The sequence below is a fragment of the Streptococcus sp. Marseille-Q4154 genome (assembly GCF_916700545.1).
In the GTDB taxonomy this organism is placed as follows: domain Bacteria; phylum Bacillota; class Bacilli; order Lactobacillales; family Streptococcaceae; genus Streptococcus; species Streptococcus infantis_I.
Map to the genome: position 1 here is coordinate 749,729 of NZ_CAKAKN010000001.1, position 57,671 is coordinate 807,399.

At 37.9% G+C, this 57,671-nt stretch carries 53 protein-coding genes and 1 pseudogene (1 of these 54 cut by a window edge); 33 read left to right on the forward strand and 21 right to left on the reverse strand.

The genetic code is table 11. The annotated features are described in order from the left end of the window. Positions 1-461 carry the 5' portion of a phosphopantothenoylcysteine decarboxylase gene (gene coaC / locus LG369_RS03805; RefSeq protein WP_225750295.1) on the reverse strand. Its footprint begins 91 nt before the window's first position, so 461 of the gene's 552 nt are visible here — the first part of the coding sequence; the start codon lies at positions 459-461; its stop codon lies off the left edge, out of view. A 14-nt stretch (positions 462-475) separates the two neighbouring features. Beyond that, entirely contained in the window at positions 476-1,162 is a 687-nt protein-coding gene (gene coaB / locus LG369_RS03810) for a phosphopantothenate--cysteine ligase (RefSeq protein WP_225750296.1), read from the reverse strand. A gap of 232 nt (positions 1,163-1,394) precedes the next feature. Between coaB and LG369_RS03815 the strand changes: the two genes are divergently transcribed. Next, positions 1,395-3,065, forward strand: a complete 1,671-nt coding sequence (locus LG369_RS03815; RefSeq protein ID WP_225750297.1) for a formate--tetrahydrofolate ligase — start codon at positions 1,395-1,397, stop codon at positions 3,063-3,065. Between the two features lie 84 nt (positions 3,066-3,149). Here the strand turns inward: LG369_RS03815 and lysS are convergent, their stop codons facing one another. The 5 genes from lysS to LG369_RS03840 all read right to left on the reverse strand — a co-directional run bounded on the left by lysS (position 3,150) and on the right by LG369_RS03840 (position 7,635). Continuing rightward, positions 3,150-4,640: a lysine--tRNA ligase gene (gene lysS, locus LG369_RS03820; RefSeq protein WP_225750298.1), complete on the reverse strand. Its 1,491-nt coding sequence runs from the start codon at positions 4,638-4,640 to the stop codon at positions 3,150-3,152. Between the two features lie 140 nt (positions 4,641-4,780). Beyond that, positions 4,781-5,404, reverse strand: coding sequence for a histidine phosphatase family protein (locus tag LG369_RS03825; protein ID WP_225750299.1), 624 nt, complete (start codon positions 5,402-5,404; stop codon positions 4,781-4,783). Further along, positions 5,401-5,886, reverse strand: a complete 486-nt coding sequence (locus LG369_RS03830; RefSeq protein ID WP_070677431.1) for an aminoacyl-tRNA deacylase — start codon at positions 5,884-5,886, stop codon at positions 5,401-5,403. Before LG369_RS03830 ends, LG369_RS03825 begins: the two co-directional genes overlap by 4 nt. Beyond that, the gene (locus LG369_RS03835; RefSeq protein ID WP_225750300.1) at positions 5,886-6,728 is read right to left on the reverse strand and encodes a DUF368 domain-containing protein; all 843 of its coding nucleotides are present in this window, start codon (positions 6,726-6,728) and stop codon (positions 5,886-5,888) included. Before LG369_RS03835 ends, LG369_RS03830 begins: the two co-directional genes overlap by 1 nt. A 106-nt stretch (positions 6,729-6,834) precedes the next feature. Beyond that, complete coding sequence (locus tag LG369_RS03840; RefSeq protein WP_225750301.1) at positions 6,835-7,635, reverse strand: glycoside hydrolase family 25 protein; 801 nt, start codon at positions 7,633-7,635, stop codon at positions 6,835-6,837. Between the two features lie 157 nt (positions 7,636-7,792). Between LG369_RS03840 and glmU the strand changes: the two genes are divergently transcribed. From glmU to LG369_RS03870, 6 genes are all read left to right on the forward strand, one after another. Continuing rightward, complete coding sequence (glmU, locus tag LG369_RS03845; protein WP_225750302.1) at positions 7,793-9,172, forward strand: bifunctional UDP-N-acetylglucosamine diphosphorylase/glucosamine-1-phosphate N-acetyltransferase GlmU; 1,380 nt, start codon at positions 7,793-7,795, stop codon at positions 9,170-9,172. A 9-nt stretch (positions 9,173-9,181) separates the two neighbouring features. Beyond that, positions 9,182-9,727: an NUDIX hydrolase gene (locus tag LG369_RS03850; RefSeq protein WP_225750303.1), complete on the forward strand. Its 546-nt coding sequence runs from the start codon at positions 9,182-9,184 to the stop codon at positions 9,725-9,727. A gap of 11 nt (positions 9,728-9,738) precedes the next feature. After that, positions 9,739-10,050, forward strand: coding sequence for a cell wall synthase accessory phosphoprotein MacP (gene macP / locus LG369_RS03855; RefSeq protein WP_225750304.1), 312 nt, complete (start codon positions 9,739-9,741; stop codon positions 10,048-10,050). 10 nt (positions 10,051-10,060) lie between these two features. Next, entirely contained in the window at positions 10,061-10,756 is a 696-nt protein-coding gene (locus LG369_RS03860; protein WP_225750305.1) for a 5'-methylthioadenosine/adenosylhomocysteine nucleosidase, read from the forward strand. 126 nt (positions 10,757-10,882) lie between these two features. Then, positions 10,883-13,174, forward strand: a complete 2,292-nt coding sequence (gene pcrA, locus LG369_RS03865; RefSeq protein ID WP_225750306.1) for a DNA helicase PcrA — start codon at positions 10,883-10,885, stop codon at positions 13,172-13,174. A 169-nt stretch (positions 13,175-13,343) separates the two neighbouring features. Continuing rightward, positions 13,344-13,604: a SemiSWEET family transporter gene (locus LG369_RS03870; protein ID WP_006150712.1), complete on the forward strand. Its 261-nt coding sequence runs from the start codon at positions 13,344-13,346 to the stop codon at positions 13,602-13,604. Between the two features lie 47 nt (positions 13,605-13,651). On the opposite strand, the gene LG369_RS03875 is transcribed toward LG369_RS03870, so the two are convergent. Further along, entirely contained in the window at positions 13,652-14,461 is an 810-nt protein-coding gene (locus LG369_RS03875) for a Cof-type HAD-IIB family hydrolase (RefSeq protein WP_225750307.1), read from the reverse strand. 117 nt (positions 14,462-14,578) lie between these two features. Between LG369_RS03875 and rexB the strand changes: the two genes are divergently transcribed. From rexB to LG369_RS03910, 7 genes are all read left to right on the forward strand, one after another. Next, positions 14,579-17,830: an ATP-dependent nuclease subunit B gene (gene rexB, locus LG369_RS03880; RefSeq protein WP_225750493.1), complete on the forward strand. Its 3,252-nt coding sequence runs from the start codon at positions 14,579-14,581 to the stop codon at positions 17,828-17,830. Beyond that, entirely contained in the window at positions 17,827-21,477 is a 3,651-nt protein-coding gene (gene addA / locus LG369_RS03885) for a helicase-exonuclease AddAB subunit AddA (RefSeq protein ID WP_225750308.1), read from the forward strand. Before rexB ends, addA begins: the two co-directional genes overlap by 4 nt. An 89-nt stretch (positions 21,478-21,566) precedes the next feature. Continuing rightward, positions 21,567-22,064, forward strand: a complete 498-nt coding sequence (locus LG369_RS03890; RefSeq protein WP_070677462.1) for a YkgJ family cysteine cluster protein — start codon at positions 21,567-21,569, stop codon at positions 22,062-22,064. A 209-nt stretch (positions 22,065-22,273) separates the two neighbouring features. Next, positions 22,274-23,317, forward strand: coding sequence for a bifunctional glycosyltransferase family 2/GtrA family protein (locus LG369_RS03895; protein WP_225750309.1), 1,044 nt, complete (start codon positions 22,274-22,276; stop codon positions 23,315-23,317). Continuing rightward, positions 23,314-24,225 carry a phosphodiester glycosidase family protein gene (locus tag LG369_RS03900; protein WP_225750310.1) on the forward strand — a complete coding sequence of 304 codons (912 nt, stop codon included), beginning with the start codon at positions 23,314-23,316 and terminating at the stop codon, positions 24,223-24,225. Before LG369_RS03895 ends, LG369_RS03900 begins: the two co-directional genes overlap by 4 nt. Next, positions 24,200-24,625 carry a hypothetical protein gene (locus LG369_RS03905; protein ID WP_225750311.1) on the forward strand — a complete coding sequence of 142 codons (426 nt, stop codon included), beginning with the start codon at positions 24,200-24,202 and terminating at the stop codon, positions 24,623-24,625. Before LG369_RS03900 ends, LG369_RS03905 begins: the two co-directional genes overlap by 26 nt. A 214-nt stretch (positions 24,626-24,839) precedes the next feature. Beyond that, a complete protein-coding gene (locus LG369_RS03910; RefSeq protein ID WP_225750312.1) occupies positions 24,840-26,747 on the forward strand; it encodes a glucosaminidase domain-containing protein in 1,908 nt (635 codons plus the stop codon). Between the two features lie 163 nt (positions 26,748-26,910). On the opposite strand, the gene LG369_RS03915 is transcribed toward LG369_RS03910, so the two are convergent. Beyond that, positions 26,911-28,764: an LPXTG cell wall anchor domain-containing protein gene (locus tag LG369_RS03915; RefSeq protein WP_225750494.1), complete on the reverse strand. Its 1,854-nt coding sequence runs from the start codon at positions 28,762-28,764 to the stop codon at positions 26,911-26,913. A 520-nt stretch (positions 28,765-29,284) separates the two neighbouring features. Between LG369_RS03915 and LG369_RS03920 the strand changes: the two genes are divergently transcribed. From LG369_RS03920 to LG369_RS03965, 10 genes are all read left to right on the forward strand, one after another. Further along, positions 29,285-29,977 (forward strand): YjjG family noncanonical pyrimidine nucleotidase, encoded by a 693-nt coding sequence (locus LG369_RS03920; protein ID WP_225750313.1) that lies wholly within the window; start codon positions 29,285-29,287, stop codon positions 29,975-29,977. A gap of 61 nt (positions 29,978-30,038) precedes the next feature. Beyond that, positions 30,039-30,692: a uracil-DNA glycosylase gene (locus tag LG369_RS03925; protein ID WP_225750314.1), complete on the forward strand. Its 654-nt coding sequence runs from the start codon at positions 30,039-30,041 to the stop codon at positions 30,690-30,692. Positions 30,693-30,701: 9 nt separating this feature from the next. Continuing rightward, complete coding sequence (locus LG369_RS03930; protein ID WP_225750315.1) at positions 30,702-31,166, forward strand: NUDIX hydrolase; 465 nt, start codon at positions 30,702-30,704, stop codon at positions 31,164-31,166. 12 nt (positions 31,167-31,178) lie between these two features. After that, entirely contained in the window at positions 31,179-32,447 is a 1,269-nt protein-coding gene (locus LG369_RS03935; RefSeq protein ID WP_225750316.1) for a dihydroorotase, read from the forward strand. Between the two features lie 43 nt (positions 32,448-32,490). Continuing rightward, positions 32,491-33,831 carry an MATE family efflux transporter gene (locus LG369_RS03940; RefSeq protein WP_225750317.1) on the forward strand — a complete coding sequence of 447 codons (1,341 nt, stop codon included), beginning with the start codon at positions 32,491-32,493 and terminating at the stop codon, positions 33,829-33,831. A gap of 181 nt (positions 33,832-34,012) precedes the next feature. Next, positions 34,013-34,981 carry a thiamine pyrophosphate-dependent dehydrogenase E1 component subunit alpha gene (locus tag LG369_RS03945; RefSeq protein ID WP_036757432.1) on the forward strand — a complete coding sequence of 323 codons (969 nt, stop codon included), beginning with the start codon at positions 34,013-34,015 and terminating at the stop codon, positions 34,979-34,981. Between the two features lie 16 nt (positions 34,982-34,997). Next, positions 34,998-35,990, forward strand: coding sequence for an alpha-ketoacid dehydrogenase subunit beta (locus tag LG369_RS03950; RefSeq protein WP_049548449.1), 993 nt, complete (start codon positions 34,998-35,000; stop codon positions 35,988-35,990). A 120-nt stretch (positions 35,991-36,110) separates the two neighbouring features. Continuing rightward, a complete protein-coding gene (locus LG369_RS03955) occupies positions 36,111-37,154 on the forward strand; it encodes a dihydrolipoamide acetyltransferase (protein ID WP_225750318.1) in 1,044 nt (347 codons plus the stop codon). 39 nt (positions 37,155-37,193) lie between these two features. After that, complete coding sequence (gene lpdA, locus LG369_RS03960) at positions 37,194-38,897, forward strand: dihydrolipoyl dehydrogenase (protein ID WP_006151487.1); 1,704 nt, start codon at positions 37,194-37,196, stop codon at positions 38,895-38,897. A 58-nt stretch (positions 38,898-38,955) separates the two neighbouring features. Further along, positions 38,956-39,945 carry a lipoate--protein ligase gene (locus tag LG369_RS03965; RefSeq protein ID WP_225750319.1) on the forward strand — a complete coding sequence of 330 codons (990 nt, stop codon included), beginning with the start codon at positions 38,956-38,958 and terminating at the stop codon, positions 39,943-39,945. 72 nt (positions 39,946-40,017) lie between these two features. Here LG369_RS03965 and xerS read toward each other — a convergent pair whose 3' ends face one another. The 9 genes from xerS to LG369_RS04010 all read right to left on the reverse strand — a co-directional run bounded on the left by xerS (position 40,018) and on the right by LG369_RS04010 (position 48,999). Beyond that, positions 40,018-41,088 (reverse strand): tyrosine recombinase XerS, encoded by a 1,071-nt coding sequence (gene xerS, locus LG369_RS03970; protein WP_070465915.1) that lies wholly within the window; start codon positions 41,086-41,088, stop codon positions 40,018-40,020. A 353-nt stretch (positions 41,089-41,441) separates the two neighbouring features. Then, complete coding sequence (locus LG369_RS03975; protein WP_070678929.1) at positions 41,442-42,185, reverse strand: CPBP family intramembrane glutamic endopeptidase; 744 nt, start codon at positions 42,183-42,185, stop codon at positions 41,442-41,444. Between the two features lie 122 nt (positions 42,186-42,307). Next, positions 42,308-43,858 (reverse strand): ClC family H(+)/Cl(-) exchange transporter, encoded by a 1,551-nt coding sequence (locus LG369_RS03980; RefSeq protein ID WP_225750320.1) that lies wholly within the window; start codon positions 43,856-43,858, stop codon positions 42,308-42,310. A 15-nt stretch (positions 43,859-43,873) separates the two neighbouring features. Then, positions 43,874-44,653 carry a ribonuclease HII gene (locus LG369_RS03985; protein ID WP_225750321.1) on the reverse strand — a complete coding sequence of 260 codons (780 nt, stop codon included), beginning with the start codon at positions 44,651-44,653 and terminating at the stop codon, positions 43,874-43,876. Beyond that, a complete protein-coding gene (gene ylqF, locus LG369_RS03990; protein ID WP_225750322.1) occupies positions 44,640-45,491 on the reverse strand; it encodes a ribosome biogenesis GTPase YlqF in 852 nt (283 codons plus the stop codon). Before ylqF ends, LG369_RS03985 begins: the two co-directional genes overlap by 14 nt. Before the next feature lie 148 nt (positions 45,492-45,639). Then, the gene (gene pta, locus LG369_RS03995; RefSeq protein ID WP_049496230.1) at positions 45,640-46,614 is read right to left on the reverse strand and encodes a phosphate acetyltransferase; all 975 of its coding nucleotides are present in this window, start codon (positions 46,612-46,614) and stop codon (positions 45,640-45,642) included. Between the two features lie 15 nt (positions 46,615-46,629). Continuing rightward, on the reverse strand, positions 46,630-47,529 hold the full coding sequence (locus tag LG369_RS04000) for an RluA family pseudouridine synthase (RefSeq protein ID WP_225750323.1): 900 nt from the start codon (positions 47,527-47,529) through the stop codon (positions 46,630-46,632). Then, positions 47,526-48,344, reverse strand: a complete 819-nt coding sequence (locus LG369_RS04005; protein WP_004252947.1) for an NAD kinase — start codon at positions 48,342-48,344, stop codon at positions 47,526-47,528. Before LG369_RS04005 ends, LG369_RS04000 begins: the two co-directional genes overlap by 4 nt. Then, a complete protein-coding gene (locus tag LG369_RS04010; RefSeq protein ID WP_004252944.1) occupies positions 48,328-48,999 on the reverse strand; it encodes a GTP pyrophosphokinase family protein in 672 nt (223 codons plus the stop codon). The genes LG369_RS04005 and LG369_RS04010 overlap by 17 nt, the downstream gene beginning before the upstream one ends. Before the next feature lie 133 nt (positions 49,000-49,132). Between LG369_RS04010 and LG369_RS04015 the strand changes: the two genes are divergently transcribed. The 8 genes from LG369_RS04015 to LG369_RS04050 all read left to right on the forward strand — a co-directional run bounded on the left by LG369_RS04015 (position 49,133) and on the right by LG369_RS04050 (position 54,449). Continuing rightward, positions 49,133-49,702, forward strand: a complete 570-nt coding sequence (locus LG369_RS04015) for a CYTH domain-containing protein (RefSeq protein ID WP_225750324.1) — start codon at positions 49,133-49,135, stop codon at positions 49,700-49,702. Positions 49,703-49,823: 121 nt separating this feature from the next. Beyond that, positions 49,824-50,774 (forward strand): ribose-phosphate diphosphokinase, encoded by a 951-nt coding sequence (locus LG369_RS04020; protein WP_049496220.1) that lies wholly within the window; start codon positions 49,824-49,826, stop codon positions 50,772-50,774. 15 nt (positions 50,775-50,789) lie between these two features. Beyond that, entirely contained in the window at positions 50,790-51,905 is a 1,116-nt protein-coding gene (locus LG369_RS04025) for a cysteine desulfurase family protein (RefSeq protein WP_225750325.1), read from the forward strand. Positions 51,906-51,910: 5 nt separating this feature from the next. Next, a complete protein-coding gene (locus LG369_RS04030) occupies positions 51,911-52,258 on the forward strand; it encodes a DUF1831 domain-containing protein (protein ID WP_004252935.1) in 348 nt (115 codons plus the stop codon). A 9-nt stretch (positions 52,259-52,267) separates the two neighbouring features. Further along, positions 52,268-52,483, forward strand: a complete 216-nt coding sequence (locus tag LG369_RS04035) for a DUF4649 family protein (RefSeq protein ID WP_004252933.1) — start codon at positions 52,268-52,270, stop codon at positions 52,481-52,483. 82 nt (positions 52,484-52,565) lie between these two features. Then, positions 52,566-53,207, forward strand: coding sequence for a redox-sensing transcriptional repressor Rex (locus tag LG369_RS04040; RefSeq protein ID WP_070678918.1), 642 nt, complete (start codon positions 52,566-52,568; stop codon positions 53,205-53,207). A gap of 15 nt (positions 53,208-53,222) precedes the next feature. After that, on the forward strand, positions 53,223-53,912 hold the full coding sequence (locus LG369_RS04045; RefSeq protein ID WP_225750326.1) for a gamma-glutamyl-gamma-aminobutyrate hydrolase family protein: 690 nt from the start codon (positions 53,223-53,225) through the stop codon (positions 53,910-53,912). Positions 53,913-53,936: 24 nt separating this feature from the next. Next, entirely contained in the window at positions 53,937-54,449 is a 513-nt protein-coding gene (locus LG369_RS04050) for a hypothetical protein (protein ID WP_225750327.1), read from the forward strand. Between the two features lie 2 nt (positions 54,450-54,451). Here the strand turns inward: LG369_RS04050 and radC are convergent, their stop codons facing one another. Continuing rightward, a complete protein-coding gene (gene radC, locus LG369_RS04055; RefSeq protein WP_225750328.1) occupies positions 54,452-55,132 on the reverse strand; it encodes a RadC family protein in 681 nt (226 codons plus the stop codon). Positions 55,133-55,195: 63 nt separating this feature from the next. Beyond that, positions 55,196-56,476 (reverse strand): O-acetylhomoserine aminocarboxypropyltransferase/cysteine synthase family protein, encoded by a 1,281-nt coding sequence (locus LG369_RS04060; protein ID WP_225750495.1) that lies wholly within the window; start codon positions 56,474-56,476, stop codon positions 55,196-55,198. Positions 56,477-56,667: 191 nt separating this feature from the next. Here LG369_RS04060 and LG369_RS04065 point away from each other — a divergent pair, with 191 nt between their 5' ends. Beyond that, entirely contained in the window at positions 56,668-57,363 is a 696-nt protein-coding gene (locus LG369_RS04065) for a VIT family protein (RefSeq protein ID WP_225750329.1), read from the forward strand. On the opposite strand, the pseudogene LG369_RS04070 reads toward LG369_RS04065, so the two are convergent. Next, positions 57,337-57,603: pseudogene (locus LG369_RS04070) on the reverse strand (IS5/IS1182 family transposase); the annotation flags it as partial. The gene LG369_RS04065 and the pseudogene LG369_RS04070 overlap by 27 nt on opposite strands. Positions 57,604-57,671 lie beyond the last annotated feature (68 nt).

Sequence of the window (57,671 nt, forward strand, 5' to 3'; positions counted from 1 at the left end):
AGTAGAGAATCTTTGGGAGAAATAATAGTATAACCATAATCTTCTAAAGTTTTAAGATTAGCTTGGGTCGCAGGGTGGTCATACATCTTTGTGTTCATAGCTGGAGCCAATAGTTTGGGTACAAAGTGTGGCAAAGCAAGAGCAGTAGCAGTCACCATATTGTCAGCAAAACCGTGAGCTAATTTAGCGATTGTATTGGCTGTCGCAGGAACTACGATAAATAAATCTGTTTCTTTTCCTATTTGAATGTGATTCACTTGATCTGGAAAAGGTTCGTGCATGACATCGAGATGTACAGTATTTTGAGATAGTACTTGTAAAGTTAATGGCTGAATGAATTCTGTTGCTGACTGAGTCATAAGAACAGTAACAGAATGCCCCTGTTTTTTTAAAGAACTAACTAGGTCAACTGTCTTGTATGCAGCAATAGATCCTGTAATAGCGAGTGTAATACGGGCCATAAAATCCCTTTCTTTTAGTCATAACTTTTGATTTTCTCGAGGAGTAAATCAGCAATTTCATGTTTACTCATAGCAGTTTGGAAAGAATTTTTTTCAACTAAGTAAGCCTTGTGTTGCTCGCTACTAATCTGAGTAAGGTCGTTTGTGACAATTAAATCAGCTTGGTTCTTTTCAAGACTTTCCCGAGCAATTTGAATCAGATATTCCTGGCTGACATCAACCAGTAATTTAAATCCAATCAGGTGAATGTTAGGATTCCATTCTTTAACAAGAGATATGATTTTGGGATTCTTCTTAAGAAATAGAACCTGAACGTCTTCCTTAGATGAGATTTTTGTTTCCTGATTTTTCTTATCTAAAAACTCTGTTAAATCTTGACTAGCTTGAACCTCATCGAATCCAGCCATATAGACAGGAGTGTAATCTGATACAGCCATAGAATGGATTAAGACCTGGTAATCCGTAACCTTATCTTTTATGACTTGTAGCAAATCAGCTGTATTTTTAATTTCGATGATTGTCAAATTTGGATGACTAACTGGCTTAACTGCCTGAAGAGTGGTAATCAAACAAACTTCATGGCCAGCCTTTAGAAGAGTCTCGGTGATAATTTTTCCAAGTTTACCGGAAGAGTGATTGGTAATAGAACGAACTCTATCAATTTTTTCACTTGTACCACCAGAAGTAACTAAAATTTTCATAGAACTATTGTACAAAAAAATGAGCATTAAGTAAAATGAAAGCGATGTAACAAGGGCCGAAAATAGGATGTTAATCCATAGTTAAAATCTATAAAGGCATATAAAAATTTAAATAGAGATAAAGAAAGTCGTTATTTAGCGATATTTACGAACGTTACTAATCATAATGACTGTTAAAAATCTTGTTTTATGATATAATGAATTAACACATTAGAGGCTAGAGGAGTTTTTTATGAAAACAGATATTGAAATTGCACAGAGTATTGAGTTAAAACCGATCGTTGATGTTGTTGAGAAACTTGGTATTTCATACGATGATTTGGAGTTATATGGAAAGTACAAGGCTAAACTAAGCTTTGATAAGATTCGTGAAGTTGAGGCAAACCCAGTTGGTAAGTTGATTCTTGTCACAGCTATCAACCCAACGCCAGCAGGTGAAGGAAAATCAACCATTACCATTGGTCTTGCTGATGCTTTGAACAAGATTGGCAAGAAAACGATGATTGCCATCCGCGAACCTTCACTTGGCCCTGTTATGGGTATTAAAGGTGGAGCTGCTGGGGGTGGTTATGCCCAAGTGTTACCAATGGAAGATATCAACCTTCACTTTACTGGAGATATGCACGCTATTACAACTGCCAACAATGCTCTCTCTGCCTTGATTGACAATCATTTGCACCAAGGAAATGAGCTAGGAATCGATCAACGTCGTATTCTTTGGAAACGTGTTGTTGACTTGAATGACCGTGCTCTTCGCCATGTAACTGTTGGTCTTGGTGGCCCGCTTAATGGTATTCCACGTGAAGATGGATTTGATATTACCGTGGCTTCAGAGATCATGGCTATCCTTTGCTTGGCAACTGATATTGAAGATTTGAAACGTCGTTTGGCTAATATCGTTATTGGCTACCGTTATGACCGCACACCAGTTTCAGTTGGTGATTTACAGGTTGAGGGTGCCTTGGCATTGATTTTGAAAGATGCTATTAAACCCAACTTGGTGCAAACAATCTATGGTACACCAGCATTCGTACACGGTGGTCCTTTTGCAAATATTGCCCACGGTTGTAACTCTGTATTGGCAACGACAACAGCACTTCACTTAGCTGATTACACAGTAACTGAGGCTGGTTTTGGTGCAGACCTTGGTGCAGAGAAGTTCCTGGATATCAAGACTCCAAACTTGCCAACAGCTCCAAGTGCAGTAGTCATTGTAGCGACTCTTCGTGCCCTTAAAATGAATGGTGGAGTTGCTAAAGATGCTCTGACAGAGGAAAATGTAGAAGCAGTACGTGCTGGATTTGCAAACTTGAAACGCCACGTTGAGAATATCCGTAAGTTCGGTATTCCAGCGGTTGTTGCTATCAATGAATTTGTTTCTGATACAGAAGCTGAAATCGCGGCCTTGAAAGAACTATGTGCTTCAATCGATGTACCAGTCGAATTGGCTAGCGTATGGGCTGATGGAGCTGAAGGAGGCGTTGCTTTGGCTGAAACTCTTGTCAAAACAATTGACGAAAATCCAGCCAACTACAAACGTCTCTATGACAACGACCTTTCTGTTCAAGAAAAAATTGAAAAGATTGTTACTGAAATCTACCGTGGTAGCAAAGTAAACTTCGAAAAGAAAGCTCAAACTCAAATTGCACAAATCGTACAAAATGGTTGGGATAAACTGCCAATCTGTATGGCCAAAACTCAATACAGTTTCTCAGATAACCCTAACGCTCTTGGAGCACCTGAAAACTTTGAAATTACTATTCGTGAATTGGTACCAAAACTTGGTGCAGGCTTCATCGTTGCCTTAACTGGTGATGTCATGACTATGCCTGGACTTCCAAAACGTCCTGCCGCTCTCAACATGGATGTTGAAAGCGATGGAACTGTTCTTGGATTATTCTAATTCAAACACAAAAGACAACCTCTTTGATAAGGTTGTCTTTTTAACTACAAAAAAACTCCTAGAAATCATCTAGGAGTTTAGTTTTTATTTCATAGTTGGGAAAAGAAGTACATCACGGATAGTGGTAGTATCTGTGAGTAACATGCAGAGACGGTCGATACCGATTCCCAAACCACCTGTTGGAGGCATACCGTACTCAAGGGCTTCGATGTAGTCGTAGTCAATGCCAGTTGCTTCATCGTCACCAAGTTCTTTGGCTTTGGCTTGGGCTTCAAAACGGCTAAGTTGATCGATTGGATCATTCAACTCAGTAAAGGCATTTCCGTATTCTTTAGTCATGATGAAGAGTTCAAAACGGTCAGTGAAACGTTCATCTTCAGGATTTTTCTTAGCAAGTGGTGATACAGCTACTGGGTGACCATAGACAAATGTTGGTTGAATTAAAGTTTCTTCTACAAACTCTTCAAAGAAAGCATTGATGATATGACCAACTTCTGTGTAGTGTTTTTCAACTGGAACTTTTTTCTCAGCTGCGATAGCTTTGGCTTCTTCGAAAGTCATATCTTTCCAGAAATCAACCCCTGTGATTTCCTTAATGGCATCCACCATGTGTACACGTTTAAATGGTTCGTTAAGTTTTATCTCAGTTCCTTGATAGATAACTGGAGCGTCGCCTTTAACAGCTTTTGCAACGTGTTGAATAATACCTTCAGTCAAGTCCATGATATCTTGGAAGTCTGCATAAGCTTGGTAAACCTCGATAGAAGTGAACTCAGGATTGTGTGTAGCGTCCATTCCTTCGTTACGGAAGATACGACCGATCTCATAAACACGTTCCATACCACCAACGATAAGTCGTTTCAAGTGAAGCTCAGTCGCGATACGAAGTACCATATCAATATTCTGTGCATTGTGGTGAGTGATAAACGGACGAGCAGCAGCACCACCAGCTTCATTGTGAAGAACAGGTGTTTCAACTTCTAGGAAACCTTTTTGATCAAGATAACGACGAATTTCAGAGATGATTTTTGAGCGAGTAACAAAGCGTTCAAAGCTTTCACGGTTTGAAATCAAATCAAGGTAACGTTTACGGTAAATAGTTTCAACGTCTGTTAAACCGTGGAATTTTTCTGGAAGCGGACGAAGGGCTTTAGACAAGTGAGTGATGTGAGTAGCCTTAATAGAGAGTTCTCCCATATCGGTACGCATGACTTCACCTTCGACACCAAGGAAGTCTCCGAGGTCAGCTTTTTTGAAGATTTCGTAGTTTTCTTCACCAACTTCATCTTTACGAACGTAGATTTGGATTTGACCTTCACGGTCTTGAAGGTGAGCAAAACCAACTTTCCCTTTTCCACGTTTAGTCACCAAGCGTCCAGCGATAGTGGCAGTTTCATTTAGTTCGTGTAGTTGTTCTTTATCTAGCTCAGCAAATTTATCTTTTAGTTCTTGAGAGTTGGCAGTACGTTCAAAACGTTTACCGAAAGGATCAATTCCTTGTTCACGGAGCGCAGCCATTTTTTCACGGCGAACGATCTGCTGGTCATTCAATTCTTCCATATGTTCTGTTGACATGGGTTCCTCCTAATTTATAATCAAATTTTGAAATAATAAATCAATTTTTCACGATACTCCCATTTTATCATAAATAATCAAGAAATTCACGGATATTCTATAAAAACTAAAAAGAACTTGACGCAGTAGATCAAGTTCAATTAATTTTTCTGATAGGATGTATCGTTCCAAGTCTTAAGAGTAAATTTTTCGAAGTCGTCGGTCTCTATAATTGTTAAACTTGCATTGGCCAAACCTCCGTCTTTACGAAGCAGAGCTTCCTGATAGCCTATAAGCGTTCGAAGACTAGCAGTAAGGTTCGCTCCATGACCGACTAGTAATAGGTGCTCTGCCTTAGAATTTTTTAAGGATCTGATAAATTGGATGGTGCGATGAGTTGTAGTGTAAAGTGATTCAGCTTCAAACATGCGAGTATCAAACTTAGCTAAGTTAGTTTTAAAGGCTTGAATTTGCTGAGGGTAGATAGCATTTAAAGTCGCAATTTTTAGACCTTCCAGTTTACCGAGGTGCCATTCTCTGAGTTCGGGAACACTTTCTAAGGGACATGGGTTTGTCAGTTGACTTTGGATAATCTCAGCTGATTTTACCGCTCTTGGTAAATCACTCGAATAGATCTTGTCAAAAGGGATATCTTTAAGATACTGGCCCAGGTTTTTTAAAGTTTCAATAGATTCAGGAAGAAGTGGTGAATCTCCGCCAGCACCTTGAAAACGCTCTTCTAGATTCCATACTGTTTGACCGTGGCGGACAAAGTAAAGTTTCATGAGTTACTTTCCTCCAAAATGTCTACAAAGCTGGCTTTTACAAAGTTTGCCAGGTCTTTAGGTGCGATGATGATACTGTGTCCGACCTCGCCAGCAGAGACAATCAATTTTTCCAATTCTAAAGCTGTTTCATCAATAAAAATAGGGTAGTTGTGTTTTTGACGGATACCTACAGGGTTATTAGCTCCATGGATATATCCAGTCGTTTTTTCTAAATCCTTTTGAGGAATCATGGCAATTTTTTTATTACCAGAAATCTTTGCTAATTTCTTTTCAGAAAGGTGTTCGGTGATAGGAACAATTCCTATTACCGGACCAGTCTTATCACCCAATAATGCTAAGGTCTTAAAGATATGATTTCTATCATAACCAGAAGGAAGTTCTCCTTCTAAAGCATTGATTTGAATACCTTGATGGTCAACACCTGCCTTAGTCAAAATTTGCTCTACTAAGGTTTTTTTAACTTTAACTTTCTTAACCATTATTTGTATTTATCCTCCAACTGACTCATCCAGATACCTAACCAAATGCCAAGAGCAAAAAAGAAGGCAACAATCACATAAGACACAAGAGATAAACCACTGTAGTTAATGCTTTCAGCATTACCCGCATTTGGAATCAATATCAAGAGTGTACTTGAAAGAACGATTGCAATGATGAAGTGATAAACACGAGAGTGATACTCTCGAAGAGCGTAGTCCATCAATTTTGAAAAAATAATAAGAGTAGCAGCAGCTCCAATTCCTATTGGAAGGAAGGTGCCAAATAAATCAAAAGTTTTAAATCCAGTTAACATTGGGGTATAGAGACCTAAAATCAAGAGAAGATTTGAGGGGCTCAATCCTGGAACTAAAATACCTAGAGCAAGAAGAGCACCAGCTAGGATAAAACTTGTGAAACTTGCGTTGAGTGAACCAACCACAAAGTTTAAAGCGTAAAGACCAATTCCAGAAACAATAAAGGTCACCCAAAACCAGATAAGATCGACTTTGTCTCTTTCAGAATCTTGAGTAGCCTCTTTTACAAGACTAGGGACTGTACCAATAATAGCACCCGCAAAACTCCATAAAACATAAACTTGATAATGCTCTAGTAAGTACTCAATTGGATAAGAAAATAGCCCAATACCTAGTAACATACCGATAGCAACAGGTAAGAAATAAAGAATATCTTCTTTTAGGTTTTTAAATGGATGGGCAAGAAAACGAATCATTCTCTCATAGATACCCAAAATAGCTGCCAAGACTCCACCAGAAATACCAGGCAAGATAAATCCTAGTGCAATAACAATACCTTTAATTATTTTTGAAATCCAAGATAACATAAACTCTCTCCGTATTTATTCTCTAAAATTCTCTTCTTGTATTATATCACAAAGTAAGAGAAATAAAAAAAGCAAGCAGAAGTAATATCTGGCTTGCTGAATGAAATTAAGGTTTTAAGAATAATTTTCTAAACGTCTCTTGCTTATCTTTTGACAAAGAAATAAGATTTAGGTCTAGATGGTGTTCAAATCCAACCAGTTTACCCTTTGAGGTGTATTGATGAAGATCAAAGTCAAGGTCTGTATTTGGTGAACTTTCAAAGTAGCCTGAGTCAAGTCCGTAGGATGGAATCCAAATAGCAGAAAACTTATCTGTACTGATGCTATGTTCTTTCATGAAGTACACACCAATGTATATACCAATATTTTTAGCACCAAGTGATTCTAACTTAGCACGGAATGCCTCAACTCCTTGGTTCATATCTGACATTGTTTTTTCTTCAACGTCTAACCAATAGTAACTTGGATTGTATGGGGAAGCTGAATTGTAGAATGCTTCAGCAGCCTTTTCCATTTCCTCTACACTTTTTCCAGATACATAGGCATATACAGCAACTGGAACATTTCTCTTTTGAAACTCAGCGATATGACTTTTATAAGCTTTATCTGTTCCATTTGTATAAGATGCATCGTTCTCAGTAGTAATCTGGTTTCCTCCGTGGACTCGAACAATAGCACCAGAGATATTTTTAGATAAAATATCATAGTTAATCTCTGACGGTCTTTGCCAACCAGAGATATCGATGATAGGCTTATCCAAGTTATGTAGAGCTTGTGTTTCTATTTGAACTGGATTTTGTTTGGTTTTTACAGGATGTTCTTCGAATCGTGGACGATTGAGAATCAAGAGTCCTATAAAAGCAGCAAATATAATAACTATAAAAGCTGGACGAATTTTTTTTCTCATACTCCTATAGTTTATCGTAATTTGTGAAAAAAATCAAAAAAAATACTCAAAACGGAGTAGTGACAGTCATTAGCGTTATGTTGAGGTCAACAAATTTGTGTATCGTGAAGTAAATTGTGGTATAATAATAAAGAATTTCTATAGAAAAGAGAAAAATATGGCAAATTATGCAATTATTTTAGCAGCGGGTAAAGGTACCCGTATGAAATCAGATCTACCTAAAGTTATGCACAAGGTTGCGGGAATTTCAATGCTTGAGCATGTTTTTCGTAGCGTGGGCGCAATTAATCCTGAAAAAACAGTTACTGTAATCGGGCATAAGGCTGAACTTGTAGAGCAAGTTTTAGCAGGACAGACTGATTTTGTGAGACAGTCCGAACAATTAGGTACTGGTCATGCGGTTATGATGGCCGAACCAATTCTTGAGGGTCTTTCTGGACAAACATTGGTTATTGCTGGCGACACACCGCTAATCACTGGTGAGAGTTTAAAGAACTTGATTGATTTTCATGTGAATCACAAGAACGTAGCCACTATCCTTACCGCAGAAGCTGAAGATCCATTTGGTTATGGACGTATTGTTCGCAATGATAATGCTGAAGTACTAAGAATTGTTGAACAAAAAGATGCGACTGATTTTGAAAAGCAAATCAAAGAAATCAATACAGGAACTTATGTTTTTGATAATGCTCGTCTCTTTGAAGCTCTTAAAAACATCAATACCAATAACGCTCAAGGCGAATACTATATTACAGACGTGATTGGTATTTTCCGTGAAGCTGGTGAAAAAGTCGGAGCCTACACTCTTAAAGACTTTGATGAAAGTCTCGGAGTCAATGACCGTGTAGCACTTTCTACAGCCGAAGCTGTTATGCGTCGTCGTATTAACCAAGCTCACATGATTAATGGCGTTAGTTTTGTAAATCCAGAAGCGACTTATATTGATATTGATGTTGAAATTGCTCCAGATGTACAAATTGAAGCTAATGTAACCCTCAAAGGTTCTAGTAAGATTGGTGCTGAGACTATTTTGACGAATGGAACTTATATTGTCGATAGTACTATCGGTTCAGGTGCAGTGATTACCAACTCTATGATTGAGGAGAGCACAGTTGCTGATGGTGTTACAGTCGGACCTTACGCTCATATTCGTCCAGATTCTAGCCTGGCAAAAGATGTTCATATTGGAAACTTTGTTGAGGTGAAAGGTTCTAGCATTGGAGAAAATACAAAAGCTGGCCATTTGACATACATTGGTAACTGTGAAGTTGGCAGTGACGTCAACTTTGGTGCTGGTACTATAACAGTGAACTATGATGGGAAAAACAAATTCAAGACAGTCATCGGCAACAATGTATTTGTTGGTTCTAATTCAACCATCATCGCTCCTGTTGAACTAGGAGATAACTCTCTTGTTGGCGCAGGTTCAACCATTACTAAAGACGTGCCTGCTGATGCTATTGCCATCGGTCGTGGCCGCCAAGTTAACAAAGACGAATATGCAACTCATCTCCCTCACCATCCTAAAAACAAATAGGAGCTAACCATGGAATTTGAAGAGAAAACACTCAGCCGTAGAGAAATCTATAAAGGTCCTATTTTCCAATTGGTACAAGATCAGGTTGAACTTCCTAATGGAAAAGGGACAGCTCAACGTGATTTGATTTTCCATAATGGTGCAGTATGTGTTCTTGCAGTTACTCCAGAAAATAAGATTGTTCTCGTCAAGCAATATCGCAAGGCGATTGAAAAAGTTTCTGTTGAGATTCCTGCAGGGAAACTAGAAATTGGAGAAAATGCTGATCCTGAAGCGGCAGCCCTTCGCGAATTGGAAGAAGAAGCTACCTACACTGGAAAACTAACTCTTTTGTATGATTTCTATTCTGCTATTGGTTTCTGTAATGAGCGATTAAAACTTTATTTGGCAAGTGATTTGACAAAGGTTAAAAATCCACGTCCACAGGATGAAGATGAAACTTTAGAATTACTTGAAGTTAGTCTTGAAGAAGCTAAACAACTGATCCAGTCTGGTGATATCTGTGATGCCAAGACTATTATGGCTATCCAGTACTGGGAATTACAAGAAAAATAGGGGAGGAACCTATGGGAAAACCTTTATTAACAGACGAAATAATCGAGCGTGCAAATCGTGGTGAAAATATCTCTGGTCCTACTTTAGTAGACGATCAAGAAACAAAGATATTATCTACTTCATCTCAACCTTATAGAGCTTCACGTTCAAGTGATCATGGTTTTAGTCAAGATACCCTAACGATTGAGGTTGAACCACAAATCCATAAAAGTCGTCGAATTGAAAATACTAAGAGAAATGTTTTTAACTCAAAACTGAATAAGATTCTATTTGCTGTTATTCTTCTCTTGATTTTGCTAGTTTTAGCAATGAGATTTATTTAAGGGGAATGTCATGAAAATTGGAATTATAGCAGCTATGCCAGAAGAGCTAGTTTATCTGATTCAACATTTAGAAAACGCTCAAGAAGAGACGGTATTAGGAAATAAGTATCATACGGGTAAAATTGGTTCAGTCGATCTTGTCTTGGTCGAGAGTGGAATTGGTAAAGTCATGTCTGCTATGAGTGTAGCAATCTTAGCTAACCACTTTAAAGTAGATGCTGTTATCAACACTGGTTCAGCTGGTGCTTTAGCAGAAAGAATCGAAGTTGGAGATGTAGTGATTGCTGATAAGCTAGCTTATCATGATGTTGATGTGACTGCTTTTGGGTATGAATACGGTCAGATGGCCCAACAACCACTCTACTTTGAATCTGACAAGAAGTTTGTCAGTTTAATTCAAGAGAGTTTGTCTAAACTTAACCAAAAATGGCATTTAGGTTTGATTGCGACAGGTGATAGTTTTATTGCGGGTGAAGATAAGATTAAAGCTATAAAAGAACATTTTCCTCAGGTACTTGCTGTGGAGATGGAAGGAGCGGCTATCGCTCAAGCAGCTCACGCGCTTAATCTACCTTTCTTAGTTGTTCGTGCCATGAGTGATAATGCTAACCACGAAGCTTCTATTTCATTTGATGAGTTTATCGTAGAAGCAGGACGCAGATCGGCTCAAGCCTTGTTGACACTTTTACAATCTATTCATGAATAAAATCAAAAGAACACTTGTTAGTGTTCTTTTTTAGGAAAAAAGGAAGCCTGTCTCTGATAGAGTTATTTTCAGTCTTTTTTGATATAATAGAAACATTGATTTGAAGAATAGGAATAGGAAGAGAAAATGAACCCTTTATTAAACGGTATGAATGATCGACAGGCTGAAGCGGTCCAAACAACAGAAGGTCCACTGCTGATCATGGCGGGGGCTGGTTCTGGTAAGACACGAGTTTTGACCCATCGTATTGCCTACTTAATTGATGAAAAGATGGTTAATCCCTGGAATATTTTAGCCATTACCTTTACCAATAAGGCTGCTCGTGAAATGAAAGAACGTGCCTATGGGCTCAATCCAGCTACACAGGACTGTTTGATAGCGACCTTTCACTCTATGTGCGTTCGTATCTTACGGCGTGATGCGGATCATATTGGTTACAATCGTAACTTTACCATTATCGATCCAGGTGAGCAACGAACACTGATGAAACGCATTCTCAAGCAATTAAACTTGGATCCTAAAAAGTGGAATGAACGCTCAATTTTAGGGACCATTTCTAATGCTAAGAATGATCTGATTGACGATGTTGCTTATGCTGCACAAGCAGGAGATTTATATACAAATATTGTCGCTAAGTGTTATGAGGCCTATCAAAAGGAACTTCGTCAAGCTGAGTCAGTTGACTTTGATGATTTGATTATGTTGACCTTGCGTCTCTTTGATCAAAATCCTGATGTCTTAACTTACTATCAGCAAAAATTCCAATATATCCATGTTGATGAGTATCAAGATACCAACCATGCCCAGTACCAACTGGTCAAATTGTTGGCTTCTCGCTTTAAAAATATCTGTGTTGTTGGGGATGCGGACCAGTCTATCTACGGATGGCGTGGTGCTGATATGCAGAATATCTTGGATTTTGAGAAGGATTATCCTCAAGCCAAGGTTGTCTTGTTAGAGGAGAATTACCGATCAACCAAAACCATTCTCCAAGCAGCTAATGACGTTATTAAAAACAATAAAAATCGCCGTCCAAAGAATCTATGGACTCAAAATTCGGATGGGGAACAAATTGTCTATTATCGTGCCAATGACGAACAAGATGAGGCTGTTTTTGTAGCCAAAACCATCGATGAACTTGGTCGAAGTCAAAACTTCCTACATAAAGACTTTGCAGTCCTTTACCGTACCAATGCCCAGTCACGTACTATTGAGGAGGCCCTTCTCAAGTCCAATATTCCTTATACCATGGTTGGTGGTACCAAGTTCTACAGCCGAAAAGAAATCCGTGATATCATTGCTTACCTCAATCTCATTGCCAACCTAAGTGACAATATCAGTTTTGAGCGTATCATCAATGAACCAAAGCGTGGTATTGGACCAGGAACTGTTGAGAAGATTCGCGACTTTGCTAATTTGCAAGAAATGTCCATGCTGGATGCTTCAGCCAATATCATGTTATCAGGTATCAAAGGTAAAGCGGCTCAGTCTATTTGGGACTTTGCAAATATGATTCTTGATTTGAGGGAGAAACTGGACCAATTAACAATTACAGAGTTGGTTGAGACTGTCCTTGAAAAAACAGGTTACGTTGATATTCTAAACGCACAGGCAACATTGGAGAGTAAGGCTCGAGTTGAAAATATCGAGGAATTCTTATCTGTTACCAAAAACTTTGATGACAATCCTGAAAGTCAAGAAGAGGAGACTGGATTGGATAAACTCAGTCGTTTCTTGAATGATCTTGCTTTGATTGCAGATACGGACTCTGGTAGTCAGGAGACGTCAGAAGTAACCTTAATGACCTTACACGCTGCCAAAGGACTCGAGTTTCCAGTTGTTTTTATTATCGGTATGGAGGAGAATGTCTTTCCTCTTAGTCGTGCCTCTGAAGATCCTGATGAATTGGAAGAAGAACGTCGTTTGGCCTATGTAGGTATCACGCGCGCTGAGAAGATTCTCTATCTGACCAACGCAAACTCTCGCTTACTTTTCGGACGTACAAGTTACAATCGTCCGACCCGTTTTATCAACGAGATTAGTTCAGATTTGTTGACGTATCAAGGTCTGGCTCGTCCAGCTAATACAAGTTTTAAAGCATCATACAGTAGTGGTGGAGGAACAGCATTTGGTAAAGGAATGAGTTTGGCTCAGGCGCTTCAAGAACGAAAACGGAATGCTGCTCCTACATCGATCCAATCAAGTGGCTTACCATTTGGACAATTTGCATCTGACACTAAATCAGCTTCTAGTGAGACTAGCTGGTCTGTTGGGGATATTGCCCTTCATAAAAAATGGGGTGAAGGAACTGTGCTGGAAGTTTCAGGCAGTGGATCAACACAGGAATTAAAAATCAATTTTCCAGAGGTTGGTCTCAAAAAACTCTTAGCCAGTGTAGCACCGATTGAGAAAAAGTAAGTTCTCTTAACGAATAAGAATCCCTCTGTAATATTCAGAGGGATTTTTTGATGATTATCTTATCACAAGATTGTGATAATTTACGTTTTCATAACAATGGAAATTTTTTCTTACATGATTTTGAAAAATAGTGTATAATACAGTGGTTCTATGTCGAAAGGAGAAGAAAATGACTGAAAAGCAAATGAAAACGTTGGGTTGGATTGCAACCTTTATGTCTGTAATGATGTATATCTCATATATTCCACAAATTATGAACAACCTTGCAGGTCAAAAGGGGAACTTTATCCAGCCAGCAGTAGCTGCAATTAACTGCAGTCTTTGGGTTTACTACGGACTTTTTAAAAAAGAACGTGATATTCCTTTGGCAGCAGCTAATGCACCAGGTATTGTTTTTGGGATTATCACCGCTTTAACAGCTTTGTTCTAAAAATAAAAAGCAATTAGCAGAATGTTCAGCTAGTTGCTTTTATTTATTTACAAAATATATTTTTCAATAGCGCGTGCAACGCCTTCTTCTTCATTGCTGGTTGTTACGGCATCCGCGAGAGATTTGACGTGGTCGCTGGCATTTCCCATAGCAATCCCAAGACCAGCAAACTCTAACATCTCAATGTCGTTATTAGCATCACCCATAGCCATGATTTCAGAAGGTTGGATATCTAAAATCTCAGCCAAACGAGAAAGAGCAGAAGCCTTGGTTGTGCCAAGTGGCATCGCCTCATAGATAACAGGTTGAGAACGAACACCGCTAAAACGTTGACAAAGTTCTTCAGCAAACCGTTGTTCAAAGTCATCCGTTTGTTCTTTTGTGCCTAAGAACATGCCTTGGAACATACGATATTTCCCGCTAGTAGCTTCTTCCAGTGAGATTTCAGTCAGGTCAGCAAAGACAAGTGTAGCATCATATTGAACAATAGGATTTGGTTTGCCTCCGAGAACGAAGTAGTGTTCCTTGTCAAAGAGAGTCAACTGGACCTCACTCTTTTCAGCAAGTTCATTCAGGTATTCGATGTCAGATTTACTAAGTTCTCGCCAGTCAACAAGGCCCCAGTCACTAGTTTGGTGTGTAGAACAACCATTGTTGACAATAACGTATTCATTCTGCAAATCAAGACCTAGTTTTTTATAGTAGGGAAGAACTCCAAAGAGAGGACGACCAGTACAGAGGACCAGTTTGACACCTTTTTCGATAGCCTTATGAATGGCATCAATATGAGCCTGAGGAATTTCCTTGGCTTCGTTAAGTAGAGTACCGTCCATATCAAGAGCAAGTAGTTTAATCATAGTATTTTCCTTTCTCGTGTTTTGCCTATATTATAGCATATTTTGGGAATCAGAGGCAGAATCTTCTGTTAAATCATGGTATAATATAGAGTAATGACAAAAACAAATGAGGCAGAGATGAAACTACTTTATACCGATATTCGGACTTCTTTGACAGAAATCCTAACTAAGGAGGCTCAGGGACTAGTTGACCAAGGAAAACGAGTCTTTTATATCGCCCCTAACTCTCTTTCTTTTGAAAAGGAACGTGCCGTGCTGGAGTGCTTGAGTCAGCAGGCTTCTTTTGCTATCACAGTCACACGCTTCGCCCAAATGGCTCGTTATCTGGTTTTAAATGATATTCCTGAGAGGTCAAGTCTCGATGATATCGGTCTTGGTATGGCTTTCTATAAATGTCTGTCCGAGATTGATCCGAAGGATTTACGTGTTTACGGAGCTATTAAGCAAGATCCGCAATTCATCCAGCAACTGATTGAGATTTATCATGAAATTTCAACTGCAAAGATGAGTTTTTTGGACTTGGAAAGTTTGACAGATGCTGATAAACGCTCTGATTTAATCTTGATTTTTGAAAAGATAACAGCGTATTTAAATCAAGGTCAAGTTTCACAGGGAAGTCCATTATCCTATCTGATTGATGCTATCGAAAAAAACAAGGTAAGTAGCGATTTTAGCAATATTACCCTAGTCATTGATGGTTTTACCCGTTTTTCTGCAGAAGAGGAACACCTAGTGGATTTGCTTCATCGTAAGGGTGTTGAAATTATCATTGGTGTATATGCGACTAAGAAAGCCTACACTAGCCCCTTTAGTGAAGGGAACCTCTATCAAGCCAGTGTTGAGTTTCTACGTCATTTAGCTTTTAAATATCAGACCAAGGCAGAAGATGCCTGTCAAGAACATGAAAACCTTGATGCTTTTGCCAAAGCGTCAAAACTTCTCGAAAGTGCCTATGATTATTCTGAAATCAGTTTAGAAGTGGATGCTAAGGATAGAGAAGACTTGCAAATCTGGTCTTGTCTGACACAAAAAGAAGAGCTGGAGCTCGTTGCTCGTAGTATTCGCCAGAAATTGCACCAAGAGCCAGAACTGAGCTATAAGAATTTTCGTATCTTACTTGGTGACGTAGAGTCTTATAAACTGTCATTGCAGACAATTTTTAATCAATATCAGATTCCTTTCTATCTGGGTAAAAGTGAGTCTATGGCTCATCATCCTTTGACTCAATTTGTAGAATCTGTGGGACGTCTTAAACGGTACTATTTCCGTCAAGAAGATTTGGTAAACCTCTTACGAACTGGCTTATATACCAACCTTAATCAAGAAGAAATCGATAGCTTTGAACAATATATCCGCTATTTAGGTATTGATGGTCTTTCTAACTTTAAACAAGAATTTACAAAAAATCATCATGGAAAATTTGATTTAGAAAAATTAAATGAGCTGCGTGTCCGTGTCCTAAATCCACTAGAAGCTTTATTATCCAGTCGTAAGCAAAAGACTGAAAATATCCTTACAAAATGGAATAACTTTTTGAAGGATGCATCTGTGACCAAGCAATTACAATCCTTATCTGAAACGATGGAAGCGGCAGAGCAAGAAAGACAAGAAGAGGTCTGGAAAGCATTTTGCCACGTAATGGAGCAATTTGCTACTGTATTTGAAGGTTCTCAGGTTGCTTTAGATGATTTCTTGGCTCTTCTTCATTCAGGAATGTCATTGTCAAATTATCGTACAATCCCAGCAACGGTAGATACGGTTCTGGTGCAAAGTTATGATTTGATATCGCCTTTGACTTCTGATTACATCTATGCACTTGGCTTAACCCAGGATCATCTACCTAAAATCACCCAAAATACTAGTCTTTTGAGTGATGAAGAAAGAGAAGTTTTAAACCAAGGTACTGAAGAGGGCTCTCAATTATTGATTGCTAGCCATGAAAATCTTAAGAAGAATCGCTATACCATGCTTTCTTTGGTAAACTCTGCCAAGAAACAATTGGTCTTATCAGCGCCTAATCTACTCAATGAAAACGAGAGCAAAGAGTCAGTTTATCTGAAAGAATTGCAGGATTTTGGTTTTAGCAAGATTGAAAAGAGAATCGATCGAAAAAACCTATCAAAGGATGATATTGGTTCTTATCATAGTCTTTTGTCTAGTCTTGTTGCTTATCACCAGCAAGGTGATACGGAGACAAGTGAGCAGGACTTGACCTTTATCAAGGTTCTAGCTCGTGTCATGGGGAGAAAATTAGAAGATCAAGGTCTTGATAATCCTGTCCTACTGACAAGTCCAAAAAGTAAGACCTTAGCTACTGAAACTTTGGAAGCCTTGTATCCTCAAGATCAAGATTTTTATCTATCAACTTCAGGATTGACAGAGTTTTATCGAAACGAATACAGTTATTTCCTTCGATATGTCTTAGGCTTGCAGGAAGAATTGGGACTGCGACCTGATGCTCGAAGCCATGGGAATTTCTTGCATCGTATTTTTGAACGTGCTATGAAACTTCCTGCTGATACATCTTTTGATCGTCGTTTAGAACAAGCAATTTCTGAAACCAGTCAAGAGCGAGAATTTCAAGCCATTTATCAAGAAAGTTTGGAAGCCCAATTAACCAAGGAAGTTCTTTTAGACGTTGCGCGTGCAACTGGGCACATTCTTCGTCACAATTCTGAAATTGAAACAATTCAGGAAGAAGCAGTCTTTGGTGGTAAGGAACAAGCTTTTGTTCAGTTAGAAAACGGCAGAAATGTCTATGTCCGTGGTAAAGTTGACCGTTTAGATCGCTTAAAGATAAGTGATGCTATTGGTGTTGTTGATTACAAATCTTCTCTAACTCAGTTTAACTTCCCTCTCTTTTATAACGGCCTTAATTCACAATTACCAACCTATCTAGCTGCTCTTAAGAAAGAAGGAAATACAGACTTCTTTGGTGCTATGTATTTAGAGATGGCTGAGCCAGTTCAGTCCTTACAATCTGTTAAAACTCTTTCAAAAGCTTTGGCAGAAACGACTAAGAGTATGAAATATCAAGGGCTATTTCTTGAAAAAGAAATAAAGAATCTTGGTGAACTATATAATAAAAACAAGACCTATCAGTTGTCTGATGAAGAATTCCAGTTATTGCTGGACTATAACGCCCTTATTTATAAGAAAGCGGCAGAGAAGATTTTATCTGGTAGATTTGCTATCAATCCTTACACAGAAGACGGCAGAAGTATTGCCCCATATGTCCAACAATATCAGTCGATAACTGGTTTTGAAGCTAATTACCATTTAGGTCAGGCTAGATTGTTAGATAAGGTTGCTAAGAGCAATGATAAGGAAACATGGTTTAATAAAATTAGAGAGGAGTTGGAGCGATGAAATTTTTATCCCAAGAAGAGATTGAAAAGTTGCAAATAGAAGAAGCTCAATCTGACAAGAAACCTAAGAAAACTGCCGAGCAAATTCAAGCTATCTACAGTTCTGGTCAAAATATTCTGGTCTCAGCATCAGCTGGCTCAGGAAAAACCTTTGTCATGGCTGAACGAATTCTTGATCAACTAGCGCGTGGTGTAGAAATTCGCCAACTCTTTATCTCAACCTTTACGGTAAAGGCAGCAACCGAGTTAAAAGAACGCTTGGAGAAGAAAATCAGCCAACAAATCCAAGAGACTCAAGATTTAGATCTAAAAAAACATCTTGGAAGACAATTAGCTGATTTACCAAACGCTGCTATCGGAACTATGGACTCTTTTACTCAGAAGTTCCTGGCTAAACATGGTTATCTGATTGACCTCGCCCCAAATTTTCGGATTCTTGAGAATGAAAGTGAGCAACTCCTCTTAAAAAACGAAGTCTTTCGGCAGGTTTTTGAAAAACACTACCAAGCTAAGGAACAAGAACAGTTTAGTCAGTTGGTTAAGAACTTTGCGGGTAAAAGCAAGGATGCACGTGGATTGCGTAAACAGGTCTATATGATTTATGAGTTCTTACAATCCACTAGTGATCCTCAGGCCTGGCTACAGAATTCTTTCTTAAAAGGATTCGAAAAGGCCGATTTTACAAGTTCTAAAGAAAAGCTGGCTCAAGACATTCAGCAAAGACTCTGGGATTTGGAAAGTTTCTTCCGTTACCATTTAGAGAATGATGCCAAGGAATTTGGGAAAGCAGCCTACTTAGAAGCTGTCCAACAAGTTCTTGATGAAATTGGAGCTTTAACCAGAGAATCTATTTTTAATCAATATCAAGAAGTTCTAGAGCGAGTTGTGAGTATTTCTAAAGATAAGGGTGGCCGTGCTCTCACAAATGCTAGTCGCAAGGCTGAACTCCAAGCAATAAAAGAAGTATACAACCAAGAGAGAAAAGACAAGTTTGAAAAGCTGAACGCATTAAATGACCAAATTACTTTACTAAAATTCCAAGAAAAATATCATCAAGAGTCTTGGGACTTGGCAATGACTTTTCAAGTTTTCATGAGTGATTTTGTTGATGCCTATCGAAAGCGTAAACGTGAAGAAAATGCCTTCGAATTTGCGGATATTAGCCACTATACCATTGAGATTTTGGAAAACTTCCCTCAGGTCCGTCAAGAGTATCAGGAACGTTTCCACGAAGTTATGGTCGATGAGTACCAAGATACCAACCATATCCAGGAAAGAATGTTAGAGCTCCTCTCTAACGGACATAACCGTTTTATGGTGGGAGATATCAAGCAGTCTATTTATCGTTTTAGACAGGCAGATCCCCAAATCTTCAATGAAAAATTCCACAGCTTTGCTCAAGATAGCAAAGAAGGTCAATTAATACTGCTTAAGGAAAACTTCCGTAGTAGTTCAGAAGTGCTAAATGCTACCAATGACGTCTTTAAGCATCTCATGGATGAGGAAGTTGGAGAGATTTCTTATGACGGCATGCATCAACTTGTTTTCGGAAATACTGATTTACACCCAGATCTAGAAAACAAGGCAGAAGTCCTCTTGTATGATAAGGATGTTGACGGTGATTATAAGGAAGAGGAAGAGTTTTCGACCAACAAACTAACTGGTGAAATGCGAATGGTCATTAAGGAGATATTGCATCTTCATAATGATAAAGGGGTTCCTTTCAATGACATTGCTCTCTTGACTGCCAGCAGAAGTCGTAATGACCAAGTTTTACTTGCTTTGTCGGAATATGGGATCCCAGCTAAAACGGATGGCGCTCTTAACAATTATTTGCAATCTTTAGAAGTGCAGGTTATGTTGGATACTCTTCGTGTCATCCATAACCCTCTGCAAGACTTTGCTTTAGTAGCTCTTATGAAGTCTCCGATGTTTAGCTTTGATGAAGATGAATTAGCTCGTTTAGCTCTTCAAAATTCTGAGGATAAGGTTCAAGAAAACTTTTATGAAAAACTAGTTAATGCTCAAGCACAAACTAGTATCCAAAATGTTTTAATAAAATCTGAACTCCATAAAAAGCTTAACCTTTTCTTGGAAACTGTTAATTCTTGGCGTTTGTTCTCAAAAACTCATTCACTTTATGACCTTATTTGGAAAATCTATAGCGAACGTTTCTACTATGATTATGTTGGTGCTTTACCAAATGGTCAGGCCAGACAGGCCAACCTCTATGCCCTAGCACTACGAGCTGACCAGTTTGAAAAGAGTAATTTTAAAGGCTTATCTCGTTTCATTGCTATGATTGATCAAGTCTTGGAAGCCAAGCACGACCTTGCAAGTGTCACTGTAGCGCCACCTAAGGATGCTGTAGAGCTTATGAGTATTCATAGAAGTAAGGGGCTTGAGTTCCCTTATGTCTTTATTCTCAATATTGATCAGCAATTTAACAAGAAAGATTCCATGTCTGATGTTATCCTAAGTCGTAAAAACGGTCTTGGCCTTAAGTATGTGGCTAGAGTAGCTATAAATACAAAAGAGGAATATGTTCCATCTACGATTAAGTTATCCATTCCAAGCTTGACTTATAGTCAAAATGAGGAGGAGCTCCAATTAGCAAGCTATTCTGAGTTAATGCGTTTACTGTATGTAGCCATGACTCGTGCTGAGAAAAAACTTTATCTAGTCGGAAAGGGATCGAGAGAAAAGTTGGAGTCTAAAGAATACCCGACAAATGGGCAAGGTCTCCTAACTCGTAAAACCAGGCTAGATGCTCAAAATTTCCAGGACTGGATTTGGGCCATCTATCAAGCTTTTTCTAAAGAGGACTTACACTTTAGTGTTCGTTTCGAGGGTGAAGAACAACTGACAGAAGAAGCTATCGGTAAATTGGAAACTAAAAGCCAGCTTCAAGATCTTTCTCAGGCAAGCAACCGTCAGTCTGATACCATCAGGGAAGCTTTACAAATGCTGAAAGAAGTGGAAGTATATAATGAAATCCACCGTGCAGCGATTAATCTTCCAAGTGTTCAGACCCCTAGTCAGATTAAAAAGTTTTATGAACCAGTCATGGATATGGAAGGTGTAGTAGTAGCTGGTCAATCTAAACCAAAAGAAACTATGATTCAGTTTGAACTTCCAGACTTCTCTAAGACAGAAAAAGTCACTGGAGCTGAGATTGGTAGTGCTACCCATGAACTCATGCAGCGAATCAATCTCGCTAAGAAACCTACTTTGGAAACCTTGACAGAAGCCTTGGAGCAAGTTCAGGCAACTTCAGCTGTTAAAGATAAAGTTAATCTAGAAAAAATCTTGTCCTTCTTTAATACAGATCTTGGTCAAGAGATTCTTGCAAATCAAGATAAACTTTATCGAGAACAACCCTTCTCTATGTTAAAAAGAGATGCTAAGAGTAAGGAAGACTTTGTTGTCCGTGGAATTTTAGATGGTTATCTCCTCTATGAGGATAAAATTGTTCTCTTTGACTACAAGACAGATCATTATGAATATCCAAGTCAACTGATTGAACATTATAGAGGTCAATTATCTCTATATGCAGAAGCCTTGTCTCGTTCTTACCAAATAGATCAAGTTGAAAAATATTTAATCTTACTTGGCAAAGATATGGTTGAGGTGGTCGAAGTCAACTAATCTTGTAAAAACTATTGCCTTAATGGCAGTAGTTTTTATTTATTTTCAGTTATGGTATACTAGTTTCAGAAAAGGATGTTAAAGAATCTATGTCAAAAGAAATCGATATCGAATACTATCACCAATTAGCTTTACAAAAGCAAAAAGAGCATCGTAAATTTCTTGGAAATCTGAAAAAGAAAGCTCCAAAAAACCTAGATAAGATTGCCCTTGAAATTCACCAGGAAGTTTTTGAAGAAATTGATTGTACAGCCTGTGCAAACTGCTGCAAGAGCCTTGGACCAGACTTTAAAGAAGCAGATATCACACGCATTGCCAAGTACTTTAAAATGAAATTACCAGCCTTCGAAGATGAATTTCTACAGGTAGATGAAGACGGTGATAAGGTCTTTAAGTCAATGCCATGTCCATTTCTCGGTGGTGACAATCTCTGTTCCATTTATGATGTCCGTCCCAAGGCTTGTAGAGAATTTCCACATACCGACCGTAAAAAGATTTATCAAATCAATAATCTGACTATCAAAAATACTTTAACTTGTCCCGCAGCCTATCTCTTTGTCGAGAAATTAAGAGATAAAATAGAATAAATAGTTTATTTTATAATAAATTCCATCCTCAAATTCATTTGCTATTTGAGGATTTTTGTATATTTATTAATATTGATTGTTTTTGCTTTCTAAAGAAAATGAGTTCCAGTCTTAAAGTTTCTTTAACTTTTTCTTAAAGAAAACTGATATAAGGTATCTTTAAGCGATGTTCTGTATAGTTATACTATCACTAAGAAAGGAGTGCCGGTATGAACTATATAGTAATCCCAGCTTATCAACCTGATAATAAACTTATCAAACTCATCGAAAAAATCCACGAAAAGAGTGATTTTCGTATTCTAGTTATCGACGACGGTAGTTCATCAAAGTGTCAAGATATCTTTGATAAAGCAGAACAATATGCTACGGTGCTCCGTCACCAAGTGAACCAAGGTAAAGGCCAAGCACTTAAAACGGCCTTTACTTATATCCAACAACAAAATAGCTACGGAACGGTTGTAACGGCAGACGCAGATGGTCAACATAAGATTTGGGATATTTTCCGTACGGCTAACAAAGCTTCTGAAAATCCTAATAAGCTTATCTTGGGTGTGCGGGCCTTCACAGGTAAAGTACCCCTTCGTAGCCGTTTCGGAAATAGCTTGACAAAAGCACTCTTTAAACTTCAAACAGGAGTAGGTGTAACAGATACACAAACTGGACTTCGTGCTTTTACAACAAATCTCATTCCTTTTATGTTGAAAATAGAGGGAAATCGTTACGAATACGAAATGAATATGTTACTTGAGGCTACTAAAGAATATCAAATTTTAGAAGTTCCCATTGAAACTGTCTATATCAATGATAATGAGGATTCACACTTCCGACCAATAAAAGATGGGCTCATGATTTATAAAAATATCTTTAAATTTGCCTTGTCATCTCTCAGTAGTTTTGTTGTAGACTACCTTGTTTACGCTATTGCAATCTTGTTTTTACCAACAGCGCCGACTAATTTCCGTATCTTCCTAGCTAACGGACTAGCTCGTGTGACAAGCTCCATTTTTAACTACTCTACAAATAAAAAACTAGTCTTTAAAAACGACGATAGCCTTGTTAAAACAGGAATGGGATACTTTGGTCTAGCAGTTGGACTCTTTGTTTTAGACACGCTACTGATTCGTGTCTTCTTTACAATCTTTGGTATCAACCTTCTGATTGCCAAAGTTATCGTCGGCATCCTTCTCTTCGCTGTCTCTTGGACAGTGCAAAAGAAATTGATTTTTAAGGAAAGGACATCAACTGTATTATGAAATTTATAAAGAAACCATATGCTTATGCCTCGGTTATCGGTTTACTCTTGACAGGATCCTTTAGTTACTCAATGTTGAAAACTTTTGTACTCGCTGAAACTATTTCGGCAGTAGCAACAACTAATACAAGTTCCAACACAGCTCAAGCTAGCCAAGCAGCTAAGACAGCAACAGTAACTAACTCAAGTTATAAGGACGATAATATCTCTATCAATTTGACTGAAACGACGGTTAATCATACCCAAGTGTATGTTGCAGATGTTACAGTAAGTTCATCAGAATATCTAAAAACAGCATTTGCTCAAAACTCATTTGGAACAAACGTAACAGCTAAAACATCTGTCACTGCTGCAGATAATGATGCAATTTTAGCAGTCAATGGTGACTATTACGGTGCCAATTCTTCAGGTTATGTTATCCGTAATGGCGTTGTCTATCGTGATACTGTCCGTGAAAATTCTAATAATGGTGATTTAGCCATTTATAAAGATGGTTCTTTCAAGATTGTTTACGAGGAACAGATTTCAGCTGACCAACTAGTCAAAGACGGAGTTGTTAATCTCTTAGCTTTTGGTCCTGCCTTAGTTGAAAATGGTGAAATAGTAGTAGGAAAAAACCAAGAAGTCGGACAAGCTATGGCTTCGAATCCACGTACAGCTATTGGTATTATCGACGAAAACCACTACATTATTGTAGTTTCTGACGGACGTACATCTGAAAGTGAAGGTCTCTCTCTTTATCAGCTTGCTGAGGTCATGAAATCATCTGGTGCAAAAACTGCCTACAATCTTGATGGTGGGGGATCCTCTACACTTTACTTCAACGGTCAGGTTATCAATAAACCAACGACTGGAGGAAACAAAATTTCAGAAAGGGCGGTGAGTGATATTGTCTACATCGGTTACTAATCTTGGTAAAAAACGTTTTAAGAAAACAGTCATCTCTTATACACTAATTACGATTTTCTTCTTTGCTTTTTCTAGAATTTATGAAGCATTTAGTTTTGGAGAGACATCAGTTTACATGCATTACTTGTTCACCGTACCTCTGGTCGGTGGGATAATACTAGCAATCTTGCTCAAAGTCCTTCCATATTTTTCCAGAATTAGCCTTAATTTATGGAATTCGGCAGTAGCTATTATTACAACAGGGACACTATTCCGAGGTATTGTCAATCTATCCGGTCGTTCAACGACACTTGATGCTCCTTACTGGTATGTTGGTATCGGATTTGTTATCCTAGCTCTTCTATCGATTGTTATAAACCCGATTCGATTGAAGAAGAATGTCAGAACAGTGGAAGTTTAGATCTATTATAAAAAGTAGTCGTTCAGTTACTGTTCGACTATTTTTTAGGACTTTTGTTTCTAGAATGTTTTAATAATATTACAAATTTCTTTCTTCTTAAAGATGTTAGTTTTATATTTGAAATTATATTGTATAATAAAATGGATAATTACCGTCTTTGAAATGACAAGCAAAAAGTATAAACTATAGGGATATTAAAATTGAAAGGATAAAAATGAAAAAGATATTACTAGCAAGTACAGTTGTTCTTTCCATGGCCGGGATTTCTAAAACAACTGTATTAGCAGAGGAGAACCAAGCTACAAACAAAGTTCAAAGTTCAGAAAAAACTGTAGCAAATGGAACGAGTAAGGAAGCTAAAGAGAAAAAACAGGCTCAAGGTCAAGAGCAGAAGGATAAGCAGAATCAAAACGAAATACAAATCAAGGCAGAAAAGGATTCTTCTCAATCTGAACAGAAACAAGAAACAGCCCTTACCAAGGATAACTCTTCAACAGAAGAAATTACTGAAGAGGTCAACAAAGAAGGTTGGCAAAAAGAGAATGGTCAATGGCGTTATTATGAAAGTAAAAAGGCTGTTACGAATTGGAAAAAAATAGCTGGTCATTGGTATTATTTTAACCAAGATGGTATCATGCTTAGCAATACAGTTTATGATGACTATCTCTTTAATAAAAGCGGTGCTATGGTTGAAACTTCTTGGGTAAAAATAGAAGAGAAGTGGTATTATGCCACAGAATCAGGAAAGATTATCCGCAACAAATGGGAAAAAATTAACGGTTCATGGTATCGTTTTGATGAAACTGGTATCATGTTAAGCAAAACAATTTATAATGACTATCTTCTTCAGACTAGCGGTGCTATGGCTGAAAAGAACTGGGTAAAAATGGATGAAAAGTGGTACTATGCTACTGATTCAGGAAAAGTCGTTCGTAATAAATGGGGAAAGATTAATAGCTCTTGGTACTTATTTGACAATGCCGGGGTCATGTTGAGTAGTCAATGGAAAGATAAATACTACCTAAAAGATAGTGGGGCCATGGCTCAAAGTGAATGGTTCTTTGATAAAAAATATAATAGTTGGTTCTACTTAAAATCTGATGGTGCTTATGCTGAAAACCAATGGCAAGGCTCTTACTATCTCAAATCTTATGGATATATGGCCAAGAATGAGTGGATTTTTGATAAAAGTTATAACGCCTGGTATTATCTCAAAGAAGATGGGGCATATGTAACTGGTAATTTCACCATTAACAGAAAAGACTATTCTTTCCAAAGCAATGGAAAATGGATTTCCGATACAGCAGCATACTATAAAGTAAAACCAATTACAGCAAATGTATATAGTGCTTCTGGTGAGAAACTCAGCTATATTTCGCAAGGAAGTATTGTATCGATTGATGGAGATGAAGCCAAAGACGGTCGAATTCCAGTCAAAATCTCTGGACTTTCAGGCTATATGAATAAGAGTGATTTAGTAGCTGTCAGCTCAGATAGTGACTTCATTCCTCACTATTCATCTGATGGAAATTATCTTTATCATGAGTTATCACCATACACAAGTATCCGTGTAGCCCCTCATAGTTCATCAATGGCTATTGGTAAAAAATATTATTCAGCTGATGGTATTAACTTTGAAAGCTTTACAGTTGAAAATCCTTTCTTATTTAGGGATTTAAGAAAACCAACTAATTACACAGCTGAAGAATTGAATAAGGTTTATTCTCTTATGAATATTCAGGGCAGCCGCCTTGCAGGTAAAGGAGAGGTCTTCAAAGAAGCGGAGAAACGCTATCAGGTGAATGCACTCTATCTCATGGCTCACAGCGCTCTAGAAAGTGCATGGGGGCGTAGTCAGATTGCTAAGGATAAGAATAACTTCTTTGGTATTGCTGCCTATGATACTACTCCATATGATTCTGCAAAGAGTTTCGACAATGTTGATAAGGGAATCCTAGGTGCAGCTAAATGGATCAGAGAGAATTATATTGATGAAGGTAGAACCCATCTTGGCAATAAATCTTCTGGAATGAACGTTCTTTACGCTTCTGATCCGTATTGGGGTGAAAAGATTGCAAGTATCATGATGACCATCAACAGTAAACTTGGTGAAAAAGATTAAAATAGAAAAACGATAACTAAACTGATTTAGTTATCGTTTTTTATACTTATTCAGTTTAAGTTTTTTATTTAAAAGAAATGTAAAAGGATTCACTTTAAAAGTAAATCCTTTTAGTTTTATAATGATTGAAGACTTGAGAATCTAAATCTTATATTCTATAAGCCTAATCCTTTTCAGTTTTACGAGTTTTTGCAAGAACGATAATCGATGAAACTAGAACAAGTGAACCAAGAACTGCAATAAGTGTTCCTTTGCTCTCCCCAGTAAATGGAAGTCCTGGTTTTTCTTCAGTAGTAGTTTCAGAAGAAGATGATGGAGTTGTAGTAGTTACTGAAGTTGTAGGTGCTTCAGTAGTAGTTACTGAAGTTGTAGGTGCTTCAGTAGTAGTTACTGAAGTTGTAGGTGCTTCAGTAGTGGTTACTGAAGTTGTAGGCGCTTCAGTAGTGGTTGTTGAAGTTGTAGGTGCTTCAGTAGTGGTTGTTGAAGTTGTAGGTGCTTCAGTAGTGGTTGTTGAAGTTGTAGGTGCTTCAGTAGTAGTTACAGAAGTCGTAGTAGGCGCTTCAGTAGTAGTTACTGTAGTAGTCGTAGGTGCTTCAGTAGTAGTTACAGAAGTCGTAGTAGGCGCTTCAGTAGTAGTTACTGTAGTAGTCGTAGGTGCTTCAGTAGTAGTTACTGTAGTAGTCGTAGGTGCTTCAGTAGTAGTTGTGGTCGTTGTAGTCGTTGTTTCTTCTTTTGGATTCACAATTGTTTTAGTTACTGAATGATCAGCTCCAAAATCGTCAACATTAACTTCTGTATCTGCTACTTTGATGACATAACCTGATGGTGCTTCTGTTTCTGTCAAGATATATTTATCTTTTAATAATGCATTAACAGTAATTTTACCATTTTCATCTGTTTCGTATTCACCGATCACTTGATTGTTGGCTTCACGTACTACTTTAAATTTAGCACCTTTAAGCGGTTGATTCTCATTATCAACTTTTTGGATATTGATTGAGTAAACATAACCTTCACCAACCCCACCAGCGATTTGAACTAAAGCACCATTTGTTACTTCTTTAAGAACTTTTCCTTTGCCTTTTAGAGTTGCATCGTTTTTCAAGAGTTCTTTATCAACAGGATCATAATTTAGACGAACTTTATAAGAAATACGATATTGGTCCGCTTCAGTAATATCTCCTAAGTCAACTACGAAAGATTGTCCATCTTCAGCGAATGTCACTTTATGTTGATCTGTAACATCAACACGGTCAGAGAATTGCCATTCTCCATCTACGAATGCAAATTTACCTTTGATAACTTTAATACTATCTTTTACATAGCTAGCATTTGTAAATTTCAAGTGGTCCTCAATCGTTACACCTTGAATATTCTCTTTTGTACGATTGACTGAAATAGTGTATTGGACCTCTCTTTTGTCACCTTCATTAACCCAACTAGTCTTTGTTAAAAGTTTTGGATCACCATCACCGATACCTTTAAATGTAACCTTACCAGCAGGTTTTGTTTCATTGTTTATCGTAATCTCAATTGGGATTTCTCCTTGTTGAGGGTGTTTTTTGAAATCAACACGTGCATAAAAGAAGAAAGCCCCATTAGTATCAGAGTGTTTTTCAACATAATCTGTATAAGTTAATGTTAATTTTTTGTTAGTAGCATCAACTTTAGCGTGTGCGATGATTTCTTTTGTAATCTTATCAGGAATATCAAAAGTCTGAGAAGTAATCATTAAAGCCTCTGGAACCGTAAGTGTCGTTTGATCCCCAGCCTTAACATTTTTTCCAGCTAAATTAAAATCTGCATTGATACGGAATGTAGCCCATTGCTCTAAATCCCAAGTTAGATCTCCACCTTCATTATTTGATACCTTAACATTTTGGATTGTATCTACGAATTTTCCAGTTACTGAAACCTCAGGAGTTTCAGCAAATGTTTTATTCAAACTAAATACAAAGATAGTTGTCAATAAGCATATCAAAAATGAGAAAATACTAAACTTTTTCTTTTTATTCATCATATACATCCTTCTTATAAATTAAGATAGTTTCTAAATATAATATAAAGTAGCGTCAATCACTAATTGAAAGACGAGTTAGTTATATAGGTTCATTTTATAGACAAACTTTAACTAAGCCTCCTTCTAGTCTAACACTAAAAGTCCCCTATAACGTGAATTATATCACAATAAATTATTTACATCAATGTTTAAGGTGTCAAATTATTATTAAAATGTAAGTTTTTTAAAATATTATATTTTTTATGTTCTTAAGAGATGTAAAGTATAGAAATGCGCTAACATTTCTAGTAATATTGGGAATATTAAATGATGGTATTTAATTTAAATCACGAACTATATTTCTATAATATTTCAGAAATTTAATATATTTTCGTAATACTAGACTGTGAATTTTTGGCTGTAAAGTTTAACCTTTTCCTTCAATTTTCATTCATTTTAAAATGCTTATTTTGTTAAAAGTTATGTTTGTGCTATACTTTTAATTATATAAAAACTATGAATGCAGGATAATAAATAGATGACTTATAAATTTTTACTCTTCGACCTTGATCATACCTTGCTTGATTTTGATACTGCTGAGGATGTGGCTTTAACGCAACTTCTTAAAGAAGAAGGAGTTGAGGATATTCAAGCCTACAAAGATTATTATGTACCTATGAACAAATCACTTTGGAGGGATTTGGAACAGAAAAAAATTACAAAACAAGAACTAGTCAACACACGATTTTCAAAAATGTTTTCGCATTTTGGAATTGAAAAGGATGGCGTATACTTATCTGAACGTTATCAGTTTTATTTAGCTCAACAGGGGCAGGTATTTTCTGGGGCCATGGAACTCTTAGATAGCCTTATTGATCGTGGTTATGAACTCTACGCTGCCACCAACGGGATAACTACAATTCAAACAGGTCGTATGGCTCAATCAGGTCTGGCTCCCTATTTCAACCAAGTCTTTATCTCAGAGCAGTTGCAAACTCAAAAACCTGATGCACTATTCTATGAAGAAATTGGTCAACAGATTGCTGGATTTAGTAAAGAAAAGACGCTGATGATTGGAGATTCCCTAACAGCTGATATTCAAGGTGGAAATAATGCTGACATCGATACTATCTGGTACAATCCTCATCATCTGGAAAATAAAAGCCTAGCCCAACCAACTTATGAAGTCGACTCTTATCAGGCTCTGCTAGAACTCTTAGATAAACTGTAAAAAGTGGTTTCCATAGCCACTTTTTGCTATAATAGAGGCAGTATTAACGAAGGAGTTGGCTATGGAACACTCATCTTGGCACACCTTGATTAAGGAGCAATTACCTGAGGGTTATTTTGGGAAAATCAAACAGTTTATGGAGCAGGTCTATGCGCAAGGAACTGTATACCCGTCTAAGGAAAAAGTTTTTCAGGCTCTGTTAACAACACCACTTGAAGAGGTTAAAGTGGTGATTCTTGGTCAGGATCCTTATCATGGTCCTGGTCAGGCTCAAGGTTTGAGTTTTTCTGTTCCAGATAATATCCCAGCACCTCCTTCTTTGCAAAATATTTTAAAAGAACTTGCTGATGATATTGGAGTTAAAGCATCCCACGATTTGACTTCTTGGGCGGAGCAGGGAGTTTTACTTCTCAATGCTTGCTTGACCGTTCCTGCTGGGAAGGCCAATGGTCATGCTGGTCAAATATGGGAGCCTTTCACGGATGCCGTGATTAAGGTTGTCAATAATTTAGATAGACCAGTAGTATTTGTTCTCTGGGGTGCTTATGCTCGTAAGAAGAAGGTATTGGTAACAAATCCTCAACATCTGATTATTGAATCAGCTCACCCGAGTCCTCTTTCCGTTTACAGAGGATTTTGGGGTTCCAAGCCTTTTTCCAAGGCCAATGCATTCTTAAAAGAAACAGGACAAGAGCCAATTGATTGGCTTAGATAAGGAGAGAATATGCCTCAGTTAGCGACGATTTGCTACGTTGATAATGGAAAAGAATTGCTCATGCTTCATCGTAATAAAAAGCCTAATGATGTCCATGAAGGAAAATGGATTGGTGTGGGTGGAAAGTTAGAGCGTGGAGAAACTCCACAAGAATGTGCTGCCCGCGAGATTTTAGAAGAAACAGGTTTGAAGGCTAAGCCGGTTCTTAAAGGTGTAATCACCTTTCCAGAGTTTACACCAGACCTTGACTGGTACACCTATGTATTTAAGGTGACGGAGTTTGATGGTGATTTAATTGACTGTAATGAAGGGACCTTAGAATGGGTTCCTTATGATGAGGTTTTAAGCAAACCAACCTGGGAAGGAGACCACACCTTCGTAGAGTGGCTTTTAGAAGATAAACCATTCTTTTCAGCAAAGTTTGTTTATGATGGTGATAAGTTATTGGATACCCAAGTGGATTTCTACGAATAAAGGAGAAAGCAGATGTTACTAATAAAAAATGGTCGAGTAATGGATCCTAAGTCTGGTTTGGATCAGGTTTGTGATGTCTTGGTTGAAGACGGTAAAATTGTCAAAATTGCACCACAAATTAGTGAAAAAGATGCAGAGGTCATTGATGCAACTGGTCTTGTAGTTGCACCCGGTTTGGTGGATATCCATGTTCATTTCCGTGAACCTGGTCAAACTCATAAAGAAGACATTCATACAGGTGCACTAGCAGCAGCTGCAGGTGGTTTTACGACAGTTGTCATGATGGCTAATACCAATCCAACCATCTCTGACGTAGAAACCTTGCAAGAAGTTCTGCAGTCAGCAGCTAAGGAAAAAATCAATGTCAAAACTGTAGCAACTATTACCAAGAACTTTAATGGCCAAAACTTAACTGATTTTAAAGCTCTTTTAGAAGCTGGAGCTGTAGGTTTTTCAGATGATGGTATTCCTCTTGAAAGCAGTAAAGTGGTCAAGGAAGCTATGGAAGAGGCTAAAAAACTCAACACATTTATCAGCTTACACGAGGAAGATCCTGGTCTGAATGGTACGCTAGGTTTTAATGAAAATATTGCTAAAGAACACTTCCATATTTGTGGTGCTACAGGGGTTGCAGAGTATGCAATGATTGCACGTGATGTTATGATCGCCTATGCAACAAAAGCCTATGTTCATATCCAGCACTTATCCAAGGAAGAAAGTGTTAAGGTTGTGGAGTTCGCTCAAGGTTTGGGAGCAAACGTAACTGCAGAAGTAGCACCGCAACATTTCTCTAAGACTGAAGCGCTTCTCTTGACTAAGGGAAGTAATGCTAAGATGAATCCACCACTTCGCTTGGAGTCAGACCGCTTGGCAGTTATCGAAGGTTTGAAATCAGGAGTCATTTCAGTCATTGCGACTGACCACGCGCCTCACCATGCTGATGAAAAGAATGTCGAGGATATCACTAAAGCACCATCAGGTATGACAGGACTGGAAACTTCATTGTCACTTGGTTTAACTTACTTAGTCGAAGCTGGTGAGCTAAGCTTGATGGAATTATTAGAAAAAATGACAGTAAACCCAGCAAAATTGTATCATTTTGAAGCAGGTTATTTGGCTGAAAATGGTCCAGCTGATATTACCATTTTCGATGATAAAGCTGACCGAATTGTAGACACACATTTTGCTTCTAAAGCAGCTAATTCACCATTTATCGGTGAAACTTTAAAAGGGCAGGTAAAATACACTATTTGTAATGGACAGATTGTCTATAAATACTAGATGAAATACTGCTCTATAATATTTAAATCTAGAGAGAGTCTGTATGTATCCAACCCATCATTTTAAAGATAAGTTCATTTTATTTCTTAAGATTTTCTTCCCTATTTTGGTTTATCAATTTGCAAATTATTCGGCTTCCTTTGTCGATACGACTATGACCGGCCAGTATAATACTATTGATTTAGCTGGTGTATCAATGGCAACTAGCTTGTGGAATCCTTTCTTTACTTTTTTAACAGGTATTGTTTCTGCCTTAGTTCCTATAGTTGGACATCATTTAGGACGTGGGAAAAAAGAAGAAGTGGCTTCTGATTTCTATCAGTTTCTTTATCTTTCGCTTGGCTTATCCATTTTTCTATTTGTTTTAGTTTTTCTGGTTGCTCCTCTAGTTCTAAATAATATGGGATTAGAAGCGGCAGTAGCAAATATAGCAGTTCGTTATCTATGGTTTTTAGCAATAGGGATTATTCCTCTCTTACTCTTTAGTGTTATCCGTTCATTACTGGATGCGCTTGGGTTAACAAGGTTGTCCATGTATTTGATGCTTTTATTGCTCCCTCTCAATAGTGGTTTTAACTATTTATTAATTTATGGTGCCTTTGGTTTTCCTGAGTTAGGAGGAGCTGGAGCGGGACTTGGGACCTCTATGGCTTATTGGGCCTTATTGGGTATATCTATACTAGTCCTTCTTAAACCAAAAAAATTAAAAGAACTACATTTAGAAAACCGACTACCTTTAGACAGGAATAAAATAAAAGAAGCGATAAAACTGGGGTTACCTATTGGTGGAACTGTATTTGCAGAAGTTGCTATTTTTTCAGCCGTTGGCTTGATTATGGCGAAGTTTTCATCATTGATAATAGCTAGTCATCAGTCTGCTATGAATTTTTCATCTCTCATGTACGCTTTTCCTATGAGTATTTCAACAGCAATGGCTATTGTTGTTTCTTACGAAGTTGGTGCTAAACGTTTAGAGGATGCTAAGAAATACATAAAAATCGGACGGCTATCAGCTATGGCATTCGCAATTTTAACACTTTCTTTTCTGTATTTTTTTAGAGAAAATGTTGCCAGTCTCTATGGTCATGATCCAGAGTTTATTCAACTAACTGCTAGTTTTATGACCTATAGCTTATTTTTCCAGTTAGCTGATACATTTGCGGCACCATTACAAGGGATTTTACGAGGCTACAAAGATACTGTCATACCTTTCTACCTTGGTCTCCTTGGATACTGGGGAGTTGCTATACCTCTTGGTTTGTTTCTAGATTATTCAACAAATCTCGATGCTTATTCATATTGGATAGGTCTTATCGTAAGTTTAGTTGTCAGCGGATTACTCTATCAGTGGCGTTTACAAGTTATTATGAAAAGATTCAAATAATTTGTTGAAAATATCCATGGAAATCAGTTTGTGAAATAGCCATTTTACATAAAGAAAAGTCTTGATTTCATTGACTTTTCTTTTTTTATATTGTGAAAAAATATCAAGCATAATCTTTGACTATAGTTAACCTATAAGTTAGAATAGAACTATAAGAAATTAAACTTAGAAAGGCAAGATTATGTCAACTTTAGATAAAAATCTTTTGCTTGAGATGTTCCGTAAGATGGAAGAAATTCGTCGTATGGATTTAAAAATTGCTCAATTAGTAAAAAAAGGAAAAGTGCCAGGTATGACGCACTTTTCTGTTGGTGAGGAAGCTGCAAACGTTGGGGCTATGTTAGCTCTAAACGAAGACGACCTCATCACCTCAAACCACCGTGGTCACGGACAAGCCATTGCTAAGGGAATCGACCTTAATGGTATGATGGCTGAAATCCTTGGTAAGTATACTGGAACTTGTAAAGGTAAAGGTGGATCAATGCACATCGCCGACCTTGATGCAGGTAACCTTGGTGCTAACGGTATCGTAGGTGGTGGTATGGGAATTGCAGTAGGTGCAGCCCTTACTCAACAAATGAAAAACACTGGTAAAATCGTTGTCTGCTTCTTTGGTGATGGAGCGACTAATGAAGGTGTATTCCACGAAGCTGTTAATATGGCTTCAATTTGGAATCTTCCAGTAATTTTCTACTGTATCAATAACGGTTATGGAATATCTGCTGATATTAAGAAAATGACTAATGTCAAGCATATCCATGAGCGTAGTGCTGCCTACGGCATTCCTGGAATGTTTATCGAAGACGGTAACAATGTTATCGATGTCTACGAAGGATTTAAGAAAGCAGTTGACCATGTTCGTTCTGGTAAAGGCCCTGTCTTAATCGAAAGTGTAACCTATCGTTGGCTTGGTCACTCATCATCAGACCCTGGTAAATATCGTACACGTGAAGAAGTCGATGAGTGGAAAGAAAAAGATCCAATCGAAAACCTTCGCAAGTACCTTGTTGAGAATAAAATTGCTAGTGCAGAAGAACTTGAAGAAATTCAGGCTCAGGTCAAGGAAGCAGTGGAAGCATCTGTTAAGTTTGCAGAAGAAAGTCCATTCCCTCCACTAGAATCAGCTTTTGAAGATATTTACGCAGACTAAGGAGAAGTAGAGAAATATGGAAACAAAATTAATGTCTTTCCGCGATACCATTATCCTTGCAATGTCTGAGGAAATGCGTCGCGACGAAAATGTACTCTTGATGGGTGAAGATGTCGGTGTCTTTGGTGGAGACTTTGGTACATCTGTAGGTATGCTTGAAGAATTTGGACCAGAACGTGTTCGTGACTGTCCGATTTCCGAAGCAGCTATTTCTGGAGCAGCTGCTGGTGCTGCTATGACTGGACTTCGTCCAATCGTCGACATGACCTTCATGGACTTTTCTGTTATTGCCATGGATAATATCGTCAATCAAGCAGCTAAAACTCGTTACATGTTTGGTGGTAAAGGTCAAGTACCAATTACAATCCGCTGTGCCGCTGGTAACGGAGTAGGTTCTGCAGCACAACACTCACAATCATTGGAATCTTGGTTCACTCATATCCCAGGATTGAAGGTTGTAGCTCCAGGTACACCAGCTGATATGAAGGGTCTTCTTAAGTCTTCTATCCGTGACAACAACCCTGTTATCATTCTTGAATACAAATCAGAATTTAACCAAAAAGGTGAAGTTCCTGTTGATCCAGACTATACTATCCCACTTGGTGTCGGAGAAATCAAACGCGAAGGAACTGATGTAACTGTAGTAACATACGGTAAAATGCTTCGTCGTGTAATGCAAGCAGCTGAAGAATTGGCTGAAGAAGGCATCTCAGTAGAAGTAGTAGACCCACGTACTTTGGTTCCACTTGATAAAGAAATCATCATTAACTCAGTTAAGAAGACTGGAAAAGTAGTTCTTGTCAACGATGCCCACAAGACAAGTGGTTTTATCGGTGAAATTTCAGCTATTATCTCAGAATCAGAAGCATTCGATTATTTAGATGCACCTATTCGCCGTTGTGCAGGTGAGGATGTACCAATGCCTTATGCACAAAATCTTGAAAATGCAATGATTCCAACAGTTGAAAGCATCAAAGATGCAATCCGTAAAACTCACAACAAACAATAATATATAAAATAAATTATGTAAACAAATTATGTAAACAAATTAATCAGACGAGAAGCTTTGTATCTAATAGATGCAAAGTTCTCTACGTCCTTGATATCTTATAATAGAATAGGAGAGGTCATGGCTGATGATAAGCTAAGAGCGACTCCTGCAGCTAGAAAATTAGCGGATGATTTAGGAATTAATCTCTACGATATTTCTGGCTCAGGCGCAAACGGTCGTGTCCACAAAGAAGACGTGGAAACATTTAAAGACACTAATGTGGTTCGCATTTCACCACTTGCAAAACGAATTGCCCTTGAACATAACATTGCATGGCAGGAAATCCAAGGAACTGGTCATCGTGGCAAGATTATGAAGAAGGATGTTTTAGCTTTCCTTCCGGAAAATATTGAAAACGATACGATTAAGTCACCTTCTCAGATCGAAAAAGTGGAAGAAATTCCAGATAACGTAACTCCTTATGGGGAAATCGAGCGTATTCCGATGACACCAATGCGTAAGGTTATTGCTCAACGTATGGTTGAATCTTACTTGACTGCACCAACCTTCACGCTTAACTATGATGTCGATATGTCTGAAATGCTTGCCCTTCGTAAGAAAGTCCTTGATCCAATCATGGAAGCAACTGGTAAGAAAATTACTGTTACAGACTTGCTTTCACTTGCGGTTGTTAAGACTCTTATGAAACACCCGTACATTAACGCTTCATTAACGGAAGATGGTAAGACAATAATCACTCACAAATATGTCAACCTTGCGATGGCTGTAGGAATGGATAATGGTTTGATGACGCCAGTTGTTTATAATGCTGAAAAATTGAGTTTGTCTGAGTTGGTAGTTGCCTTTAAAGATGTTATCGGACGTACTTTGGATGGTAAACTAGCTCCTAGCGAGTTGCAAAATTCAACCTTCACCATTAGTAACTTGGGAATGTTTGGTGTTCAATCATTCGGTCCAATCATTAATCAACCGAACTCAGCAATCCTTGGGGTTAGTTCAACAATTGAGAAACCAGTTGTTGTTAATGGTGAAATCGTGATTCGTCCAATTATGAGTCTTGGTTTAACAATTGACCACCGTGTCGTAGATGGTATGGCTGGTGCTAAGTTTATGAAAGACTTGAAAGCTTTAATTGAAAACCCAATCTCAATGTTGGTTTAGAGAATTTATTTTTAGAAATATAGATAAAGGAAGTAAGATATGGCCTTAGAAGTAATTATGCCAAAAGCCGGCGTGGATATGACAGAAGGACAAATCGTCCAATGGAATAAAAAAGTCGGAGAATTTGTAAAAGAAGGAGAAATCCTTTTGGAAATCATGACTGACAAAGTCAGCATGGAATTGGAAGCAGAAGAAGACGGTTACTTGATCGCTATCCTGAAAGGGGACGGCGAGACTGTTCCTGTTACTGAAGTTATCGGTTATCTTGGTGAAGAAGGGGAAAATATCCCAACAGCTGGAGCAGCTGCTCCAGAAGCTAGCCCAGCACCAGCAGCAAGTGCTTCAAATGATGATGGTAAGAGCGATGATGCTTATGATATCGTTGTTATTGGTGGTGGACCTGCTGGTTATGTTTCTGCCATTAAAGCAGCTCAATTAGGTGGTAAGGTTGCTCTTGTTGAGAAATCTGAACTTGGTGGAACATGTTTGAACCGCGGATGTATCCCAACTAAAACTTACCTTCACAACGCTGAAATTATTGAGAATATCGGTCATGCAGCAAATCGTGGTATCGTGATTGAAAATCCTAACTTCACTGTTGATATGGAAAAACTTTTAGAAACTAAATCTAAAGTTGTTAATACTCTTGTTGGTGGTGTTGCAGGACTCCTTCGTAGTTATGGAGTTGATGTTCATAAGGGTATCGGTACTATTACTAAAGATAAGAATGTCTTGGTAAATGGTTCTGAATTGCTTGAAACTAAGAAAATCATCCTTGCTGGTGGTTCAAAAGTCAGCAAGATTAACGTTCCTGGAATGGAATCATCACTTGTTATGACTAGTGACGATATCCTTGAAATGAATGAAGTACCAGAAAGCCTCGTTATCATTGGTGGTGGAGTTGTCGGTATCGAACTCGGACAAGCCTTCATGACATTTGGTTCAAAAGTTACTGTTATTGAAATGATGGACCGTATTGTTCCAGCAATGGATGCGGAAGTATCTAAGAACCTTCGCTTGATTCTTGAACGCAAAGGTATGACTATCTTGACAGGTACTAAACTTCAAGAAATCATTGAAGAAGATGGCAAACTTCGTATTAAAGTTGAAGGAAAAGATGATATCATCGCAAATAAAGCTCTTCTTTCAATCGGCCGTGTTCCAGACCTTGAAGGTATCGGAGAAGTTGAGTTTGAGTTAGACCGTGGTCGTATCAAGGTTAATGAATACATGGAAACTTCTGTTCCAGGCATCTATGCACCAGGTGATATCAACGGTACTAAGATGTTAGCTCACGCTGCCTTCCGTATGGGTGAAGTAGCGGCTGAAAATGCCCTTAAAGGAAATCACCATGTTGCTAAATTGAACTTGACTCCTGCAGCTATTTACACTCTTCCAGAAGTAGCAGCAGTTGGTTTGACTGAAGAACAAGCTCGTGAAAAATATGATGTCCAAATCGGTAAATTCAACTTTGCCGCTAACGGACGTGCCATTGCATCAGATGCTGCTCAAGGATTTGTTAAAGTCATTGCAGACAAGAAATATGGTGAAATCCTTGGAGTCCATATCATTGGTCCTGCTGCTGCAGAGTTGATCAATGAAGCGTCAAGTATCATCGAAATGGAAATCACTGTTGAAGAAATGCTTAAGACAATCCACGGACACCCAACATACTCTGAAGTTATGTACGAAGCATTTGCTGATGTTCTTGGAATGGCTATCCATTCACCTAAGAAAAAATAAAAATAGATAGACTAGACTGGAATTATTTTCCAGTCTCTATCGTATTAGAAGGTATCTTATGAAATACATTATCAATCATTCAAACGACACTGCTTTTAATATTGCTTTAGAGGAGTACGCTTTTAAACATCTTCTTGATGAAGATCAAATCTTCCTTCTTTGGATCAACAAACCATCTATTATTGTAGGACGTCACCAAAATACGATTGAAGAAATTAACCGTGACTATGTTCGTGAAAATGGAATTGAAGTAGTGAGACGAATCAGTGGTGGTGGGGCTGTTTACCATGATTTGAACAACCTTAACTATACCATCATTTCAAAAGAAGATGAAAACAAGGCCTTTGACTTCAAGAGCTTCTCTACTCCAGTTATCAATACCTTGGCTGAACTTGGTGTTAAAGCTGAATTTACAGGCCGTAACGACTTAGAAATAGACGGTAAGAAATTCTGTGGAAATGCACAAGCCTATATCAATGGCCGTATCATGCACCATGGTTGTCTTCTCTTTGACGTGGATTTGTCTGTCCTAACTAACGCACTTAAAGTGTCTAAAGATAAGTTTGAATCAAAAGGGGTTAAGTCAGTCCGTGCTCGAGTAACTAATATTATCGATGAGTTGCCAGAAAAGATCACTGTTGAAGAATTCCGTGATTTACTCTTGGAATACATGAAAAAAGAATACCCTGAGATGACTGAGTATGTATTCTCAGATGAAGAATTAGCTGAAATCAATCGAATCAAAGAAACTAAGTTTGGAACTTGGGACTGGAACTATGGTAAATCACCTGAATACAACGTCCGTCGTGGAACTAAATTCCCAAGCGGTAAAGTTGAAATCTTTGCGAATGTTATTGAGTCAAAAATTCAAGACATCAAGATTTATGGTGACTTCTTTGGTATCGAAGACGTAGCAGCAGTAGAAGATGTCCTTCGTGGCATTAAATACGAACGTGAAGATGTCCTCAAAGCCCTTCAAACTATTAACTTAGGCCGTTACTTCGCAGGAATTACTGCAGAAGAAATTGCTGAAGCTGTTGTAGAATAAACAAAAAAAGAAGTTGGTTTTTTCCAGCTTCTTTTTTTGTAGCTATTACTTACATAATTTATATTATGTGTATTATAAACTATCCAAGGCATTTTTCTGTTCGTCATTAACGATATGCGTATACAAGTCCGTTACCTGTGTGCTAGCATGTCCTAGCTGGTGGCTGACCAAAACTTGGGATTTGGTTGCATCATAGAGACGGGTTGCAAGAGTATGGCGCAGTTTATGGGGGGTTACACGGACTTTAAAGTCTTCAGAATACTTGGCCACCATCTTTTCAACACTAGAAGCATCAATCCGGTTTGGAACACCTCGATACAAGGTTAAGAAGAGGGCAGTATCGGTCTTCTCTGTCTTATAACGTTTGTCTCGAATAGCAAGATATTGCTCTAAATAAGGCTTAGCAAAGGCAGCAACATTGACTGAGTCTCGTTTTCCACCTTTTCGAGTGACATCAATCACCATCATCTTAAGATTGAGGTCTCGAAGATCTAGGTTAACTGCTTCAGAAAGACGGACACCAGAGGCAAGAAGGAGTGCAATAATGGCTAAATCACGCTCTTTATTCTTATTGAATGAAGATAAGGCGCGATTGGAGAGTGTTTGAGGGTACTCCTGGTCGATATAGTTGAGGAAACCTTCTGTTTCATCCCCTAAAAAGAGCTTTTGCTTGATATTTTCAGCTCGAGCAGCCAAGGTTTCTTTCTTTTTCTTGGTAGCAACCTTCTTCATGACATTGCGATAGAAATAAGGTTCACCTTGTTCATTTTCAACCTCCTCAGTCAAATACTTATAAAGACTAGAAAGTGCAGAAAGTGTACGATTAATGGTTGTTTGAGATACACCGTTTTTCGTCGTATTGGCATTGAGCAGAGGACGTTCACGTAAGTAAAGTATAAAGGATTCCATGTCTTTCTTGGTCATGTGCTCCAGAACGTCTAAGGGAATATTGGCCATGGTGTCAGCATCTGATATGCCAGATTCTAAAACCCAAGTAAAAAATCGATCATATTCCTTTAAGTATTCGTACAAGGTCGTAAAACTGTATGGAACAGCCAGTTTCGATTGATAGTATTCTAGAACATACCAGGGCATGACTTGTTTGAGTTTATCGATACGTTCTAATAAGATCTCGCGTTTCATATTTTTCTCCAAATCTTTCTATACTAGTAGTATAGCATAGCTAGATATATTTTTCAAGAAAATTATAGTTTTTCGGAAAGATGTTATAGGGGAGATTTAGGAATGTTCAAATAAGAAACCCATACTCTCTGTAACCAAAAAATTTTTTAAAGCCAATTATACTCAATTATGTACTTTATTTAAGCGAAAACTAAAAATTGTTCAAATGACATTAACTCTTAGTTTTTCTACCAATGTTTAAATAACTTTTACATAACCTTATAATTTTCTCTAAAATCAATAAAATCCAAATCAATAAAGTGATTTGGATTTTTAACTCTCTATTAAATGTTCAAAATTATTCTAAATACTATTTAATATGTTTTATACTTAACTTTGCTAGACATTACTAGATAACACGATGCAACAATAACAATAATTCTGATTAGATACATTCCGTAATGGTCGTCACTCGTAGTCAATTGAGAAAATACATTAATCATTGAATGTGTCATCACACAAATCCAGAGATTTTTTGTTTTAAAATAAAGAGCTGAAAGAATAAACGAATTTGTCAGCAACCCAAATAAGAAAGGTACTATTTGAAGGATGGCTAGAGAACCATCTATATAAAAGAACAATAAATGCCAAATTGACCATATGATAAATGTTAAAATTGTCGCTTGAAAATAGTGGAACTTTTCTTGTAAAAGTGGCTGAAATACATATCTCCAACCAATTTCCTCCAAACCGCCAAATACAATAAACTTGAAAAACATCAGAAAAGGAAGATACCAGATAAATTGTACGATTTTCCCCCAAAAAAATAGAAAAGAGAAATCAAGAATAATAAGAAAAAATGCTAATAAATAATGTTTGTAACTGGTCTGAATGTTAAAAAAATCTTTTATTATTTTCTTTAAATCAATCTCATAATAGCAAATAGCAGCAATGCTACCCCATAAGGCTGTAGAGATTCCACCAATCATTACTCCGAAAATATTTACTAGAACAGAATGAAACCCATAATGATTGCAGAAAAATACAACTAAACAAACTAATAATAATTGACTAAAAGTCCCAAGTAAATAAACTGAAAGAGCTTTATTTCTACTCATAGCATCTCCCTTTGGTTATAAAAAACAGTCTAAGAGTTACATTGTAAGCATAAATTAAATTATGTAATAAATATATCCTCTATTCTTTTTGTTTCTAAATATACATAACTTAAATTATGTTTTTATAGTAATAAATCTTTCACTTTTCCAATTTCACTTTTTGGAATCACGAGATGAATCATATCACCTAGATACATCCTTGTAGATCCATTAACTGTCTTACTTTTCCCATTATGTACTTGGGTTGTGATGAGTACGTTGTGTGGTAAATTGAGTTCATGTACTTGCTTACCAGCTATTTTGTCTGATACTGGAATTTCAATTAGGGTAATTTCTCCATCATCAGTTGCTGTTTCAGGTAACATTTTTTCTAGCATAGCTTCATAGACGGGCGCCCCTTTGAGCAGATCCATAACAATATAAGCAACTAGGGTAACCATCCCTAAAGGCATTAGATTTCGGATATCTCCGACCATCTCAGTCACAAGAATCATAGCTGTCAAAGGTGCTTTTGAGATAGCACCAAAATACCCACTCATCCCCAGAATTACAAATATAGGAAATTGCTGCTGGCTAACGAGGCCAAGATTGACACAAATAACACCGACCAGAGCACCAAGTAAAGATCCTAAAGCTAAAATTGGTAGGAAAATTCCACCAGGAAGTCCACTTCCGTAACTAATCATGCTCCAGATAAAGCGAATGATGAAGTAAAGGAAGAGAATTTGGAAGCTAAAATCTTGTTCTGTTAAGGATAAGACAACCTGATTTCCCCCACCAAGTATCTGTGGTAGGAAGATTCCCACTGGAATGATAAGAAGAAAGGCTAGAATAGGATAATAGGCCTTATCCAGATGAATCTTTTGACCAATCCAATCATATACTTTCCCGACATTTAGAACGGCTTTCTCATATAGATATCCAGAAACTCCAAGAAAAATCCCCATAACCAGATAAATCCAATATTGACTAAGACTCATTTGAGGAATATTATCAGGCATATCAAGCACAGGTGTTAAGCCAAAGATGAGAAGGGAAACAAAGTTTGCTACTAGACTAGCAGCCAAGGTAGAAACCCAGAAGAATCGTGAAAAATGGTGATAGACTTCTTCTACTACAAATAATAAGCCCGCAATAGGTGCATTAAAGGCTGCAGCAAGTCCAGCAGCAGCTCCGCTAGCAATCAAAGAACGCTCCTCAACAGGGCTAGACTTGAGCCATTTAGCAATTCCTTTTCCTCCAGCGGCACCTAGCTGAATACTGGGACCTTCACGACCGAGCATAAGCCCACTCGCAATGGCCAAAATACCAAGAATATATTTCTTCCAGAGGATACTCCACCAGTTGAGAGACATGAGACCTTTTAACTCCGCTTCAACTTGAGGAATACCAGAACCTTTGATATCTTTTTCTGAACGTGTTAATTTGGCACTAAGTAAGCAAATGAGGATATAAAACAATAAAATAATCAATAGATTCCGTATCAGATTCTCTTGGTCATGATAAAATCCTTGAACGATATGAAAGCCTTTTTCGATTAAAAATCGAAATGATCCTACAATAATTCCTACGACTAATCCGACAATAATACCTCGCCCAACTTGAGCTAAGATCGTACTGGACGCGAAAGCAAATTCTTTCTTGGAACTAAGTATTTCCGACTGTTCCTCCATAATTCTCTCCTTTAATTATCTTTTACTAGTTTCTGAAATGGTCGTTTTAATCGGTTCAAAACTGGTGCGATGAATAGGTGTGACACCGTGCTTTTCAATTCCTTCTAGATGCTTAGCAGTTCCATAGCCAGCATTTTGAGCAAAATCATAGCCTGGAAATTCTTCGTCATAGTTAGCCATGATCTTATCTCTGGTAACTTTAGCTATAATCGATGCTGCTGCAATAGATAAGGAGTTGGCATCCCCTTTGATGATGGATGTCTGAGAAATCGGCAAATCCAACTTCATAGCATCAATCAAAAGATGTTCTGGCTGAGGTTCAAGTTGAGAGATAGCTTCATTCATGGCTAGTTTCGTCGCTTCATAGATATTAACTTGGTCAATGACATGATTGTCCATAATCCCGATACCGATTGCTAGGGCATTCTCTTTGACAGCCTGAAAAATCTCCTCGTGTTTTTTCTTAGGAATTTTTTTGCTGTCATTTAAACCATTAATTTTACAATTTTGAGGTAAAATCACTGCAGCAGCCACCACTGGACCAGCTAGCGGACCACGTCCAACCTCATCTACACCTGCAATTAGGTTAATCCCCTGAACGTAAAGTTCTTTTTCATATCGAAGCATAGCTTCTAAGCGAAGATTTTCATCTATTTCTGCTTGGATGGCCTTTTTACGCTTTTCAATTTCCTTTTGGACACCTGAACGAAAATCTTTTTCAAATTCCTTAAAAAAGGGACTTTCAAGATCAGTTATCTTTGCTAATTCTTCTTTGATTTCTTTAATCGTTGTCATTGAGATCATCCAATGTATCTAAGGTATAGTTACCAAGTTTTCCATCACGAACTTCTTTGACAAAAAGGTTGTAAAAACGGTCGTAATCATCACGAAAACCTAGGATGCGAGTCATATCCATAATGATTTCTGGAGCTTCATCGTTCAGATTCATTTGTTTAAAACGTTCTTGAAGCTTCTCGGGGTAATGTGTTTTAAAGTAATTGAGACCGAAAATCGTTACCTCATCCATTGGAAGTAACTGATCCTTGATGGCTCCCGTAAGTGCAAGTTTAAGGGCGACGGTTTCATCTTCAAATTTTGGCCAGAGAATTCCTGGAGTATCCAAAATTTCTAAATCCTTATTGGTTTTAAGCCATTGCTGGCCTTTTGTCACACCAGGCTTGTTTCCAACTACAGCAATTTTCTTACCAGCCAAACGGTTCATCAGAGTTGACTTTCCTGCGTTTGGAATCCCAATAATCATTGTACGTAAGGTCTCGATTTGAATACCACGTTCTTTTTGACGAGCAATCTTATCAGCCATGAGTTTCTTTGCAGCATCGGTCACGACTTTTACCGTAATTTGCTCTTTAGAGTTGATAGCAAGCGTTTGAATTCCTTGCGATTCAAAGTGCTGACGCCACTCTTTTGTTAATGCTGGGTCTGCAAGGTCTGCCTTGTTCAGAATCAATAGTCTTGGTTTGTCCCCGATGATTTTAGTCAGCATTGGATTTTGGCTAGACAAGGGCAAGCGTGCATCCACTAAAACTGTCACAAAATCAACAAATTTTAAATTATCCTGGACCTGACGACGTGCCTTAGACATGTGTCCAGGAAACCATTGAATAGTTGCCATTTTATTTCCTTTTCTTCATACAAACTTATTCTATAAAACATAGATGATTACTGACTATTTTACCATATTTTGGCTATTTTTGCAGATGAATGATATTTTAATAAAAAGGAAATCCCCCTTTACCAATAGGAAAAGAGGGATACCATTCTTATTGATGAACAGCTTGTGCTGCTGTAATTAGAGTTAGTTTGTAAACATCGTCAGAGTTACATCCACGTGAAAGGTCATTTACTGGTTTGTTAAGTCCTTGCAAAACAGGTCCAACTGCAGCAAATCCCCCTAGACGTTCTGCCATCTTGTAACCAATGTTACCAGCTTCAATACCTGGGAAGATAAAGACATTAGCTTGTCCAGCTACATTACTTCCTGGTGCTTTAAGAGCTGCAGTTTCTGGAACAAAGGCAGCGTCAAATTGCAACTCACCATCGATTTCAAGGTCAGGACGCAAGTCGTGTGCGATTTTTGTTGCTTCAACTACCTTGTCAACACTTTCGCCAAAACCTGAGCCTTTAGTTGAATAGCTAAGCATAGCAATTTTAGGTTCAATACCAAACATTTTAGCAGTGATAGCAGAGTTAATAGCAATTTCAGCTAGAGCGTCAGCATCTGGGTTGATGTTGATAGCACAGTCACCAAACAAGTAACGTTCAGTGCCACGAACCATAAGGAAGGCACCTGATGTACGGCTCACATTAGGACGAGTCTTAATGATTTGAAGAGCTGGACGAACTGTTGAAGCTGTAGAGTGAATAGCTCCTGAAACCATACCATCAACCAAGCCCATATAAACTAACATAACACCAAAGTAGTTAACATCGTTGATGAGTACTTCTCTCGCTTCTTCTTCTGTCATTTTTCCTTTACGACGTTCAACAAGTGAAGCTACCATATCTTCAAATTGAGGGTAATGTTCTGGATCGATGACTTCGTATCCCTCTGTAATTCCTTCGATTTCGAGATAGATTTTAATTTTGTCAGGGTTTCCTAGGAGTACAGGGATAACTTCTGTTTCTTTTACCAAGCGCTTCGTTGCTTGTAGGATACGTGGTTCTTCACCTTCAGGTAGAACGATGCGTGCATTTTTACCAACTAGGTTGGCTTTCAAACTTTCAAAAACTTCCATGAGTTTTGACTCCTTTTAAGATAAATTATTATTTGATAACTGTGTAATAAGTGTGTCGAAATCATCCGGCAGTGGGCATTCTAGCTCTAACTGCTCTTCTAAGAAAGGATGATAGAACGATAAGTAATGGCAATGTAGAGCCTGGCGCTCGATGCCATGTTCTAAGCTTCCCCCATAAAGATCATCTCCGAGCAACGGAAAACCAATATGCGAGAAATGAACCCGAATCTGGTGGGTTCTCCCGGTGTGGAGACGAATATCAACTAAGTGAATATTCCCATAAGATGCCACAATTTGATAGGACGTATGGGCATATTTTCCACCCTTTGCTACTCGTCGAGTGATGATAGAATCTTCATCCCGGGCTATTGGAGCGATGATTTCTCCCTGAGGTTCCAGATGACCATCCCCCTTGACTAAGGCGTAATAACGCTTTTCAATAGCTTTTTTTTGCAATTGCTTGTCTAATCTGGCATGCGCATAGCCGTGTTTAGCAAAAAGCATCAATCCAGAAGTATCTCTATCAAGTCGAGTCACAATATGAACCTGCTGATTCTCATAGTTTTGTTTTACATAGTAGCCCTTAATAAAGTTGGCAATGGTATTAGAATGATTGACACTAGGGATTGAAGCGACTCCAAAGGGTTTGTTGATAATCAAGAAATGATCATCTTCAAATAGAATATCTAGAGGATAATCAATTGTTTCAAGTGTCTCGAATCCTTCCTCTGGCGGAATATCAATGACGACTTCATCTCCAATATCTAAGAGATAGGTTGCATTCTGCGGATGCCCGTTAACTCGAATATCACCACCTCGAAACTTAATCTTGGCAAGTAACCCTTTTGAAACTTCATGTTTTTTCAAAAAGGTTTTGACCTTGACATGTTCGTCGGCAATAAACTGAAACCTCATTCGTCCACCTCACCAATAAAGGCATCTTTGACACGATTCCAAAAACTGGTGTGGCTTGGCGTGGCTACAAAATGAATCTTGTGGTGATCAATCTGATACTCTATTTTCTCAATATTTCGGAAAGAATAAATACTATTATCGATTGAGATTGTGTGATAGTCATTTCGAGTTGGTATCAATTCAATCTTGTCTTTTTTAGGAACAATAATTGATGAACCTAGTGTGCGGTAGATTCTGTTGTTCAAACTAGCAATTTCAGCCAATTGTAGGGCCTCTATAGTCGGGTGCAGTACTGCTCCACCAAGTGATTTATTATAAGCAGTACTTCCAGTCGGCGTTGAAACGGTTAGGCCGTCACCACGAAAGCGTTCGAAGGGAACATGGTTAATAATGACATCAGCAACCATAGTTCGATCCGCTCGACGAATGCTAGCTTCATTTAGTGCTCGGAAAGACTTGACTTCACCATTTTCGAGAAATATTTTGACACTTAGGAGTGGATAAGACACTTGAGCACCGTTATCCAACTGTAAATTTGTAACCAATTGGTCCAACTCAAAATCACGATAATCCGTATAAAAACCTAAATGTCCTGTATGAACCCCAACAAAACGAACCTTATCCAGTTGGTTTTCATACTTATGAAAAGCAGACAACAACATCCCATCTCCACCAATAGAGACGACGATATCTGGATTTTTATCATTCAGGATAAAATTATTCTTTTTTAATCGTTCTTTTAACTCGAATAGAACTTTCTGACTCTGAGGCTTACGGTTGGCAATAAGGTCAATTCGTTTACCTGTATTCTTCATCGGTATCGTCACTGTTTCCTACCCCGTCATTTAATTTTCTGTGCAAAGGATCAAAGAGCGCTTGTGCTTCCTGGATATCAGCACGTATTTTACTCATTTCTTCGTCTAGCTGATGTGAAATTCTGGCTGTAATCTCGAGTCGTTCCTTGATTTCCTCTGGGAAATCTCCTTGATATTTATAATTGAGAGAATGCTCGATTGTAGCCCAAAAGTTCATAGCCAAGGTACGAATTTGAATCTCAACTAGAATGGTTTTTGCACCGTAAATCGTATCAACCATATACTCAATAATCACATGGTAAGAACGATAACCCGAAGCCTTTCGATGAGTAATGTAATCACGTTCTTGAACAACTCTCATATCCTGTCTTTTACGAAGGATAGAAACAACTTCATTTACGTCGTCTACGAATTGAACCATGACACGTAAACCTGCAATATCTTGCAAATCCTGTTCAAGTGTGTCATAGCCAATACCCCGGCGTGCCATTTTCTCTTTGATACTTTCAATCGGTTTAACCCGACCTGTGACAAACTCGATTGGAGAATGTCGGTTTTGTTTTCTGTATTGTTTTCGGATTCCTCGGAGTTTTATTTTTAATTCTCCGACAGCTTGAATGTAAGGATCTAAAAATTCTTCCCATTCTGTAATCATATTACTCTTACGTCCAATTCTCTATGCAGTTTCATTTATCTAGTTTTTGATTTTCTCATGAAAATCATATACAATAAATACAATGCTTATTATACCATAAATCGCTTTCAAATATAAAGAAAAGGTTGTAAAAATGAAACATTTAGAAATAGAAATGAAAACACTTCTTAGCAAAGAAGAATATGATCGATTGCTAACTCAATTTTCAGAAGTCACTCCTGTTACTCAAAAAAATTACTACCTAGATACGCCTGATTTTTATCTTCGCCAGCATAAAATCGCTATGCGCATTCGTACGTTCGATACAAGCGCAGAATTGACTATTAAGATTCCTCAAGAAGTCGGAAATATGGAATACAACCAAGCCCTTACTCTTGAGGAAGCTAAATATTGTCTTGAAAATTGTAAACTCCCCCAGGGGATGATTCTAGAAGAACTAAAAAGTCGAGGACTTTCAACAAGTGGTTGGGTGGTTTTAGGTTGCCTAACTACTGTTCGTTACGAAAAAGAAACAGCTATTGGACTCATGGCGCTTGACCAAAGCCGCTACTTTGATATTGTAGATTATGAACTAGAGCTAGAGGTTGAGAATGGTGACCAAGGAAGTCTTGATTTTCAGGAGTTTTTACAAGTAAATGAGATCCAATACAAGAAAGCCCCTTCTAAATTAGTACGATTTATAGAAAATATGAAAAAAAACTGAAATTATCTTCTTTTTTTGATAAAATAGAAGAGATAAAAATAATAGAATCTGTGAAAGAAAACACTTTCCTTAAAAAATGTTTTTTCACCGATTTACTTAGTTTATAGAGGACGGTTTATCAATGTCAGATACAAAGAATATGAAGCTTTTTTCACTTTCATCCAATCATGAAATTGCTCAAAAAATTGCAGATGCTGCAGGTGTTCCACTTGGAAAGTTATCATCACGTCAATTCTCCGATGGTGAAATCCAGGTTAATATCGAAGAAAGTGTTCGTGGATATGATGTTTATATCATCCAATCAACAAGCTACCCTGTAAATAACCACTTGATGGAACTATTAATCATGGTTGATGCCTGTGTTCGTGCTAGTGCAAATACCATTAACGTTGTGCTTCCATACTTTGGTTATGCTCGTCAAGACCGTATTGCTTCTTCTCGAGAACCTCTTACAGCTAAACTTGTTGCAAATATGTTGGTAAAAGCTGGAGTTAGCCGTGTTTTGACACTGGACCTTCATGCTGTTCAGGTACAAGGTTTCTTTGATATTCCTGTAGATAACCTCTATACAATTCCGCTATTTGCAAAACACTACATTGATAAAGGTTTAACTGGTCCAGATGTGGTTGTTGTCAGCCCTAAAAACTCAGGTGTAAAACGTGCTCGTAGCCTTGCTGAATACCTTGATGCTCCGATTGCTATCATTGACTATGCCCAAGATGATTCTGAACGTAGTCAAGGTTACATTATCGGAGAGGTTGAAGGTAAGAAAGCAATCTTAATCGATGACATTCTTAATACAGGCCGTACTTTCTCTGAAGCTGCTAAAATTTTGGAACGCGATGGTGCTACTGAAATCTACGCGGTATCCAGCCATGGATTGTTCGTCAACGGTGCTGCGGAGTTGTTGGATGAAGCTAATATCAAGGAAGTCTTGGTTACAGATTCTGTATTGACAGAAAGTAAAAAACCTAAGAATGTACAATATATTACCGCAAGCGAACTAATTGGTGATGCCATGGTTCGTATTCATGAAAGAAAACCAGTTAGTCCACTATTTAAATTTAAATAGAAATTAGGTGAGTTTTTGATTTATTTAGATAATGCTGCTACGACACCCATGTCATCTGCAGCTATCTCAGCAATGACTCAAGTCATGCAGGAGACTTATGGCAATCCTTCTAGTATTCACGGTCATGGGCGCCAGGCAGGTAAATTATTACGTGAAGCCCGTCAAGAATTAGCAGGTTTACTAGGTACAAAGCCCCAACACATTTTCTTCACCTCTGGTGGTACAGAAAGTAATAATACAGCTATTATCGGCTACTGTCTTCGTCATCAAAATCGCGGAAAACACATTATTACTACTGCTATTGAGCATCACGCTGTGCTTGAGCCAATTGAATATTTGGTTGAAAATTTTGGGTTTGAAGTGACTATTTTAAAACCCGACAATCAAGAAATCACTGCAGATCAAGTCAAAAATGCTCTGCGTGAAGATACTATTCTCGTTTCAACTATGTATGTTAACAATGAAACAGGTACTCTTTTACCAATCGCTGAAATTGGTCAGATTTTAAAAGTCCATTCAGCAGCTTATCATGTAGATGCTGTTCAAGCTGTCGGGAAGCTAGAGATTCTTCCTGAAGAACTAGGAATAGATTTCCTCAGTGCCTCTGCTCATAAATTTCACGGTCCAAAGGGTATCGGTTTCCTATACGCTGCTTCTTCAGATTTTGATCCTTATCTACATGGTGGAGATCAAGAACAGAAAAAAAGAGCAGGGACAGAAAACCTTCCCGCAATTATAGGTATGGTTGCAGCTCTTAAGGACGATATAGATCATCTAGAGGCTAACTTTAATAAAGTTCAAAAACTACAGAAAGTTTTTCTAACTGAAATGGCTGGATCAACCTATTATCTCAATCAAGGTAAAGAGCAACTCCCTTATGTCCTAAATATCGGATTTCCGGGACAACGCAACGATCTACTACTGCTTCGTTTAGACCTTGAAGGTATTTCTATTTCAACAGGTTCTGCTTGTACAGCTGGTGTTGTTCAGGTCAGTCATGTTCTTCAAGCCTTCTACGGAGAAGAATCCCCTCGCTTACACGAGTCTGTACGCGTCAGCATTTCACCTCAAAATACAGAACAAGAAATGATAACTCTTGCTAAAACTCTTAAAAATATCATCGGAGGATAAACTTAATGGCATTTGAACAAACGATTAAACTTAAAAATTGTCGTTACGAATACACACTTAGTCCAACTGTTAAAAAATTTACGCTTAAAGATAATACTTTTTTTGAAACTAAAGTTGGGAACTATGAATTAACGCGTCTACTTGAAAAAGTTCCAAATAGCGGAGAAGGATTCCAACTTAAGATTATCATCAACAAAGACTTAACTGGTGTAAAAATCAATATCACTGATAAATTTGGTCTACGTTTAGTTGATATCTTCAAATCAGAAGAAACTCATATCCACCAAGAGAAATTCTACTTTTTGATGGATAGCCTGGTTGAACGTGGCGTATTTACAAAAAGCGAAAGATAGAAGGTCATTATGTTTCGATTAACTTACAAGGACTCCTATCAAGTAGAGCGTGTGCAAGAATACGAAGACTATGAAGCTCTTATGCTCTCTCTATCAGGTTGTGTAACTCTCCCTGATACTACTCATATTACTTCATTAACACATGATGGAGTTGAAATCTATCAAGGACTTCTTGGTAACCTCTACCGCTTTTTAAGAACTTACCACGAAACTAAGATAAACTAAGATTTTTTCTTAGTTTTTTTTCGTTATTGTTGCAATTTTCACAAGCTTTCTATAAAATAGTAGATAGAAAGGTTGTGATTTTGTGAAAGAAAAACAGTCTGCTATTCCTAAAGCAACAGCAAAGAGACTTTCTCTCTATTACCGTATTTTTAAAAGATTTAATGCCGAGAAAATTGAAAGAGCTAATTCCAAACAAATTGCAGAAGCGATTGGAATTGATTCTGCCACTGTTCGTCGTGACTTCTCTTACTTTGGTGAACTTGGACGTCGTGGATTTGGCTATGATGTCAAAAAGCTCATGAACTTTTTCGCTGATCTTTTAAATGATAATTCTATTACCAATGTTATGCTTGTGGGTATTGGAAATATGGGACATGCCCTCCTCCACTACCGCTTTCATGAGCGTAATAAAATGAAAATCATCATGGCTTTTGACCTAGATGATCATCCTGAGGTTGGTACCAAGACACCCGACGGTGTCCCAATCTATGGAATCTCTCAAATAAAGGATAAAGTTAAGGATAGTGATGTTAAAACTGCTATTCTTACTGTTCCTAGTGTTAAATCTCAAGAAGTTGCGGAACTTTTGGTTGATGCTGGTATCAAAGGTATCCTCAGTTTTTCTCCTGTTCACCTACATCTTCCTAAAGACGTAGTTGTTCAGTATGTCGATCTTACTAGCGAACTTCAAACCCTCCTCTATTTCATGCGAAAAGAGGATTAGAAAGCGAATTGATTTATGAAAAAACCAGTTATTGGGATTACAGGAAACGAAAAAGCCCATCCAGACGATGAGCTTATGATGAGTTATGCTGCCAAAGGCTTTGTTGAAGGAGTTAAGGAAGCTGGAGGTATCCCCATTATCCTACCAATTGGTGATGAAGAAATGGCCGGTTACTACATTAGTTTAATTGATAAACTTATTTTAACTGGTGGACAAAACGTTGACCCTAAATACTATGGTGAGCCCAAAGCTATTGATAGCGACGATTACCACCTTCAACGTGATATTTTTGAGTTAGCCCTCATTAAAGAAGCAATCAAGCAAAAGAAACCAATTTTTTCTGTTTGTCGTGGTACTCAACTTTTTAACGTAGCCATGGGCGGGTCTCTTTATCAAGATATCGAAGATCATTGGCAAGATACTTCCGCTGAATACACTACTCAGCGACTTGTCACCGAACCAGATACTATTCTAAGAGAAATCTATGGAGAAATCTCTCATATCAATTCTTTCCACCATCAGAGCATCAAAGATTTAGCTCCTAATCTTAAGGTTGTAGCACATGATCCTAAAGATGGTATTATCGAGGCTGTAACAACTACGAACGGCTTTCCTTATCTTGGTGTTCAATGGCATCCTGAATTTCTCTTTGAAAATCGCCCCAAAGATAAAACACTTTTCGACTATGTCGTTAATGAATTATAAATTGGATAAATTAGTTAATTAATTATGAATGAACTTACCCCACCTTCTACTCATGACCTTTTGAAAGATTTAGATGTTCTTGTTTTCTCATCTGTTAAGAGCAAGGAATTTGATCATTTCTCAACCTATAAGGAAAAGAAAATTGAGGTTTGCTTTCAACTTTCTAATCTATACAGACTTTTAACAGCTGAAAGTTATCAATCATTTTCTAAGGATAAAGAGAATTTTGATAAACTTTCTCAAAAAGAAAAACAAAAGCAACTCAAAGAATGGTCTAAAAAGGCAAAACCATTTTGTAAAAAGGCAGATGCTAAATTTAAAGGCAGATTTCGTTCTTCGCTTGTTTTTTACAGAGATATCTTGATCCACTCAAAAAAGTATTATAAAATTGAAGACTTCAATGCTATTATTGACTTTATCGTGCAAGAAAAGTTGCTAGTCCCTACAATTGATCCTCTTCCTAAAATTGATATGAACGAAGTTGACTCCTATGCTTTACAAGCGTTTGAGCAGGGTCCCCTAAACTTCAAAAAATAATCCTATATCAAGTCCGTCTTCTCGCGGTAACTAAAATAATCAGAATGAGAGACAATTAAATGGTCCAATAAAACCAATCCCATTAATTCACAAGCTTCTTTAACAAGCTTCGTAACATGATCATCATTGGGGCTAGGAACTACTGCTCCTGATGGATGGTTATGAACCAGAATCACAGATGTTGCCATATGCTTCAAAGCATAGTGGAGAATTTCTCTGGGTTCAGCAATGCTTCTCGTGGCAGACCCGATAAAAATAGTCTGCTGGTGAATGATTTGATTTTGAGTATTCAGATAGAGCGCCACTAGGTGCTCTTGTTTTTTATCTCCAAGCTCAGACTGCATCTTTTTAGCTAATTTACGACTGCTAAGAATACTCTCCATTTCCACTGTTTCCCTTTTATGGATACGGTAGCCTAATTCAATAACGGCTTGTAATTCGATAGCCTTAACACGTCCAATACCCGATAGAGTCTGCAATTCTTGTAGACTCATTCTTTTGAGGTCAGTTAAACAAGTCAGCTGATTTAAGACCTTCTGTGCTATTTCAAAAACATTGGCCTGTTTTGTGCCTGTCCTTAGTAATATTGCCAGTAATTCTTGGTTGCTGAGCACTTCTACTCCTTCTTTGACTAGTCTCTCTCTTGGTAAAAGTGAATCTTCTTGAAATGAAATACTATACATAAAAATCCTCCTCACTTTATTATTCGTGAGAAGGATACTTAATTTCATAAAAACTAGTTATTCTTATATTTTTTCAAGTGCAAGACGCAAATCTTCAATCAAATCATCGACATTTTCAAGACCGATTGAAAGTCGGATTTGATTTTTAGTTACTCCTGCTGCTTCTAGATCAGAGTCAGACAACTGAGCATGCGTTGTAGTTGCTGGATGAACGACCAATGATTTGGCATCTGCCACATTGGCTAGGTTTGAAAAGATTTCTAAGCTATCAATCACCTTACGAGCTTCTGCTTCTCCGCCTTTAACGTGGAAGGTAAAGATTGAACCAACACCTTTTGGTAAATATTTCTCCGCCAAGGCATGGTAAGGGCTATCAGCTAATTTTGGATAATTGACTTTTTCAACTTTTGGATGGTTCACAAGGAAATCAACGATTTTCTCAGCATTTTGAACATGACGTTCAACACGGAGAGATAGTGTCTCAAGACCTTGTAGGAGCAAGAATGAGTTAAATGGTGAAAGGGCAGCTCCCATATCGCGAAGCAATTGCACGCGAGCAGCAACGATAAAGGCTGCAGCACCTACATCTCGAGTATAGCTTAAATTATGGTAGCTTGGATCTTCATTGACGAATTGAGGGAATTTCCCTGAAGCAGCCCAGTCAAATTTACCACTATCAACAATGACACCGCCAATAGTTGTACCGTGTCCACCGATAAATTTAGTTGCCGAGTGAACTGAGATATCTACACCGTGTGAAAAGACATTAATGAGATATGGTGTTGCAAATGTATTGTCAGAAACTAAAGGAATTTGGTGTTTATGAGCAATTTCGGCTATTTTTTCGATATCAGGAATGTTGATAACTGGATTACCCAAAGTTTCAATCAAAACAAGTTTTGTATTGTCTTTAATCGCTGCTTCCACCTCTTCTAAATGATCAATATCTACAAATGTTGTGGTAATTCCGTATCGAGGAAGGGTTTCTTTCAACAGGTTAAAGGTACCACCGTAGATAGTTGAAGCTGCAACAACATGATCACCTGCGTGAGCAAGTCCAAGGATAGTATAAGTAAGAGCTGCCATTCCAGAAGCTGTGGCCAGCGCACCTACACCGCCTTCTAGTGCTGCAATACGCTCTTCAAAGGCTGAAGTTGTTGGATTGGTAATACGAGTATAGATATTTCCAGCTTTTTGAAGGGCAAAAAGGTCTGCACCCTCCTGTGTATCTTCAAATACAAAAGATGTTGTTTGATAAATAGGGACAGCACGAGACTTGGTAGTAGCATCTACCACTTGCCCTGCATGCAATTGAAGAGTTTCAAATTTAAATTCACGAGTCATCATCAGACCTCCAAAGATTTCATTAAATTAATTGTATCATCTATGGCAGTCAGTTACAAATACAAATTTGTTATATATTAGCATAAGCAACAGCTATGGCATTTATTAGAATTGAAAAACTTTTTTCAGATAGTTTAAAAAGTTTGTATTCGCTATTCCTATACTTTATAATGGATATAAAGGAGAAGACTATGTCAGAAATTACACATGAAATTGATTCAAACTTCGCTGGTCGTTTAAATATTTTGCGTGCTGGTGTGCTCGGAGCCAATGACGGGATCATTTCCATCGCTGGAGTTGTTATCGGGGTTGCCAGTGCAACCAGCAATATCTGGATAATCTTTCTTTCAGGTTTGGCTGCCATCTTAGCGGGTGCCTTCTCTATGGCTGGAGGTGAATATGTTTCGGTATCTACTCAAAAAGACACTGAGGAAGCCGCTGTAGCCCGTGAACAATTACTTTTGGTTAAGGATATCGAGGCCGCAAAGAAATCTCTTTATGCTGCTTATCTTCAAAATGGTGAGTGTGAAACTTCTGCTCAACTTTTAGTCAATAAAGCTTTTCTTAAAAATCCACTTAAAGCTTTAGTTGAAGAAAAATACGGAATCGAGTATGAAGAGTTTACCAATCCTTGGCATGCTGCAGCATCTAGCTTCATCGCTTTTGTTCTTGGTAGTTTACCACCGATGCTTTCCATTACCATCTTTCCAAGTGACTATCGAATCCCTGCTACTGTTTTTATCGTTGCGATTTCTCTATTGATTACAGGTTACACCAGTGCCAAACTCGGGAAAGCCCCAACCAAAACAGCAATGATTCGTAACCTTTGTATCGGTCTTTTAACCATGGGAGTTACCTATTTATTGGGTCAGTTGTTTAGTATTTAAGTTAAAAATTGATGCTGGGTAAAAACTAGCTTTAAAATAAAACCACACAGTGATTTCAAGCTTGAATAGCATCAAGCCGAAAGAAATACTGTGTGGTTTTTGAATAGTTAACCTTTTAGAGTCTAAACTATTGGCCAATTTTGCTAGAATTATAGTCATGAAGGTGAATCCTAACTCTGTTTGAATGGCTTGTTTGCCTCTAATATGAACTCTTCGCAGGAAAAAAACAATCTTTACTCTACATTATCACAGTTAATTAGAACGAATTTACTTACAGATAACACTTGAAGAGCATGGGTAAACAGTGC

Bases quoted from the DNA above. Each gene is read 5' to 3' on its own strand.
- coaB (WP_225750296.1), bottom strand. From the start codon at position 1,162: ATGAAAATTTTAGTTACTTCTGGTGGTACAAGTGAAAAAATTGATAGA.
- LG369_RS03815 (WP_225750297.1), top strand. From the start codon at position 1,395: ATGAAAACAGATATTGAAATTGCACAGAGTATTGAGTTAAAACCGATC.
- lysS (WP_225750298.1), bottom strand. From the start codon at position 4,640: ATGTCAACAGAACATATGGAAGAATTGAATGACCAGCAGATCGTTCGC.
- LG369_RS03825 (WP_225750299.1), bottom strand. From the start codon at position 5,404: ATGAAACTTTACTTTGTCCGCCACGGTCAAACAGTATGGAATCTAGAA.
- LG369_RS03830 (WP_070677431.1), bottom strand. From the start codon at position 5,886: ATGGTTAAGAAAGTTAAAGTTAAAAAAACCTTAGTAGAGCAAATTTTG.
- LG369_RS03835 (WP_225750300.1), bottom strand. From the start codon at position 6,728: ATGTTATCTTGGATTTCAAAAATAATTAAAGGTATTGTTATTGCACTA.
- LG369_RS03840 (WP_225750301.1), bottom strand. From the start codon at position 7,635: ATGAGAAAAAAAATTCGTCCAGCTTTTATAGTTATTATATTTGCTGCT.
- glmU (WP_225750302.1), top strand. From the start codon at position 7,793: ATGGCAAATTATGCAATTATTTTAGCAGCGGGTAAAGGTACCCGTATG.
- LG369_RS03850 (WP_225750303.1), top strand. From the start codon at position 9,182: ATGGAATTTGAAGAGAAAACACTCAGCCGTAGAGAAATCTATAAAGGT.
- macP (WP_225750304.1), top strand. From the start codon at position 9,739: ATGGGAAAACCTTTATTAACAGACGAAATAATCGAGCGTGCAAATCGT.
- LG369_RS03860 (WP_225750305.1), top strand. From the start codon at position 10,061: ATGAAAATTGGAATTATAGCAGCTATGCCAGAAGAGCTAGTTTATCTG.
- pcrA (WP_225750306.1), top strand. From the start codon at position 10,883: ATGAACCCTTTATTAAACGGTATGAATGATCGACAGGCTGAAGCGGTC.
- LG369_RS03870 (WP_006150712.1), top strand. From the start codon at position 13,344: ATGACTGAAAAGCAAATGAAAACGTTGGGTTGGATTGCAACCTTTATG.
- LG369_RS03875 (WP_225750307.1), bottom strand. From the start codon at position 14,461: ATGATTAAACTACTTGCTCTTGATATGGACGGTACTCTACTTAACGAA.
- rexB (WP_225750493.1), top strand. From the start codon at position 14,579: ATGAAACTACTTTATACCGATATTCGGACTTCTTTGACAGAAATCCTA.
- addA (WP_225750308.1), top strand. From the start codon at position 17,827: ATGAAATTTTTATCCCAAGAAGAGATTGAAAAGTTGCAAATAGAAGAA.
- LG369_RS03890 (WP_070677462.1), top strand. From the start codon at position 21,567: ATGTCAAAAGAAATCGATATCGAATACTATCACCAATTAGCTTTACAA.
- LG369_RS03895 (WP_225750309.1), top strand. From the start codon at position 22,274: ATGAACTATATAGTAATCCCAGCTTATCAACCTGATAATAAACTTATC.
- LG369_RS03900 (WP_225750310.1), top strand. From the start codon at position 23,314: ATGAAATTTATAAAGAAACCATATGCTTATGCCTCGGTTATCGGTTTA.
- LG369_RS03910 (WP_225750312.1), top strand. From the start codon at position 24,840: ATGAAAAAGATATTACTAGCAAGTACAGTTGTTCTTTCCATGGCCGGG.
- LG369_RS03915 (WP_225750494.1), bottom strand. From the start codon at position 28,764: ATGAATAAAAAGAAAAAGTTTAGTATTTTCTCATTTTTGATATGCTTA.
- LG369_RS03920 (WP_225750313.1), top strand. From the start codon at position 29,285: ATGACTTATAAATTTTTACTCTTCGACCTTGATCATACCTTGCTTGAT.
- LG369_RS03925 (WP_225750314.1), top strand. From the start codon at position 30,039: ATGGAACACTCATCTTGGCACACCTTGATTAAGGAGCAATTACCTGAG.
- LG369_RS03930 (WP_225750315.1), top strand. From the start codon at position 30,702: ATGCCTCAGTTAGCGACGATTTGCTACGTTGATAATGGAAAAGAATTG.
- LG369_RS03935 (WP_225750316.1), top strand. From the start codon at position 31,179: ATGTTACTAATAAAAAATGGTCGAGTAATGGATCCTAAGTCTGGTTTG.
- LG369_RS03940 (WP_225750317.1), top strand. From the start codon at position 32,491: ATGTATCCAACCCATCATTTTAAAGATAAGTTCATTTTATTTCTTAAG.
- LG369_RS03945 (WP_036757432.1), top strand. From the start codon at position 34,013: ATGTCAACTTTAGATAAAAATCTTTTGCTTGAGATGTTCCGTAAGATG.
- LG369_RS03950 (WP_049548449.1), top strand. From the start codon at position 34,998: ATGGAAACAAAATTAATGTCTTTCCGCGATACCATTATCCTTGCAATG.
- LG369_RS03955 (WP_225750318.1), top strand. From the start codon at position 36,111: ATGGCTGATGATAAGCTAAGAGCGACTCCTGCAGCTAGAAAATTAGCG.
- lpdA (WP_006151487.1), top strand. From the start codon at position 37,194: ATGGCCTTAGAAGTAATTATGCCAAAAGCCGGCGTGGATATGACAGAA.
- LG369_RS03965 (WP_225750319.1), top strand. From the start codon at position 38,956: ATGAAATACATTATCAATCATTCAAACGACACTGCTTTTAATATTGCT.
- xerS (WP_070465915.1), bottom strand. From the start codon at position 41,088: ATGAAACGCGAGATCTTATTAGAACGTATCGATAAACTCAAACAAGTC.
- LG369_RS03975 (WP_070678929.1), bottom strand. From the start codon at position 42,185: ATGAGTAGAAATAAAGCTCTTTCAGTTTATTTACTTGGGACTTTTAGT.
- LG369_RS03980 (WP_225750320.1), bottom strand. From the start codon at position 43,858: ATGGAGGAACAGTCGGAAATACTTAGTTCCAAGAAAGAATTTGCTTTC.
- LG369_RS03985 (WP_225750321.1), bottom strand. From the start codon at position 44,653: ATGACAACGATTAAAGAAATCAAAGAAGAATTAGCAAAGATAACTGAT.
- ylqF (WP_225750322.1), bottom strand. From the start codon at position 45,491: ATGGCAACTATTCAATGGTTTCCTGGACACATGTCTAAGGCACGTCGT.
- pta (WP_049496230.1), bottom strand. From the start codon at position 46,614: ATGGAAGTTTTTGAAAGTTTGAAAGCCAACCTAGTTGGTAAAAATGCA.
- LG369_RS04000 (WP_225750323.1), bottom strand. From the start codon at position 47,529: ATGAGGTTTCAGTTTATTGCCGACGAACATGTCAAGGTCAAAACCTTT.
- LG369_RS04005 (WP_004252947.1), bottom strand. From the start codon at position 48,344: ATGAAGAATACAGGTAAACGAATTGACCTTATTGCCAACCGTAAGCCT.
- LG369_RS04010 (WP_004252944.1), bottom strand. From the start codon at position 48,999: ATGATTACAGAATGGGAAGAATTTTTAGATCCTTACATTCAAGCTGTC.
- LG369_RS04015 (WP_225750324.1), top strand. From the start codon at position 49,133: ATGAAACATTTAGAAATAGAAATGAAAACACTTCTTAGCAAAGAAGAA.
- LG369_RS04020 (WP_049496220.1), top strand. From the start codon at position 49,824: ATGTCAGATACAAAGAATATGAAGCTTTTTTCACTTTCATCCAATCAT.
- LG369_RS04030 (WP_004252935.1), top strand. From the start codon at position 51,911: ATGGCATTTGAACAAACGATTAAACTTAAAAATTGTCGTTACGAATAC.
- LG369_RS04035 (WP_004252933.1), top strand. From the start codon at position 52,268: ATGTTTCGATTAACTTACAAGGACTCCTATCAAGTAGAGCGTGTGCAA.
- LG369_RS04045 (WP_225750326.1), top strand. From the start codon at position 53,223: ATGAAAAAACCAGTTATTGGGATTACAGGAAACGAAAAAGCCCATCCA.
- LG369_RS04050 (WP_225750327.1), top strand. From the start codon at position 53,937: ATGAATGAACTTACCCCACCTTCTACTCATGACCTTTTGAAAGATTTA.
- radC (WP_225750328.1), bottom strand. From the start codon at position 55,132: ATGTATAGTATTTCATTTCAAGAAGATTCACTTTTACCAAGAGAGAGA.
- LG369_RS04060 (WP_225750495.1), bottom strand. From the start codon at position 56,476: ATGACTCGTGAATTTAAATTTGAAACTCTTCAATTGCATGCAGGGCAA.
- LG369_RS04065 (WP_225750329.1), top strand. From the start codon at position 56,668: ATGTCAGAAATTACACATGAAATTGATTCAAACTTCGCTGGTCGTTTA.